Annotated in this window: 53 protein-coding genes (1 of these 53 only partly in view); 34 read left to right on the plus strand and 19 right to left on the minus strand. The window is 71.8% G+C overall.

Translation table 11 applies throughout. From position 1 onward, the window contains the following. Nucleotides 1-233: 233 nt before the first annotated feature. Together TR49_RS17090 and TR49_RS17095 are read left to right on the plus strand one after the other, a co-directional pair. Entirely contained in the window at nucleotides 234-917 is a 684-nt protein-coding gene (locus TR49_RS17090; protein WP_268874092.1) for an HAD family hydrolase, read from the plus strand. 246 nt (nucleotides 918-1,163) lie between these two features. Beyond that, entirely contained in the window at nucleotides 1,164-2,810 is a 1,647-nt protein-coding gene (locus TR49_RS17095; protein ID WP_042382664.1) for an ABC transporter substrate-binding protein, read from the plus strand. A gap of 88 nt (nucleotides 2,811-2,898) precedes the next feature. On the opposite strand, the gene TR49_RS17100 is transcribed toward TR49_RS17095, so the two are convergent. Continuing rightward, nucleotides 2,899-3,570 (minus strand): response regulator, encoded by a 672-nt coding sequence (locus tag TR49_RS17100; protein ID WP_042364267.1) that lies wholly within the window; start codon nucleotides 3,568-3,570, stop codon nucleotides 2,899-2,901. Between the two features lie 15 nt (nucleotides 3,571-3,585). Continuing rightward, a complete protein-coding gene (locus TR49_RS17105; protein ID WP_084724963.1) occupies nucleotides 3,586-4,638 on the minus strand; it encodes a RecB family exonuclease in 1,053 nt (350 codons plus the stop codon). Nucleotides 4,639-4,823: 185 nt separating this feature from the next. On the opposite strand from TR49_RS17105, the gene TR49_RS17110 reads away from it, so the two are divergent. From TR49_RS17110 to TR49_RS17120, 3 genes are all read left to right on the plus strand, one after another. Beyond that, nucleotides 4,824-6,041, plus strand: a complete 1,218-nt coding sequence (locus TR49_RS17110) for a site-2 protease family protein (protein WP_063770110.1) — start codon at nucleotides 4,824-4,826, stop codon at nucleotides 6,039-6,041. Nucleotides 6,042-6,278: 237 nt separating this feature from the next. Further along, nucleotides 6,279-7,256: a tRNA (adenine-N1)-methyltransferase gene (locus TR49_RS17115; protein ID WP_084724964.1), complete on the plus strand. Its 978-nt coding sequence runs from the start codon at nucleotides 6,279-6,281 to the stop codon at nucleotides 7,254-7,256. Between the two features lie 162 nt (nucleotides 7,257-7,418). Continuing rightward, entirely contained in the window at nucleotides 7,419-8,075 is a 657-nt protein-coding gene (locus TR49_RS17120) for a hypothetical protein (RefSeq protein ID WP_052434373.1), read from the plus strand. A gap of 101 nt (nucleotides 8,076-8,176) precedes the next feature. On the opposite strand, the gene TR49_RS17125 is transcribed toward TR49_RS17120, so the two are convergent. Next, nucleotides 8,177-8,479 (minus strand): ferredoxin, encoded by a 303-nt coding sequence (locus TR49_RS17125; RefSeq protein ID WP_042382666.1) that lies wholly within the window; start codon nucleotides 8,477-8,479, stop codon nucleotides 8,177-8,179. Nucleotides 8,480-8,698: 219 nt separating this feature from the next. On the opposite strand from TR49_RS17125, the gene arc reads away from it, so the two are divergent. The 20 genes from arc to TR49_RS17225 all read left to right on the plus strand — a co-directional run bounded on the left by arc (nucleotide 8,699) and on the right by TR49_RS17225 (nucleotide 28,485). Then, nucleotides 8,699-10,465 carry a proteasome ATPase gene (gene arc, locus TR49_RS17130; RefSeq protein WP_042382667.1) on the plus strand — a complete coding sequence of 589 codons (1,767 nt, stop codon included), beginning with the start codon at nucleotides 8,699-8,701 and terminating at the stop codon, nucleotides 10,463-10,465. Between the two features lie 161 nt (nucleotides 10,466-10,626). Continuing rightward, nucleotides 10,627-12,138 (plus strand): depupylase/deamidase Dop, encoded by a 1,512-nt coding sequence (gene dop, locus TR49_RS17135; RefSeq protein ID WP_042382669.1) that lies wholly within the window; start codon nucleotides 10,627-10,629, stop codon nucleotides 12,136-12,138. Between the two features lie 174 nt (nucleotides 12,139-12,312). Continuing rightward, a complete protein-coding gene (locus TR49_RS17140) occupies nucleotides 12,313-12,531 on the plus strand; it encodes a ubiquitin-like protein Pup (protein WP_042382671.1) in 219 nt (72 codons plus the stop codon). A 39-nt stretch (nucleotides 12,532-12,570) separates the two neighbouring features. Next, nucleotides 12,571-13,416: a proteasome subunit beta gene (gene prcB / locus TR49_RS17145; protein ID WP_042382673.1), complete on the plus strand. Its 846-nt coding sequence runs from the start codon at nucleotides 12,571-12,573 to the stop codon at nucleotides 13,414-13,416. A 71-nt stretch (nucleotides 13,417-13,487) separates the two neighbouring features. Beyond that, complete coding sequence (prcA, locus tag TR49_RS17150; RefSeq protein WP_042382674.1) at nucleotides 13,488-14,258, plus strand: proteasome subunit alpha; 771 nt, start codon at nucleotides 13,488-13,490, stop codon at nucleotides 14,256-14,258. A 79-nt stretch (nucleotides 14,259-14,337) separates the two neighbouring features. Further along, nucleotides 14,338-15,699: a Pup--protein ligase gene (pafA, locus tag TR49_RS17155; protein ID WP_042382675.1), complete on the plus strand. Its 1,362-nt coding sequence runs from the start codon at nucleotides 14,338-14,340 to the stop codon at nucleotides 15,697-15,699. A gap of 149 nt (nucleotides 15,700-15,848) precedes the next feature. Next, nucleotides 15,849-16,853 (plus strand): FKBP-type peptidyl-prolyl cis-trans isomerase, encoded by a 1,005-nt coding sequence (locus TR49_RS17160; RefSeq protein WP_042382676.1) that lies wholly within the window; start codon nucleotides 15,849-15,851, stop codon nucleotides 16,851-16,853. A gap of 66 nt (nucleotides 16,854-16,919) precedes the next feature. Continuing rightward, nucleotides 16,920-17,300, plus strand: a complete 381-nt coding sequence (locus tag TR49_RS17165; RefSeq protein ID WP_042382678.1) for an FKBP-type peptidyl-prolyl cis-trans isomerase — start codon at nucleotides 16,920-16,922, stop codon at nucleotides 17,298-17,300. Nucleotides 17,301-17,467: 167 nt separating this feature from the next. Continuing rightward, nucleotides 17,468-18,466, plus strand: coding sequence for a helix-turn-helix transcriptional regulator (locus tag TR49_RS17170; protein WP_042382680.1), 999 nt, complete (start codon nucleotides 17,468-17,470; stop codon nucleotides 18,464-18,466). Continuing rightward, a complete protein-coding gene (locus tag TR49_RS17175; RefSeq protein WP_042382681.1) occupies nucleotides 18,463-19,410 on the plus strand; it encodes a helix-turn-helix transcriptional regulator in 948 nt (315 codons plus the stop codon). The genes TR49_RS17170 and TR49_RS17175 overlap by 4 nt, the downstream gene beginning before the upstream one ends. Nucleotides 19,411-19,415: 5 nt before the next feature. Beyond that, nucleotides 19,416-19,646, plus strand: a complete 231-nt coding sequence (locus tag TR49_RS17180) for a hypothetical protein (RefSeq protein ID WP_042382847.1) — start codon at nucleotides 19,416-19,418, stop codon at nucleotides 19,644-19,646. Nucleotides 19,647-19,719: 73 nt separating this feature from the next. Continuing rightward, on the plus strand, nucleotides 19,720-19,947 hold the full coding sequence (locus TR49_RS17185) for a hypothetical protein (protein WP_042382682.1): 228 nt from the start codon (nucleotides 19,720-19,722) through the stop codon (nucleotides 19,945-19,947). A gap of 114 nt (nucleotides 19,948-20,061) precedes the next feature. Continuing rightward, complete coding sequence (tatA, locus tag TR49_RS17190) at nucleotides 20,062-20,355, plus strand: Sec-independent protein translocase subunit TatA (protein WP_042382684.1); 294 nt, start codon at nucleotides 20,062-20,064, stop codon at nucleotides 20,353-20,355. A 100-nt stretch (nucleotides 20,356-20,455) separates the two neighbouring features. Continuing rightward, nucleotides 20,456-21,364, plus strand: coding sequence for a twin-arginine translocase subunit TatC (tatC, locus tag TR49_RS17195; protein WP_042382686.1), 909 nt, complete (start codon nucleotides 20,456-20,458; stop codon nucleotides 21,362-21,364). A gap of 93 nt (nucleotides 21,365-21,457) precedes the next feature. After that, the gene (locus TR49_RS17200) at nucleotides 21,458-24,346 is read left to right on the plus strand and encodes a DEAD/DEAH box helicase (protein ID WP_042382688.1); all 2,889 of its coding nucleotides are present in this window, start codon (nucleotides 21,458-21,460) and stop codon (nucleotides 24,344-24,346) included. Nucleotides 24,347-24,353: 7 nt separating this feature from the next. Next, complete coding sequence (locus tag TR49_RS17205; protein WP_042382690.1) at nucleotides 24,354-25,067, plus strand: transglycosylase SLT domain-containing protein; 714 nt, start codon at nucleotides 24,354-24,356, stop codon at nucleotides 25,065-25,067. A 70-nt stretch (nucleotides 25,068-25,137) separates the two neighbouring features. Then, nucleotides 25,138-25,791: a PadR family transcriptional regulator gene (locus TR49_RS17210; protein WP_042382691.1), complete on the plus strand. Its 654-nt coding sequence runs from the start codon at nucleotides 25,138-25,140 to the stop codon at nucleotides 25,789-25,791. Nucleotides 25,792-25,986: 195 nt separating this feature from the next. Beyond that, nucleotides 25,987-27,057 carry an ABC transporter ATP-binding protein gene (locus TR49_RS17215; RefSeq protein ID WP_084724967.1) on the plus strand — a complete coding sequence of 357 codons (1,071 nt, stop codon included), beginning with the start codon at nucleotides 25,987-25,989 and terminating at the stop codon, nucleotides 27,055-27,057. Then, complete coding sequence (locus tag TR49_RS17220) at nucleotides 27,054-27,833, plus strand: ABC transporter permease (RefSeq protein WP_042382692.1); 780 nt, start codon at nucleotides 27,054-27,056, stop codon at nucleotides 27,831-27,833. The genes TR49_RS17215 and TR49_RS17220 overlap by 4 nt, the downstream gene beginning before the upstream one ends. A gap of 37 nt (nucleotides 27,834-27,870) precedes the next feature. After that, nucleotides 27,871-28,485 (plus strand): TetR/AcrR family transcriptional regulator, encoded by a 615-nt coding sequence (locus TR49_RS17225; RefSeq protein WP_042382693.1) that lies wholly within the window; start codon nucleotides 27,871-27,873, stop codon nucleotides 28,483-28,485. Nucleotides 28,486-28,705: 220 nt separating this feature from the next. Here the strand turns inward: TR49_RS17225 and TR49_RS17230 are convergent, their stop codons facing one another. After that, nucleotides 28,706-29,932, minus strand: coding sequence for a serpin family protein (locus tag TR49_RS17230; RefSeq protein WP_042382694.1), 1,227 nt, complete (start codon nucleotides 29,930-29,932; stop codon nucleotides 28,706-28,708). A gap of 70 nt (nucleotides 29,933-30,002) precedes the next feature. Then, complete coding sequence (locus tag TR49_RS17235; protein ID WP_042382695.1) at nucleotides 30,003-31,235, minus strand: multidrug effflux MFS transporter; 1,233 nt, start codon at nucleotides 31,233-31,235, stop codon at nucleotides 30,003-30,005. A gap of 225 nt (nucleotides 31,236-31,460) precedes the next feature. On the opposite strand from TR49_RS17235, the gene TR49_RS17240 reads away from it, so the two are divergent. Continuing rightward, nucleotides 31,461-33,521 (plus strand): phosphocholine-specific phospholipase C, encoded by a 2,061-nt coding sequence (locus TR49_RS17240; protein ID WP_042382696.1) that lies wholly within the window; start codon nucleotides 31,461-31,463, stop codon nucleotides 33,519-33,521. Nucleotides 33,522-33,552: 31 nt separating this feature from the next. Here the strand turns inward: TR49_RS17240 and TR49_RS17245 are convergent, their stop codons facing one another. Then, nucleotides 33,553-35,028 (minus strand): MFS transporter, encoded by a 1,476-nt coding sequence (locus TR49_RS17245; RefSeq protein ID WP_042382697.1) that lies wholly within the window; start codon nucleotides 35,026-35,028, stop codon nucleotides 33,553-33,555. A gap of 232 nt (nucleotides 35,029-35,260) precedes the next feature. On the opposite strand from TR49_RS17245, the gene TR49_RS17250 reads away from it, so the two are divergent. After that, complete coding sequence (locus TR49_RS17250) at nucleotides 35,261-35,692, plus strand: ATP-binding protein (RefSeq protein ID WP_052434374.1); 432 nt, start codon at nucleotides 35,261-35,263, stop codon at nucleotides 35,690-35,692. Nucleotides 35,693-35,698: 6 nt separating this feature from the next. Here TR49_RS17250 and TR49_RS17255 read toward each other — a convergent pair whose 3' ends face one another. From TR49_RS17255 to TR49_RS17265, 3 genes are all read right to left on the minus strand, one after another. Continuing rightward, nucleotides 35,699-37,759, minus strand: a complete 2,061-nt coding sequence (locus tag TR49_RS17255) for a phosphocholine-specific phospholipase C (protein WP_042382698.1) — start codon at nucleotides 37,757-37,759, stop codon at nucleotides 35,699-35,701. A gap of 132 nt (nucleotides 37,760-37,891) precedes the next feature. Continuing rightward, the gene (locus tag TR49_RS17260; RefSeq protein WP_042382700.1) at nucleotides 37,892-38,752 is read right to left on the minus strand and encodes a hypothetical protein; all 861 of its coding nucleotides are present in this window, start codon (nucleotides 38,750-38,752) and stop codon (nucleotides 37,892-37,894) included. Nucleotides 38,753-38,868: 116 nt separating this feature from the next. Beyond that, on the minus strand, nucleotides 38,869-39,531 hold the full coding sequence (locus tag TR49_RS17265; protein WP_152627319.1) for a hypothetical protein: 663 nt from the start codon (nucleotides 39,529-39,531) through the stop codon (nucleotides 38,869-38,871). Nucleotides 39,532-39,799: 268 nt separating this feature from the next. Between TR49_RS17265 and TR49_RS17270 the strand changes: the two genes are divergently transcribed. The 3 genes from TR49_RS17270 (at nucleotide 39,800) to TR49_RS46420 (ending at nucleotide 42,170) form a co-directional block, all read left to right on the plus strand. Continuing rightward, complete coding sequence (locus TR49_RS17270) at nucleotides 39,800-40,471, plus strand: hypothetical protein (protein WP_152627320.1); 672 nt, start codon at nucleotides 39,800-39,802, stop codon at nucleotides 40,469-40,471. A gap of 152 nt (nucleotides 40,472-40,623) precedes the next feature. Beyond that, the gene (locus TR49_RS17275) at nucleotides 40,624-41,487 is read left to right on the plus strand and encodes a DsbA family protein (protein ID WP_042382702.1); all 864 of its coding nucleotides are present in this window, start codon (nucleotides 40,624-40,626) and stop codon (nucleotides 41,485-41,487) included. Then, nucleotides 41,487-42,170, plus strand: a complete 684-nt coding sequence (locus tag TR49_RS46420; protein ID WP_268874094.1) for a vitamin K epoxide reductase family protein — start codon at nucleotides 41,487-41,489, stop codon at nucleotides 42,168-42,170. Before TR49_RS17275 ends, TR49_RS46420 begins: the two co-directional genes overlap by 1 nt. Nucleotides 42,171-42,484: 314 nt before the next feature. On the opposite strand, the gene TR49_RS17285 is transcribed toward TR49_RS46420, so the two are convergent. Continuing rightward, a complete protein-coding gene (locus TR49_RS17285) occupies nucleotides 42,485-42,763 on the minus strand; it encodes a hypothetical protein (protein WP_042382703.1) in 279 nt (92 codons plus the stop codon). Between the two features lie 202 nt (nucleotides 42,764-42,965). Between TR49_RS17285 and TR49_RS17290 the strand changes: the two genes are divergently transcribed. Both TR49_RS17290 and TR49_RS17295 read left to right on the plus strand, forming a co-directional pair. Then, nucleotides 42,966-43,742: a hypothetical protein gene (locus tag TR49_RS17290; protein WP_042382705.1), complete on the plus strand. Its 777-nt coding sequence runs from the start codon at nucleotides 42,966-42,968 to the stop codon at nucleotides 43,740-43,742. A 93-nt stretch (nucleotides 43,743-43,835) separates the two neighbouring features. Beyond that, complete coding sequence (locus TR49_RS17295) at nucleotides 43,836-44,171, plus strand: DUF6221 family protein (protein ID WP_152627322.1); 336 nt, start codon at nucleotides 43,836-43,838, stop codon at nucleotides 44,169-44,171. A gap of 25 nt (nucleotides 44,172-44,196) precedes the next feature. On the opposite strand, the gene TR49_RS17300 is transcribed toward TR49_RS17295, so the two are convergent. After that, nucleotides 44,197-45,015, minus strand: a complete 819-nt coding sequence (locus TR49_RS17300) for an alpha/beta fold hydrolase (protein ID WP_042382709.1) — start codon at nucleotides 45,013-45,015, stop codon at nucleotides 44,197-44,199. A 20-nt stretch (nucleotides 45,016-45,035) separates the two neighbouring features. After that, nucleotides 45,036-45,380 carry an antibiotic biosynthesis monooxygenase family protein gene (locus TR49_RS17305; protein WP_042382711.1) on the minus strand — a complete coding sequence of 115 codons (345 nt, stop codon included), beginning with the start codon at nucleotides 45,378-45,380 and terminating at the stop codon, nucleotides 45,036-45,038. A gap of 204 nt (nucleotides 45,381-45,584) precedes the next feature. Here TR49_RS17305 and TR49_RS17310 point away from each other — a divergent pair, with 204 nt between their 5' ends. After that, nucleotides 45,585-46,325 (plus strand): maleylpyruvate isomerase family mycothiol-dependent enzyme, encoded by a 741-nt coding sequence (locus TR49_RS17310; RefSeq protein WP_052434376.1) that lies wholly within the window; start codon nucleotides 45,585-45,587, stop codon nucleotides 46,323-46,325. On the opposite strand, the gene TR49_RS17315 is transcribed toward TR49_RS17310, so the two are convergent. The 4 genes from TR49_RS17315 to TR49_RS17330 all read right to left on the minus strand — a co-directional run bounded on the left by TR49_RS17315 (nucleotide 46,261) and on the right by TR49_RS17330 (nucleotide 50,807). Beyond that, nucleotides 46,261-47,418, minus strand: coding sequence for a UbiA family prenyltransferase (locus TR49_RS17315; protein ID WP_042382712.1), 1,158 nt, complete (start codon nucleotides 47,416-47,418; stop codon nucleotides 46,261-46,263). The two genes, TR49_RS17310 and TR49_RS17315, sit on opposite strands and share 65 nt — an antisense overlap. Beyond that, on the minus strand, nucleotides 47,415-47,645 hold the full coding sequence (locus TR49_RS43895; RefSeq protein WP_160311613.1) for a hypothetical protein: 231 nt from the start codon (nucleotides 47,643-47,645) through the stop codon (nucleotides 47,415-47,417). Before TR49_RS43895 ends, TR49_RS17315 begins: the two co-directional genes overlap by 4 nt. 306 nt (nucleotides 47,646-47,951) lie before the next feature. Beyond that, a complete protein-coding gene (locus TR49_RS17325; protein ID WP_042382717.1) occupies nucleotides 47,952-49,583 on the minus strand; it encodes an amidohydrolase in 1,632 nt (543 codons plus the stop codon). Nucleotides 49,584-50,144: 561 nt separating this feature from the next. Next, nucleotides 50,145-50,807, minus strand: a complete 663-nt coding sequence (locus TR49_RS17330; protein ID WP_042382719.1) for a TetR/AcrR family transcriptional regulator — start codon at nucleotides 50,805-50,807, stop codon at nucleotides 50,145-50,147. Nucleotides 50,808-51,195: 388 nt separating this feature from the next. Here TR49_RS17330 and TR49_RS17335 point away from each other — a divergent pair, with 388 nt between their 5' ends. Beyond that, nucleotides 51,196-51,741, plus strand: a complete 546-nt coding sequence (locus tag TR49_RS17335) for a hypothetical protein (protein ID WP_042382720.1) — start codon at nucleotides 51,196-51,198, stop codon at nucleotides 51,739-51,741. A gap of 139 nt (nucleotides 51,742-51,880) precedes the next feature. On the opposite strand, the gene TR49_RS17340 is transcribed toward TR49_RS17335, so the two are convergent. The 3 genes from TR49_RS17340 to TR49_RS17350 form a co-directional block, all read right to left on the minus strand. Next, a complete protein-coding gene (locus TR49_RS17340; protein ID WP_042382722.1) occupies nucleotides 51,881-53,542 on the minus strand; it encodes a type 1 periplasmic-binding domain-containing protein in 1,662 nt (553 codons plus the stop codon). Nucleotides 53,543-53,632: 90 nt separating this feature from the next. Next, complete coding sequence (locus TR49_RS43900) at nucleotides 53,633-55,828, minus strand: hypothetical protein (protein WP_042382724.1); 2,196 nt, start codon at nucleotides 55,826-55,828, stop codon at nucleotides 53,633-53,635. 95 nt (nucleotides 55,829-55,923) lie between these two features. Then, nucleotides 55,924-56,487, minus strand: partial view of an acyl-CoA dehydrogenase family protein gene (locus TR49_RS17350; protein ID WP_042382726.1) — the 3' portion only. It continues 588 nt past the right edge of the window; the window shows 564 of its 1,152 coding nt (coding positions 589-1,152); its start codon lies off the right edge, out of view — the gene reads right to left on this strand; the stop codon is at nucleotides 55,924-55,926.

Below are 56,487 nucleotides of genomic sequence, written 5' to 3' on the forward strand. Positions count from 1 at the left end.
CGGAGGAGTTCCAGCTCCACCCCGAGCAGTCCACCGACGCCATCGTCATCCACCACCCCGAAGCCAAGTACTTCAACGCCCGCTGAGCGCCACGCGCGCGAAAGGTGCCTGTGAGGCGCGCGAAGTACACGAGGCGTAAGCTGTAGGACCCGTTCGGGCCGGTCACCCCTCATGGTGGTCGGCCCGAACCGTCCCCCCGTCGCAAGACGGCGCCAAGAAAGTCGCAGCCGCCCGTGACCACTCTCGCTTCGCGCACCCTGCAGGCCGTCCTGATCGACATGGACGGGACTCTGGTCGACACCGAGGACTTCTGGTGGGAGGCCGAGAGCACCCTGCTGGCCGAGCTGGGCCACCCGATCGGCGTCGAGGAGCGGGAGATCGTCGTCGGCGGGCCGATGAGCCGGGTCGTCGACCATCTGCTGAGGGTGTCCGGCGCCCCGCTGACCCCGGCCGAGCTGGGGCACGCGATCAACGACCGGTTCGTGGAGTTGATCGGCCAGGGTGTGCCGGTGCGGCCCGGCGCCAAGGCGCTGCTGGTGGACCTGGCCGCGCAGGGCGTGCCGGCGGCGCTGGTCTCCGCGTCGCACCGCCGCATCATCGACCAGGTGCTGAAGACCCTGGGCGCGCACTTCTTCGGCTTCACCGTGGCCGGGGACGAGGTCGAGCGGACCAAGCCGCACCCCGACCCCTACCTGCTCGCCGCCGCCCGGCTGGGCGCGGACCCGGCGCGCTGCGTCGTCATCGAGGACGCCCCGACGGGTGTGCTCGCCGGTCAGGCGGCGGGCTGCCATGTGCTCGCGGTGCCCTCCGTCGCCGCTATCGAGGCGGGGCCGCGCACGACCGTGCGCACCACCCTGGAGGGTGTGGACACGGCCCTGCTGCAGGGTCTGCTCGTGGGCGAACTCGACCTGACGTGAGCAGGAAAAAGTAACTACCTGCTAACGCCAAACCGGACATTACCGGATACAGTCCCTCAAATCTCCAGTTGGTTGCGGGCATTGGGCGAACCCTGGGTGAGTGCTGAGTGCGTATTTCGTGCGATCGTATGGCAGGCTACCGACCACTCGACCTCACGCGAGCCCGGGCTGCACCCCAGCGAGTGGTGCCTCGGAGTCGTGGCGCGGCGGCGACACCCCTCAGCGCCGGCAAGGAGATAAGAACTGATGTCAGCTCTCAAGCGGCTGGCAGCGCTCAGCTGCGTAGGCCTCATCGCCACCACCACCGCCTGCGGCTCCGCCAAGTCGACCGGTCCCGTGGCGGGCGTCCCGAGCGTGATCATCAAGGTCGGTTCGGCCAACCCGTACTCGACGCTGGACCCCGCGCAGGCGTACGACGTCGGCGCGTGGGCGGTCTTCTACAACGTCTACCAGAGCCTGCTGAGCTACCCGCCCGGCGGCAACACGGCGGAGTTCGACGCCGCGCAGACGTGTTCCTTCACGGACCCCGAGACGTACAAGTGCACGCTGCGCCCGAACCTCAAGTTCTCCAACGGCGACCCGCTCAACGCCGACGCGGTCAAGTTCTCCATCGACCGCGTCCTGAAGATCGACGACCCGAACGGCGCCGTCTCGATCCTCAGCACCATCAAGTCGGTGGAGACGTCGGGCTCCGACGGCGTCATCTTCCACCTCAAGTCGGCTGACGCGACCCTGCCGGACAAGCTGACCTCCGGCGTCGCGTCGATCGTGGACCCGAAGGTCTTCTCCGCCACCAAGGAGGCGGCGACGGACTTCACCGGGATCGTCGGCTCCGGTCGGTACAAGATCGACTCGGTCACCTTCACCGGCTCCGGCTCCAGCAAGACCCCCTCCGAGGTGAAGCTCTCGCTGAACCCCAACTACCAGGGGAACCCGCAGTTCCAGGGCACCGCCGGCACCGCGCGCAACTCCGGCATCGACCTGAAGTACTACGCCAGCCAGGCCGACGCCAAGACCGCGCTGGACAACAAGGACGTCGACGTCGTCATCCAGGACCTCAACGCGTCCGACATCGTCAACATGCAGGCGAGCCAGCAGCTCGGCACGGGTCTGCAGGTCTCCAACGGCCCCGGCGGCACCGTCCGCGTCATGTCGCTGAACACCGTCTCCGGCCCGCTGTCGAACCCGGCCGTCCGGCGCGCCATCGCCGCCCTGATCGACCGCAACGCCATCGCGAACACGGACTTCCAGCACACGGTCGCCCCGGCCTACACGATCGTCCCGTCCAGCATCACCAACGCGACGGCGTCGTTCGCCAACCTGTACGGCCGGAACCCGGAGTCGGCCTCCAAGGTCAGGACGGAGCTCGAGGGCGCGGGCGTCTCGCTCCCGGTCAAGTTCACCCTCTCCTACGGTAAGGGCGACTCGGCCAAGGAGAAGGAGGTGGCCATGATCAAGCAGCAGCTCGAGCAGAGCGGGCTGTTCCAGGTCACCCTCAAGGGCTACGCCAGCTACACCGCGATGCAGAACGCCGTGCTGAAGACGCACAACTTCGACGCGTTCATGGTCGCCTGGTCCGCTGACTACCAGGACATCGACGACTTCATCAACCCGCTGGTCGGTCCGAACAACGCCCTGTACAACGGCTGGCGCGGCGGCGACGCCCAGAACGTGGCGAGCCTGATCACCAACGGCCTGACGGTCACCCCCCGCGTGAACGCCGCGCAGACCTACAAGAAGATCCAGAACTACGTGGCCAAGGACGTCCCGGTCATCCCGATCTGGGAGAACAACCAGTTCGCCGCCTCGCAGTCGGACATCACCGGGGTGCCGCTCACCCTGGACAGCTCCGGCATCGCGCGCTGGTGGATGATCGGCAAGACCGACTCCTGACCGGCTGAACATCTGAACGTCGAAGGGGCTGGGCCGCACCGGAAGGTGTGGTCCAGCCCCTTCGACGTGCCGGGGAGGGCGGGGAGGGTCAGCTGCCGCCGGGGCGGACCAGGCCGCTCTCGTAGGCGAAGACCGCGGCCTGGACCCGGTCGCGCAGGCCCAGCTTGGTCAGCACGTGGCCGACGTGCGTCTTGACCGTCGTCTCGCTGACGAAGAGCTCGCCGGCCACCTCCGCGTTGGACAGGCCCTTGGCGACCAGCTTCAGCACCTCGACCTCGCGCTCGGTCAGGGTGCCGAGGGAGGGCGGCGGCGCCTCGTCCCCGGAGGGGAGCCGGCCGGCGTACATGTCGAGGAGGCGGCGGGTCACGCTGGGGGCGAGCATCGCGGCGCCCTCGGCAATCACCCGGATCGCCTGCACCAGCTCCTCGGCCGGGACGTCCTTGAGCAGGAAGCCACTGGCGCCCGCGCGCAGCGCCTCCACGACGTACTCGTCCAGGTCGAAGGTGGTCAGCACCAGCACCTTGGCCGGGCCGTCACGCCCCGGGCCGGCGATGCGACGGGTGGCCTCCACACCGTCCATCCGTGGCATCCGGATGTCCATCAGGACCACGTCCGGCTGGAGCGCGCGGACCTGGTCGAGCGCCTGCTGCCCGTCCCCGGCCTCGCCGACGACGGCGATGTCGGATTCGGCCTCCAGAATCATCCGGAAACCGGTGCGCAGCAGCGGCTGGTCGTCGACCAGCAGCACGCGGATCGTCACGGAACGCTCCATTGATCAGTTGACGCTTTCAGCCAAAGGGTACGCAGGCGGCGTGCCGCCCCACGCGGGGCACAGGGACTTGTGCGCGCACCAGTCGCACAGGCGGTTGGGACTGGCCGGCCACTCGCCCGTCTCCAGCGCCCGCTGGATGGCCCGCCACAGCGCCTGGAGCTTGCGCTCCACGGCCAGCAGATCGCCCTCGTCCGGGTCGTAGCTGACGATCTGGCCGCCGCCGCCCAGGTACAGCAGCTGGAGCCGTTTGGGCACCACGCCCCGCGCGCGCCAGATCACCAACGCGTAGAACTTCATCTGGAACATCGCCTTGCCCTCGAAGTCCCGCGAGGGCGCGCGGCCGGTCTTGTAGTCCACCACGCGGACCTCGCCGGTGGGCGCGACGTCGACCCGGTCCACATAGCCGCGCAGCGTCAGCCCCGACTCCAGCGTCGTCTGCACCAGCAGCTCCCGCTCGGCGGGCTGCAGCCGGTTCGGGTCTTCGACGCGGAAGTACGACTCCAGCAGCTTCTCCGCGTCCGTGAGCCAGGCCGCCAGCTCCTGCGCGCCGCTCTCGGCCGGGAACAGCTCCGCGACCTCCGGCCGCTCCTCCAGCAGGCGCTCCCACTGAGGACGCAGCAGAGCGCGCGCGGTGTCGGGGGTCCGCTCGCCGACAGGGGAGTCGAAGAGCCGCTCCAGCACGGCGTGGATCAGCGTGCCGCGGGTCGCCGCCGGGCTGGGCGGCTCCGGCAGCCGGTCGATCACCCGCAGCCGGTACAGCAGCGGACATGTCATGAAGTCCGACGCGCGCGAGGGCGACAGCGAGACCGGCCGCCCCGGCCCGGCGGGCGGCTGCGGCGCCTCTGGGTGCGCCGGAGTCTCCAGGGGCTCGGTCTCCGGCTGCTGGGTCCCCGCCTGTACGGTCTCGGGCTGCCTGGTCCCCGCCTGTACGGTCTCGGGCTGCCGGGTCCCCGCCTGTTCGGGCTCCGCCGGTTCAGGCTCCGTCTGTTCGGGCTCTGCGGGGCGGGGCCCGGGTGGGACGGGGCTGTCGGTCGTCGTCGGGTCGGCGGCTTGCATGGGTCCGACCCTACGGCCTGGCACCGACATCCCGTGGGTAAGCGGGTAAGAAGGGAAGGAACGGGCTGTCGGCCCGCCGCACGAGTGGTCGTCCCGACGATCGCGTAGCGTGTGGCGCGCGGGCGACCCCGCGGGCACACCATGGGGCGGGCCCGGGTTCGGCCAGGTGAAGGGGCGGACGGACAGTGAGCGAGGAGCAGGGCGAGGCGAAGGACCGCCGGGCCCCCGTCAAGGACGCGGAGCGTCCTGCGGGGGCCCTGCGGATGGGACGTCCCTTCGGCGTGCCCGTCTACGTCACACCCAGCTGGTTCCTGGTCGCGGCGCTGATCACCTGGCTCTTCGGCGGCCAGATCGACACCGTGCTGCCGGGCCTCGGCGGCGCCCGCTACCTGGTCTCGCTCTTCTTCGCGGTCGCCTTCTACGGCTCGGTCCTGGTGCACGAGTTGGCGCACACCGTGGTGGCGCTGCGCTTCGGCCTGCCGGTGCTGCGGATCCAGCTGCAGTTCTTCGGCGGCGTCTCGGAGATCACCAAGGAGGCGCAGAGCGCCGGACGGGAGTTCTGGCTCGCCTTCGCCGGACCACTGCTCTCGCTGGTGCTCGGCGGGGTCTTCCTCGGTGCCGTGCAGTTCGTGACCCGGGCCACCGTGCCCGGCGTGCTGCTGACCTCGCTGATGCTGAGCAACTTCGTCGTCGCCGCGTTCAACCTGCTGCCCGGCCTGCCGCTGGACGGCGGCCGGATGCTGCGCGCCCTGGTCTGGAAGGCGACGGGCCGGCCGATGGCCGGCACCGTCGCCGCGGCCTGGGCCGGACGCCTGCTGGCGGTGGCGGTACTGATCCTGCTGCCCGCGTGGTCCGCGGCCCAGGCCCCCGGGCTGGGCCTGGCCTCGCTGCTGACCGACGCCGTGCTCGGTGCGATCCTCGCCGCGATCATCTGGAACGGCGCGGGCGGCAGCCTGCGCACCGCGCGCCTGCGGGAGCGTCTCCCGCAGCTCAGCGCCTCACTGCTGACGCGTCCCGCGGTCAGCGTCACCGCGGACACCCCGCTCGCGGAGGCCCTGCGCCGCCTGGAGGCGGCCGGCGCCCTCGGCATCATCGTCACCGACTCGGCCGGGACGCCCATCGCCCTGGTCCGCGAGCGCGCGGTCCGCGCGATCCCGGAGCACCGGCGCCCGTGGATGCAGGTCGCCGAGGTCTCCGCCCCGCTGGGCCCCGGCAGCAGGATTGCTGCCGCACTGTCGGGCGAGGACCTCCTCGACGCCCTCCGCGCAGCTCCCGCCGCGGAGTACCTCGTCACCGACCCCCAGGGCGCCCCGCTGGGCGTCCTCGCCGCAGTCGACGTCGAACGCGCCTTCGCGCGCGCCATGGCGGGCGAAGAACCGGTGCCCGTGCCCGCAGGGCACTAGGGGGCGCGGGGCTGTGCCGACTTGCGGCTCTGCCGCGTGGGCGCGAGCGCGGTCGGAGTCGCTTCCGCAGACGGTTGCACGGCCTCACGGGCGCGGGGAACGGCGCGACAAGCCACCCACGCGGTTGGCCGGCCCGAGGCGCAGGGCCATCCGCACGCCGGTGGTTTCCCGCGCGGTTCCCCGCGCCCCTCACGGGGCCCGGCAGGGCATGCCTGTTCAGGCCCTAAAATGTTCCGCATGACTCAACCGACCGGCGCCGCCCGCCGTCGCGGGCCCTTCGAGGTCGGGGACCAGGTCCAGCTCACCGACCCCAAGGGACGCCACCACACCATCACGCTCGAAGCCGGGAAGATGTTCCACACCCACAAGGGTGCGTTCTCCCACGACGAGCTGATCGGGGCCCCAGAGGGGTCCGTTGTGCGCACCACCGGGAACACCCAGTACCTCGCGCTGCGCCCCCTGCTCCCCGACTACGTCCTCTCCATGCCGCGCGGCGCCGCGGTGGTCTACCCGAAGGACGCGGGGCAGATCGTCACCATGGCCGACATCTTCCCGGGCGCCCGGGTGGTCGAGGCCGGTGTCGGGTCCGGCGCGCTCAGCATGAGCCTGCTGCGTGCCGTCGGCGACGACGGCGCGCTCTTCTCGTACGAGCGCCGCGAGGACTTCGCCGAGATCGCGCGCAGCAACGTCGAGCGCTACTTCGGCGGGCCGCACCCGGCCTGGAAGCTGACGCTGGGCGACCTGCAGGACAACCTGGTCGAGACGGACGTCGACCGCGTCATCCTGGACATGCTCGCACCGTGGGAGTGCCTGGACGCCGTCGCCAAGGCGCTCGTGCCGGGCGGTGTGATCTGCTGCTACGTGGCCACCACGACCCAGCTCTCGCGTACCGTCGAGTCGCTGCGCGAGCACGGGAGCTTCACCGAGCCGCAGGCGTGGGAGTCGATGGTGCGCAACTGGCACCTCGAGGGCCTGGCCGTGCGGCCGGACCACCGGATGATCGGGCACACCGGCTTCCTGCTCACCTCCCGTCGGCTCGCGGAGGGCGTCGAGCCGCCGCTGCGCCGCCGCCGTCCGTCCAAGGGCGCGTACGGCGAGTCGATCGTGCCGGAGAAGACCAAGGCGGGCCGCTTCCTGCGGCTGGCCGAGTCCCGCTCGGACGCCTCCGGCGAGGACTACGTCGAGGACTTCGACCGCGAGGGCGACGAGGGCTGACGACGTCCGACGAGGACCGCCGAAGCTGCCCGGGGGGCCTTCACGAATCGACCACCGGGAAGCGACCGAACAGTCGCTTCCCGGTGGTTTTTTCGTTGTTCGCACTGTGGGACGATGCTGCCCACAAATCGCGCGTGCACTGCGGGAAAAGAGGTAGCCCTGGTGGTCCAGGTGGTGGCGGGGTCGGGCAGCGCCGAGGTGACGGACGGGGACCAGGAGGCGCCGGCGAAGACCGCGCCGCGTCTGCCCGCCCATGCGCGCAGCAAACCCCTGCACTGGATCGCCACCGCCGCGGGGCTCTGCGGGGTCGTCGGCCTCGCGCTCGCGGTCGGTCCGGCCGGCGCGGTCCAGACGGGTGCCGCGCAGAGCGGCGCGGGGCAGCCCGGAGCCGCGCACCCGCTGGCCGGAGGCGCCGCGGCCACGGCCCCCGACCCGGCCAAGGCCAAGCTGCCGATCGACTGCGGCCCCCTGCCGGTCCATGTGGACCAGCACTTCTCGGCCGCGCTGCCGGGCGCGGGCGCCCCGGTCACGGTGGTCGCCGCCCGCTGCGACGCCGGCGCCGGCTCCCCGCCGGACGGCCTCTACGTGCTGGAGGCGGGCCAGGCCGCCCCGATCCAACTGCTCGACCCGGCCAAGCGCATGACCGTCCGCAGCGTGGCGATGCGCAGCGACGGCTCGATCCACGCGGTGGTCATCGGCTACTCATCGGCCTCCGTCCCGGACTGCTGCCCGGACCTCTCGGAGACCCTGAACTGGACCCTGGGGGCCGACGGCAGCTGGGGCGCGGCGGTGGTCACCGCCACCTCGGCCCAGGTCTGAACTGACGCCGTCTGAACTGACGCAGAGACAGACCCGGAGACAGCTCACCCCCCGTCATGTGATCTTCGTCACGTGGCGGGGGGTGTTTGCCTGCGGGGTTCCTACTCCGCGTCAGGTCCGTACACCTCGACGCGATCGCGCGCACGGCGGACGTGGATGCAGTCGCCGGGGCAGTCCTTGGCCGAATCGGCCACGTCCTGAAGGAGCGTCAAGGGCACGGGCACGCACGCCCCGGGCTCGGTGCGCAGCTCGTCGTCGTCGCCCTTGACGTACGCCAGGCCGTCGATGTCGAGCTCGAACACCTCGGGCGCGTACTGGACACAGATGCCGTCGCCGGTGCACAGGTCCTGGTCGATCCAGACTTCCAGGGCCTCTGCGGCCCCCGTCTCGGTGCTGGTGGACATCTCCGCCGCCCGTTCCGCGTTCTCGATGGTGCTGACCTCGTCAGCCTACCCCCGCACGCTTTCGAGCAACGCGGAGGTGGGTATGTGCACTACCAGAGGGGACGTGCGCAAGGGTGAAGATCGGACACACCCCTTCGGAGTTTCGATCAAGGGGTTTCAACACTCCCAGGCGCAGGTAGGGTCTGGAAGCGTCAGCTCCCCCCGGAGGAGGTGAGGACCGTGGCAGCCCACGATGACGACTACGCCCGAGGCGGCAGGCCCGCACGGGGTTCTGAAGATGCACAGGCACAGATCTCCATGCTCGAGCAGGAGATCGCAGTCCTGCGCCGCAAGATCGCCGAGCCCACGCGGCACACGAGGATCCTGGAAGAGCGGATCGTCGAGCTGCAGACCAACCTGAACGGGGTCACCGCCCAGAACGAGCGGCTCGCCTCTACCCTGCGCGAGGCGCGGGACCAGATCGTGGCGTTGAAGGAGGAGGTCGACCGGCTGGCGCAGCCGCCCGCCGGCTTCGGCACCTTCCTCAGCGCCAACGAGGACGAGACCGCGGACATCTTCACCGGAGGCCGCAAGCTCCGGGTCAACGTCAGCCCGAGCGTCCCGCTCGCCGAGCTGCGCCGCGGCCAGGAGGTCATGCTCAACGAGGCGCTCAACGTCGTCGCGGCGATGGCCTTCGAGAGCATCGGCGACATCGTCACCCTCAAGGAGGTGCTGGAGGACGGGGAGCGTGCGCTCGTCACCGGCCACACCGACGAGGAGAAGGTGGTCCGCCTCGCCGAGCCGCTGCGGGACATCGTGCTGCGCCCCGGCGACGCGCTGCTGATGGAGCCGCGCTCCGGCTACGTCTACGAGGTCGTGCCGAAGAGCGAGGTCGAGGAGCTGGTCCTGGAGGAGGTCCCGGACACGGACTACTCCAAGATCGGCGGCCTGGGCCAGCAGATCGAGCAGATCCGCGACGCGGTCGAGCTGCCGTACCTGCACGCGGACCTGTTCCGCGAGTTCGAGCTGCGGCCGCCCAAGGGCGTGCTGCTGTACGGCCCGCCCGGCTGCGGCAAGACGATGATCGCCAAGGCGGTCGCGAACTCGCTGGCCAAGAAGGTCGCCGAGGTCACCGGCCAGCCCCAGGGGAAGAGCTACTTCCTCAACATCAAGGGCCCGGAGCTGCTCAACAAGTACGTCGGCGAGACCGAGCGGCAGATCCGCCTGGTCTTCCAGCGGGCCAGAGAGAAGGCGAGCGAGGGCACGCCCGTCATCGTCTTCTTCGACGAGATGGAGTCGCTCTTCCGCACCCGCGGCTCGGGTGTCAGCTCGGACGTGGAGAACACCATCGTCCCGCAGCTGCTGGCCGAGATCGACGGCGTGGAGGGCCTGGAGAACGTCATCGTCATCGGCGCCTCCAACCGCGAGGACATGATCGACCCGGCGATCCTGCGGCCCGGCCGCCTGGACGTCAAGATCAAGATCGAGCGGCCGGACGCCGAGGGCGCGAAGGACATCTTCTCCAAGTACCTGAAGACCTCGCTGCCGCTGCACCCGGACGACGTCAAGGAGCACGGCGACTCGGGCGACGCCGCCGTCGCGGCCATGATCCAGGCCGTCGTCGAGCGGATGTACACCGAGTCCGAGGAGAACCGCTTCCTGGAGGTCACCTACGCCAACGGTGACAAGGAGGTCCTGTACTTCAAGGACTTCAACTCCGGCGCCATGATCCAGAACATCGTGGACCGGGCCAAGAAGATGGCGATCAAGGACTTCCTCGACCACGGCCAGCGCGGTCTGCGCGTCTCCCACCTGCTCTCCGCCTGCGTGGACGAGTTCAAGGAGAACGAGGACCTGCCCAACACCACCAACCCGGACGACTGGGCCCGCATCTCCGGCAAGAAGGGCGAGCGGATCGTCTTCATCCGCACGCTGGTCACCGGAAAGCAGGGCGCCGAGTCCGGCCGCTCTATCGACACCGTGGCCAACACGGGTCAGTACCTGTAACACCTGTAGGACAACAGCACCACCTCTCGACGTCCGGCTGCGGGAGCCCGTGGGCCCTCGCGGCCGGACGTTCGTGTCAGCGATCTCCCGGTTGTCACCGGGTGGATCTAGTCTCGGGTTACCGCACCGGTTCGTCCGCGGGAACGCCGAAGGAGGGCCGCATGTCTGTACGGCGCGTCATGGGCATCGAGACGGAGTACGGGATCTCCGTCCCGGGGCACCCCAACGCCAACGCCATGCTCACCTCGTCCCAGATCGTCAACGCCTACGCGGCGGCGATGCACCGGGCCCGCAGAGCCCGCTGGGACTTCGAGGAGGAGAACCCGCTGCGCGACGCGCGCGGCTTCGACCTGGCCCGTGACGCGGCGGACGCCAGCCAGCTGACCGACGAGGACATCGGCCTCGCCAACATCATCCTGACCAACGGTGCGCGGTTCTACGTCGACCACGCCCACCCCGAGTACTCCTCGCCCGAGGTCACCAACCCGCGCGACGCCGTGCTCTGGGACAAGGCCGGCGAGCGGATCATGGAGGAGGCGGCCAACCGCGCCCTCCAGCTGCCCGGCGCGCAGCCGATCCACCTGTACAAGAACAACACCGACAACAAGGGCGCCTCCTACGGCACCCACGAGAACTACCTGATGAAGCGGGCGACGCCGTTCGCCGACATCGTCAAGCACCTCACCCCGTTCTTCGTCTCCCGCCAGGTGGTCACCGGCGCCGGCCGCGTCGGCCTGCACCAGGACGGCTCGGCGCACGGCTTCCAGCTGAGCCAGCGCGCCGACTACTTCGAGGTCGAGGTGGGCCTGGAGACGACGCTCAAGCGGCCCATCATCAACACCCGCGACGAGCCGCACGCCGACGCCGAGAAGTACCGCCGGCTGCACGTGATCATCGGCGACGCGAACCTGTCGGAGATCTCCACCTACCTCAAGCTCGGCACGACCTCCCTGGTCCTGTCGATGATCGAGGACGCCTTCGTCACCGTCGACCTGGCCGTCGACCAGCCCGTCCGCACCCTGCACCGGGTCTCCCACGACCCTTCCCTGGAGTACCTGATCCAGCTGCGCAGCGGCCGCAAGCTCACCGCCGTGCAGCTCCAGATGGAGTACTGCGAGCTGGCCCGCAAGTACGTCGAGGACCGCTACGGCCAGGACGCCGACGAGCAAACCCGCGACGTGCTGGACCGCTGGGAGGACGTGCTCGGCAAGCTGGAGCGCGACCCGATGTCGCTCTCGCGGCAGCTGGACTGGGTGGCCAAGAAGGAGATCCTCGAGGGCTACCGGCGCCGCGACAACCTCGAGTGGGACGACGCCCGGCTGCACCTGGTCGACCTCCAGTACGCCGACGTGCGGGCCGAGAAGGGCCTGTACAACCGCCTCGTCGCGCGCGGGCGCATGGAGCGCCTGCTCGACGAGCAGGAGGTGCTGCGCGCCGCCCACCAGCCTCCGGAGGACACCCGTGCCTACTTCCGCGGCCGCTGCCTGGAGCAGTACGCGGACCACGTGGCCGCGGCCTCCTGGGATTCGGTGATCTTCGACATCCCCGGCCGGGACTCACTGCAGCGCGTGCCGACCCTGGAGCCGCTGCGCGGCACCAGGAACCACGTCAAGGCGCTGCTGGACCGCTGCCGGACGGCCGAGGAGCTGGTCCGGGTGCTCAGCGGAGGGTAGCCGCAGGGCCTTGTTTGAACGCGTGTACGCGCAGAGCGTAACTGTCCGGGGGCGTTCGTTCACCATGGGTGAACTGCACGCCTTTGGGCATCATCCGGGCAACGATCGACGTTCACCGACTACAAGCCGTAGGGTCAGAGATCAGCTGATCCACTCAAGAGCGGGGTGAGGGAAATGGCGACCAAGGACACCGGCGGCGGCCAGCAGCGGGCGAACCGCTCCTCCGAGGAGGTCGAGGAGACCCAGGAAGAGGCGAGCGAGGCCTCGGACCTCAAGGAGCGCAAGGAGAAGCTGGACGACGACGTCGACGCGGTCCTCGACGAGATCGACGAGGTGCTCGAGTCCAACGCGGAGGACTTCGTCCGGGGCTTCGTCCAGAAGGGCGGAGAGTAGATTCTCTCCTTGATCGACTCACTCACCGGAAGGAAAGCTGTGGAAGCCTATCTGTCTGGCACCGGGCGTCTGCCGGCTGCCTTCCTCAAGCCGGGCTCGTCGTCGTTCCTGGAGTTCCTGGCCGACCACCAGCCCGAGCTGCTGCCCGGCCGGCGGACCCTGCCGGCCGGGGTGCAGCCGCTGGAGGCGCCGCACGGCACCACCATCGTCGCGGCCACCTTCGACGGCGGCGTGGTCCTCGCCGGTGACCGCCGGGCCACCATGGGCAACATCATCGCCCAGCGGGACATCGAGAAGGTCTTCCCGGCCGACGAGTACTCCGCGGTCGGCATCGCCGGTACCGCCGGTCTCGCGGTCGAGATGGTGCGCCTGTTCCAGCTGGAGCTGGAGCACTACGAGAAGATCGAGGGCACCTCGCTCTCGCTCGAGGGCAAGGCCAACCGCCTGACCACCATGATCCGGGGCAACCTGGGGATGGCCATGCAGGGCCTGGCCGTGGTCCCGATGTTCGCGGGCTACGACCTCGACCAGGGCAAGGGCCGCATCTTCACCTACGACGTCACCGGCGGCCGCTCCGAGGAGACGGGCTTCGCGACGACGGGTTCCGGCTCGCTCTTCGCCAAGGGCTCGCTCAAGAAGCTGTACCGCTCCGACCTGACCGCCGAGGGCGCGGCCACCGTCGTCATCCAGGCGCTGTACGACGCCGCCGACGACGACTCCGCCACCGGCGGCCCCGACCTCACCCGCCGGATCTTCCCGATCGTCTCGGTCATCACCGAGGAGGGCTTCCGCCGTCTCGCCGACACGGAGGTCGGCGAACTGGCCGAGGCCGTTCTCGGTCACCGCCTGGAGCAGCCGGACGGCCCACAGGCACCGCTGCTCTGAGCTCCCGGTTCTGAGCTCACCTCACCTGACCGTTCGACAAGCCGAGACATTCCGAAGAGAAGGGGCGACCGGTGTCGACGCCGTTCTACGTCTCACCCCAGCAGGCCATGGCCGACCGCGCCGAGTACGCCCGCAAGGGCATCGCGCGGGGCCGGTCCGTGGTCGTGCTCACCTACGCCGACGGCATCGTCTTCGTCGCGGAGAACACCTCCCGCGCGCTGCACAAGGTCTCCGAGATCTACGACCGGATCGCTTTCGCCGCCGTCGGCCGCTACAACGAGTTCGAGAACCTGCGCATCGGCGGCGTCCGCTACGCCGACCTGCGCGGCTACTCCTACGACCGCGCCGACGTCAACGCGCGCGGCCTGGCCAACGTCTACGCCCAGACCCTGGGCACCATCTTCTCGTCCACCGGCGAGAAGCCCTACGAGGTCGAGCTGATCGTGGCCGAGGTGGGCAAGAACCCCGGCGACGACCAGATCTACCGGCTCACCCCGGACGGCTCGGTGGTCGACGAGCACGGCAGCGTCGCCGTCGGCGGCAACGCCGAGTCGATCGCCGGCTACCTGGACCAGCGGCACGAGGAGGGCCTGAGTCTGCCTGACGCGCTCAAGCTCGCCGTCGACAGCCTGGCCAGGGACCCGAACGGTGGCGCGGCCCGCACCATGACGCCGGATCAGCTGGAGGTCGCGGTGCTGGACCGCGGCCGCTGGCAGCAGCGCAAGTTCAAGCGGCTGCTCGGCACCCAGCTGGCCCGCCTCCTGGAGGGCGACGCCAGCGCCGCGACGGACGACGAGGCCGCCCCGGCGGCCGGCGAGGAGGCCGCGCCCGACGCCGAATAGCCCCGGCGTCGGGGGCGTCCCCCCACAGCAGAGCTTTTCCCACGGTTTCGAGACTGGGCGGGAAGGTGAACAACTAGGCATGGACCGCCGAATCTTCGGGCTGGAGAACGAGTACGGCGTCACCTGCACGTTCCGGGGGCAGCGACGACTGTCCCCGGACGAGGTGGCGCGGTACCTCTTCCGCCGTGTCGTGTCATGGGGCCGCAGCAGCAACGTCTTCCTGCGCAACGGGGCCCGCCTCTACCTCGACGTGGGCTCGCACCCCGAGTACGCCACCCCCGAATGCGACGACGTCGCTGAGCTGGTGACGCACGACAAGGCGGGGGAGCGGATCCTGGAGGGCCTGCTCGTGGACGCCGAACGGCGTCTGCACGAGGAGGGCATCGCCGGGGACGTCTACCTGTTCAAGAACAACACCGACTCCGCCGGCAACTCCTACGGCTGCCACGAGAACTACCTGGTCGCCCGCCACGGCGAGTTCTCCCGGCTCGCCGACATACTGATCCCGTTCCTGGTCACCCGCCAGCTGATCTGCGGCGCCGGCAAGGTGCTGCAGACCCCGCGCGGCGCGGTCTACTGCGTCAGCCAGCGGGCCGAGCACATCTGGGAGGGCGTCAGCTCCGCCACGACGCGCTCGCGCCCGATCATCAACACCCGCGACGAGCCGCACGCGGACGCCGAGCGCTACCGCCGCCTGCACGTCATCGTGGGCGACTCCAACATGTCGGAGACCACCACGCTGCTCAAGGTCGGCGCGACCGACCTGGTGCTGCGGATGATCGAGGCCGGCACGGTGCTGCGCGACCTCACCCTGGAGAACCCGATCCGGGCCATCCGGGAGGTCTCCCACGACCTGACCGGCTCCCGGCTGGTCCGGCTGGCCAACGGCCGCGAGGCCAGCGCCCTGGAGATCCAGCAGGAGTACTTCAACAAGGCTTCCGACTTCGCCGACAACCGCGGCATCCGCACCGGCAACATCGCCCGCGTGCTGGACCTGTGGGGGCGCACGCTGGAGGCGGTGCGCACGGAGGACTACTCCAAGGTGGACCGCGAGATCGACTGGGTCATGAAGTACCAGCTGATCGAGCGCTACCGGTCCAAGAACGGCATCTCGATGTCCCACCCGCGGGTCGCCCAGATCGATCTCGCGTACCACGACATCCACCGCCGTCGGGGCCTGTACTACCTGCTGCAGAACCGCGGTCAGGCCGAGCGGGTCAGCGACGACCTGAAGATCTTCGAGGCCAAGTCGGTGCCCCCGCAGACCACCCGGGCGCGGCTGCGCGGCGACTTCATCCGGCGCGCGCAGGAGCAGCGCCGGGACTTCACCGTCGACTGGGTGCACCTGAAGCTCAACGACCAGGCGCAGCGCACCGTGCTGTGCAAGGACCCGTTCCGTTCCGTGGACGAGCGAGTGGAGAAGCTGATCGCCGGGATGTGATCAGTGCGCTGATCAGTTCGGTCACGCAGCGTGTCGGCATGTACGTGCCGAAACTGTGACCCGTGTTGTGTCGTCGGTCCCAGCGGGAGTCGGCGCAAGGCCATAGAGTGGCGCGGACCATCGGATTCGCGACCACCCTAAGGATCACCGTGCGCCGACTCGCCGCCGCGCTGCTTCTCGCGCCCACGCTGCTGCTCACCGGCTGTGGGAGCAGCGCCAAGCAGGCCTCGGCCGACTCCTCGACGACCAGCCCCTGCCCGTCCGGCAGCGCTGCGGCCTCGCCCATGACCGTGCCCGCCCCGGTGAGCGACGACAGCACGCTGCCCGCCGTCTCCGGCGCCTTCGGCAAGGCCGCGAAGATCACCCCCGCCAAGGGCGACCCGGACGGCAAGTTCGTGGTGAAGACGCTCTCCGAGGGCACCGGCCAGGTCGTCGGCAAGCAGGACTTCGTCGGCTTCAACCTGGTCGCCGACACCTGGAGCGGTCGCAACTGGCAGAACTCCTACGCGGACGGCGGTCCGGCCGCGCTGGTCGATCAGTCGCAGACCCAGATGATGCCGATGTTCGCCGACGCCGTTCAGGGCCACAAGGTGGGCAGCCGCGTCCTGGTGGTCGCGCCCCCGGCCGCCGGCTTCCAGAACGCCGGGTACTCGAAGTACAGCATCACCTGCCACGACACCAACGTCCTGGTCGTCGACATCACCATGGCGATCGCCCACGACACGCAGGCCTCGGGCACGGCGCAGACGCCGCCGGCCGACCTGCCGCAGGTCACCATGGGCGACAAGGCCGCGGCGAAGTTCACCATCACCGACGCCGAGCGGAACCCGAAGAAGCTGGGCGTCGCGGTGCTGATCAAGGGCAAGGGCCCGGTGGTCAAGCCCGGCCAGCAGCTGTTCGCCCAGTACACCGGCGCGCTGCTCAAGGACGGCTCGGTCTTCGACTCCTCCTGGAGCCACGGTGGCGCGTCGCAGTTCCAGATCGGCGCCGGCAAGGTCATTCCGGGCTGGGACAAGGGCCTGGTCGGCCAGACCGTCGGTTCGCGGGTGCTCCTCTCCATCCCCTCCGCGGACGCCTACGGCGCCCAGGGCAACCAGGGCATCCCGGCCAACTCCAACCTGGTCTTCGTCGTGGACATCGTCGGCGCCGCGTAACGTAGGGCCTGAGCAGTCCGTCCAGGGCTGTGTGTGACACACGTCCGTACTGAGGAGAGCACTACCTTGAGCATCGAGAAGCCGGAGATCGACTTCCCGGGCGGCGAGCCGCCGGCGGATCTGCAGATCCGTGACCTGTGGGAGGGCGACGGCGAGGTCGCCGCGGCCGGTGACTTCGTGAAGGTCCACTACGTCGGCGTGTCCTTCAGCTCGGGCGAGGAGTTCGACGCCAGCTGGAACCGCGGCGCCCCGCTCGACTTCCAGCTCGGTGTCGGCCAGGTCATCGCCGGCTGGGACCAGGGCGTCCAGGGCATGAAGGTCGGCGGCCGCCGCGAGCTGGTCATCCCCGCCAAGCTCGCCTACGGCGACCGCGGCGCGGGTGGCAAGATCGCCCCGGGCGAGACGCTGATCTTCGTCTGCGACCTCGTGGGCGTGGCCAAGCGCTGACGCGCAGACGTTCGCTCCTCGCACCCCCGTCCGGGGCGCCGTGCTACCACAGCCGGCCTTCGGGCGGGGGTGCGCTTTGTGGCGCAGGTGCCTACCGGTACGGTCAGTTGATGCGCGGTCCGAGTGGCCCGCCGCGGCCGCGGGCCGCGCGTAGAGAAGGGTGAGCGATGCCCATCGCCAAGTCCGAGCGCCTGATGAACCTCGCGCTGTGCCTGATGAACACCAAGCGCCCGCTGAGCAAGCGGGAGCTGCGGGAGTCCATCGAGGCCTACCGCGAGGCCGGGGCGGCGGGGGAGCAGGCCAGCGAGGACGCCTTCAACCGCATGTTCGAGCGCGACAAGGACGATCTGCGCGAACTCGGGCTGCTCATCGACGTGGTGGAGAACCCGCTCGACGGCGAGCTGGGCTACCTGGCCCGACGCGACGTCAATCGCCTGCCGGAGATCCACCTGGACGCGGAGGAGGCCGCCGCGCTGAGCCTCGCAGCGGGCGTCTGGGAGCAGGCCCGTCTTGCCGGCGCCGCCAGCGGCGCGCTGCAGAAGCTGCGCGCAGCCGGTTCGCTCGCCGAGGACGACACCGAGGGCCGCACCGCCCTCCAACCGCGCATCCCCGCCCGCGAGGCCGCGTTCGAGCCGCTGCTGGTCGCCGCCCGCGACCGCCGGCCGGTCGGCTTCGACTACCGCAAGAGCGGCTCCGCCGTCGCCGAGCCCCGCACGGTCGAGCCCTGGGCGCTGGAGTTCTGGCACGGCCACTGGTACCTGGCCGGCTGGGACCGCGACCGCGACGACGTCCGCGTCTTCCGGCTGAGCCGGATCATGGGGAAGGTCCGCAGCAAGGGCGGGCGTTTCCTCGCCGAGGTGCCCGACCACGTCGACGTCCGGCAGGCCGTCGCCCGGTTCGCCGGGGAGGGCGCGACGGAGCGGGCCCGTGTCCGGGTCCGCCGCAAGGCCGGCTTCCCGCTGCGCGCCAAGGCCGTCTCGGCCCAGCCGGTCGACGCCGAGTGGGACGTGCTGGAGATCCCCTACGGCCTCGGCCTGGCGGCGGATCTGGTCGAGTACGGCCCCGACGTGGTCGTCCTGGAGCCCGCGGAACTGCGGGCGGACGTCATCGCGCGACTGCGCGCGGTGGCTGCGGCTGTCACGAGTGAGAGTGAGGTGGGCGCATGAGCAGCGCCATCGACCAGACCCGTCGGATGCTCTCGCTCGTCACCTACCTGCGGGAGCGCCCCGGCGCGCGGGTCAGTGAGGTCGCCCGCGCGTTCGGCGTCACCGAGCGCGAGCTGATCCGCGACCTCAGCGTGCTGCCGATGTGCGGCACCAGCTTCCGCGGCGGCGACCTGCTCGACATCGACACCGACGGCGAGCAGATCTGGTGGCACAACGCCGACGACGTCGCCCAGCCGCTGCGGCTCGCCGCGGACGAGGCCACCTCGCTGCTGGTCGCCGCCCGCGCGGTGGCCGGCCTGCCCGGCCTGCGCGAGCGTGACCGCCAGGCGCTGACGCGCGCCGTCGCCAAGCTGGAGGCCGCGGCCGGCGACGTCGCCGAGGGCAGCACCCGGGTCGGCGTCACCTTCGAGGCCGAGGGCGACGTCTTCGCCGAGGTCGACCGGGCGTTCACCGAGCGCAAGCGCCTGTGGCTGAACTACTGGTCCTCCGGGCGCGGCGAGCTGACCGAGCGCGAGGTCGACCCGATCCGCCTGATCACCGAGGGACACACCTACCTCGAGGCCTGGTGCCGGCTCTCCGAGGACCGCCGGATGTTCCGGCTGGACCGGATCGCCGAGATCAAGGTCCTGGACACCCCCTCGGACCCGCCGCCGCTGGAGCTGCGCGACCTGTCCGAGGGCCTGGTCCACCCGTCCAGCGAGGATCCGCAGGTCGTCCTGGAGGTCGCGCCCGGCGGCCGCTGGGTGGCCGAGTACTACCCGCACGAGTCGGCGGAGGAGCTCCCCGACGGCGGCCTCCGCATCGTGCTGCGCACCCCGGACCCCTCCTCCCTGCTGCGCCTCGTCCTGCGCCTCGGCCCCGACGGCCGCGTCCTCGCCCCCGCGACGCTCGCCGAGCAGGCTCGCAAGGCCGCGGGCGCGGCGCTGGCCCGGTACGACGGGTGAGCGCGATGGTCTCACCGACCCGCTTCCGGGCCTCCTGCCCGGACTGCCGCGCCACGGCGGAGCTGGAAGCCCGGGCCTTCCGCCTGGCCCTGGGCCGCACGAAGGAACGCACCTTCTACTCCTTCACCTGCCCCGCCTGCGGCGTCGCCGTCCGCAAGCCCGCCGGCGAGCGCATCATCGACGCCCTCACCGGCGCCGGCGTCCCGACCATGCGCCTGCACGTTGGGATCCGTTAGGCAGGTGGGGACCCCATGAGGGGCGCCCGCGCCCCTGGGGGTTGCAACTGCTCCCTGTCACTAGACTCACCCTGTGATGTGGATGATCGTCGGCCTCACCACCGTGGGGCTCATGGTGCTGGGAATCTGTGCCGTTCTCGCCTACCGTGAGGTGGTTCTGCTCGGTAGGGCGCTGTCCCGCAGCGCGGAGCGTGTCGCGCGGGCGGGTGCAGAGGTCGAACGCGAGGCGGAGGTGCTGTCCCGACACGGCGGCGGACTCGCGTTCACCGCCGTCACACCGTCTGTTCAAGGCACAAACTGATCCGCGTAGTATCGAAGATGCGTCGAAGCGGCAAGATCTGCGGCGACGCTCTGGACGCCCGTGACGTCACGGTGCGTATCATCGGCGCAGACACGACGACGAAGAGGGAACCCGATGCTCGAAAACCGCGCTCTCGAAATCATCATCATTGCGGTCATCGTGCTGCTGCTCTTCGGGGCCAAGCGGCTGCCCGACTCCGCGCGTGCCCTCGGCAAGTCGCTGCGCATCCTCAAGTCCGAGGTCGGCGCCATGAAGGACGACGGCAAGAAGGACGCGCCCGTCAGCAACGTGCAGACCTCCTCCGAGCAGCAGGCCGAGGCCGCCGCTCCGAAGACGATCCAGGCCGCCCCCGGCGACACCGCCTCCGCTCGCCCCGTCGAGGACAAGCAGCCCACCACCCAGGGCTGAGCCGCACCTCCTCCCCTTTCTTCCTTTCGCGCAGGGACACAGCCGCACGGTGAGCGACACAAAGACGAGGCAGAGTCCTCCGAAGAACGACGAAGGCCGGATGCCCCTCGCGGACCACCTCCGCGAGCTGCGCTACCGGCTGATCGTCTGCGTACTCGCCCTGCTCGTGACCACGGTCCTGGGCTGGCTGCTGCACACCTGGGCGATCAACGAGCTGGTCACTCCCGCCTGCCACATCACGGGCGTCCACGGGTACGGCGAGAAGACCAAGGAGTGTCCCAACGGTCTGCTGGTGAACAACGGCGTGCTCTCGCCGCTGACCTTCACCTTCAAGATCTCGATGATGATCGGCTTCATCCTGGCCGCGCCGGTGTGGAGCTACCAGCTGTGGGCGTTCGTCGCGCCCGGGCTGTACAAGAAGGAGAAGAAGTACGGGCTGGGCTTCGTCGCCGCCGCCGTCCCCCTCTTCGCGGGTGGCGCCTACCTGGCCTACACGATCTTCCCCAAGGCGCTGCAGATCCTGGCGAGCTTCAACCCCGCCAACTTCTCGCTGGCCTTCTCCGGCGCCGAGTTCCTGGACTTCTTCATCCGGATGGTGCTGGTCTTCGGGCTCTCCTTCGAGATCCCGCTGCTGCTGGTGATGCTCAACTTCATCGGCGTGGTGAGCGCGGCCCGGCTGCGCGGCTGGTGGCGCGGCGCGGTGTTCGGGATCTTCGTCTTCTCCGCGATCGCCGTCCCGACGGGTGACCCGGTCACCATGACCGTGCTGGCCGTGCCGATGTGCCTGCTCTACTTCGCCGCCGTCGGTGTGGCCACGCTGCGCGACAAGGCCGTGGCCCGGCGCAAGGCCGAGGACCCGGACAGCCGGCTGGACGACGACGAGGCCTCCTCGCTCGACCTGCGGCCCTCCGCCCTCGGTGCGGACGACCTGCCGATCCCGGAGCCGGTCAACGCGACCGAGCTGGCGGCCGGCGAGCCGATGATCTACCACCCCGACGACGTCACCTGAGAGGTCGCCCGAGAGGTCACCTGAAGGCGTTAACCAGTCGGTAAACAATCTTCAGGTGGACTGTCGGTCCGGACGGGTACGCTCCTAGGCGAGATGACAGATCAGAACCTCTCCGCCGACGAGACCCTCAGCCCCTCCGAGCGCTACGCCGCCGCGCGGCAGCGCGCCAAGGAGGAGGCCAGCGCGCTGCACGCCTTCCGGCAGTTGTACGACTTCCCGCTGGACGCGTTCCAGGTGGAGGCGTGCCAGGCGCTGGAGGGTGGCGAGGGCGTGCTGGTGGCCGCCCCGACGGGCTCCGGCAAGACGATCGTCGGCGAATTCGCCGTTCACCTGGCGCTGAACCAGGGCCGCAAGTGCTTCTACACGACGCCCATCAAGGCGCTGTCGAACCAGAAGTACCAGGACCTGGTCAAACGCTACGGTCCCGACCGGGTCGGCCTGCTGACCGGTGACAACACCATCAACAGCGAGGCGTCCGTCGTCGTCATGACGACGGAGGTGCTGCGCAACATGCTCTACGCGGGCTCCTCCACGCTCGCCGGGCTCGGCTACGTGGTCATGGACGAGGTGCACTACCTCGCCGACCGCTTCCGCGGCGCGGTGTGGGAGGAGGTCATCATCCACCTGCCCGAGTCCGTCACCCTGGTCTCCCTCTCCGCCACCGTGTCGAACGCGGAGGAGTTCGGCGACTGGCTGGACACCGTCCGCGGCGGCACCAAGGTCATCGTCTCCGAGCACCGCCCCGTGCCGCTGTGGCAGCACGTGCTGGCCGGGCACCGGATGTACGACCTGTTCACCTCCCGCGTCGCCGAGGAGCGCGCCTCGGGGCGCAAGCGCGAGGGCGGCGCAGGGCGTGGGGGAGAGGCCGACGTCAACCCCGAGCTGGTGCGCCTCGCGCGCGCCGAGCAGGACCGGCGCGGGGCCGGGCGGGACCGGTTCGACCGGCGCGGCAGAGGCCGCTCCATGTCGAACGGCCGACCGGGCCGCGCCTGGACGCCCAGCCGGGTCGAGGTCATCGACCGCCTCGACGCCGAGGGCCTGCTGCCGGCGATCACCTTCATCTTCAGCCGGGCCGGCTGCGAGGCCGCCGTGCAGCAGTGCCTCCACGCGGGCCTGCGGCTCAACAACGACGCCGAGCGCGCCGAGGTCCGTGCCCTGGTCGAGTCCCGGACGGAGAACATCCCGCCCGAGGACCTCCACGTGCTCGGCTACTTCGAGTGGCTCGACGCGCTGGAGCGCGGGATCGCCGCCCACCACGCGGGCATGCTGCCGACCTTCAAGGAGGTCGTCGAGGAGCTGTTCCAGCGCGGCCTGGTCAAGGCGGTCTTCGCGACGGAGACGCTGGCGCTCGGCATCAACATGCCAGCCCGCTCCGTGGTGATGGAGAAGCTGGTCAAGTGGAACGGCGAGACCCACGCCGACGTGACGCCGGGTGAGTACACCCAGCTCACCGGGCGCGCCGGGCGGCGCGGCATCGACATCGAGGGCCACGCCGTGGTGCTCTGGCAGCCGGGGCTGGATCCGGCCGCGCTGGCCGGTCTCGCGGGGACGCGTACCTATCCGCTGCGTTCCTCCTTCAAGCCCTCGTACAACATGGCCGTCAACCTCGTCTCCCAGTACGGGCGGCACACCGCGCGCGAGCTGCTGGAGACGTCGTTCGCGCAGTTCCAGGCGGACCGGTCCGTCGTCGGCATCGCCCGGCAGGTGCAGCGCAACGAGGAGGGCCTGGCCGGCTACCGCGAGGCGGTCACCTGTCATCTCGGGGACTTCGACGCGTACATGGGCCTGCGCCGGGCGCTCAAGGACCGCGAGCAGCTGCTCGCCCGTGAGGGTCAGGCGCAGCGCCGGGCCAGCGCGGCCGACTCGCTGGAGCGGCTGCGCCCCGGCGATGTCATCCACGTGCCGACCGGCCGCTTCGCCGGGCTCGCGCTGGTGCTGGACCCGGGCCTGCCGCCCGTCTCCCGGCACGGCACCCGCGGCTACGGCAACGGCCGCGGTCACGAGTACCAGGACGGGCCGCGCCCGGTGGTGCTGACCGCCGAGCGGCAGGTCAAGCGTCTTGCGATGATCGACTTCCCGGTGCCCGTCGAGCCGATCGAGCGGCTGCGCATCCCGAAGTCCTTCAACCCGCGCAGCCCGCAGTCCCGCCGCGACCTCGCCTCCGCGCTGCGCAGCAAGGCCGGGCACATCGATCCGGGCCGGCTCCGCAAGGGCCGCGCGGCCGCCGCCGACGATCCGGAGATCGCGCGCCTCCGCGCCGAGTTGCGGCAGCATCCGTGCCACGGCTGCGACGAGCGCGAGGACCACGCCCGTTGGGCCGAGCGCTACGACCGACTCAAGCGCGACACCGAGCAGCTCGAGCGCCGGATGCGCTCGCGCACCCACACCATCGCCCGCACCTTCGACCGGGTCTGCGCGCTGCTGACGGACCTGGACTACCTGAACGCCGACAGCGTCACCGACCACGGCAAGCGCCTGGGCCGCCTCTACGGCGACCTCGACCTGCTGGCGTCGGAGTGCCTGCGCGAGGGCGTCTGGAACGGTCTCGCCCCGGCCGAGCTGGCGGCCTGCGCCTCGGCGCTGGTCTACGAGTCCCGGCGCGGCGACGAGGAGGCCGGCGCGGTGAAGGTGCCGGAGGGCAAGGCCCGTCCGGCGCTGGAGTCGATGGTGCGGATCTGGGGCCACCTGGACGCGCTGGAGGAGCAGCACAAGCTCTCCACGATGGAGGGCTGGGTGCGGCGCGAGCCTGATATGGGCTTCGCCTGGACGGCCTTCCGCTGGGCCTCGGGGGAGTCGCTCGACAAGGTGCTGCGCGAGGCCGACATGCCGGCCGGCGACTTCGTCCGCTGGACGCGTCAGCTGATCGACGTGCTGGGCCAGATCCAGAACGCGGCCTCGGCCGACGGCGAGGTCCGCACGGCCGCGCGCAAGGCCGTGGACGCGATCCGGCGCGGCATCATCGCGTACTCCTCGGTGGGGTGACGGCGCGGTGGCTCGGGGGCGGTCGGAGCGGAGGCGTTCGGCCTGGGGGGCGTGGCTGGCCGTCGCCGTGGCGGGCGTGCTCGTCTGGGCGGTGATGCACGGTCACGGCGGTTCGTCCGGTGACGCGGCGGCGGCGCCGTCCGGTTCCGCCTCGGGCTCGCCGTCGGGGGTCCGCGCCTCCGCCGGCGCCCCGTCACCGAGCGCTTCGGGGGCGGGCGGCAGCTGGTACCACGGCAGCTACGACCCGTCCCAGTTCGCCGCCCAGGTGCGCGACCGCGCGCACGAGGCGGGCGTGGACCCGCAGTTGGTCATGGCGGTGCTCTACGACGAGGACTACAAGCCGCACGACCCGTCCTTCGAGAAGGCCTGGCTGAAGCTGAAGCCGACCGCCGCGCTCGGGCTTGCCAACATGCACCAGGCCACCTTCGACCAGGTGAAGCAGGGCCGACCGTTCGCCGACCGGTCCTGGCTCGACCTGCCCGACGATCCGGACCTGGCCATCCGGGCCGAGGCCTGGTACCTGCACGACCTCGCCGCCGAGCTGCCCGCGCACCACGTCTCCTCGCTGACCACGGACGAGCTGCTGGCTCTCGGCTACAACACCGGCCCCGGCAACATGCTGGCCTTCGCGCGCGGCGTCGCCCTCGGGCCCCAGGCGCAGCAGTATCTCGACACCACCCGCTCCAACTGGGCGAAGGCCGGGAAGGCTATCGCGATATAGCGTATTGACACGCGCTATACCCGCACTCATATACTCGTCTACGAGTAAGAGTGACCGGGAGGTGTGAGAGATGGCCAGGCGCAAGCTCAGCAACCCGTTGGCGCTGGCGGTGCTCTCCATGTGCGCGGAGACCCCGCGCCACCCCTACGAGATGGCTCAGGTGCTGCGCCAGCGTGGCAAGCAGGCCAGCATCAAGATCAATTTCGGGTCGCTCTACACCGTGGTCCAGAACCTGGAGAAGCACGGCTTCATCGCGGCCGAGGGCACCGAGCGCGACGGCCGCAGGCCCGAGCGCACGGTCTACGGCATCACCGAGACCGGCCGCACCGAGATGCGCGACTGGCTCTCGGAGCTGCTCAGCGTCCCGGTGAAGGAGTATCCGCAGTTCGAGGCCGGCCTCTCGCTGGCGGGCTCGCTCCCGCCGGACGAGGTCGAGGCGCTGCTGCGCAAGCGGCTCGCCGCGCTGGACGACGGCGTGTCGGTGCAGGCCGGGATTCTGGAGGAGTGCCGGGCCGTGCTGCCCGAGATCTTCCTGGTCGAGGCCGACTATGCGCTGACCATGCAGCGGGCCGAGGCCGAGTGGCTCCGCGGGCTGCTGCAGCGGATGGAGACGGACACCCTGACCGGCCTGGACGGCTGGCGTGCCTATCACGCCACCGGCGCGGCGCCGCAGGAGTGGACGGACCTGGAGGAGCGTACGAGCGGGCTCCCACGGCCCGACTGACGCTCGGACACCACAAGATGAAAGCCCCCGCCCGGTGCGGCAACACCAGCGGGGGCCGGAACCTCGCGACCGGCCTGCGGCAACAGGATTCGGCGCTTACGAGGAACACGCAGCTCCATCGTAGCTCCGGATCCCCCGTCGTAGATCGGCAGCGATCGATCGCACAGCCGTGACGACCGGAGGGAATCCCCCGTCATGAACACCGAGACCAGGACGACGCCGCTCGGCGTCGTCCCCGACCAGGGCGTCCCGGACGCCACCGACGCCGCCGTGCACGCGGTCGACCTGGTCAAGACCTACCACCCCAAGGGCCGCGGCAAGGCCCAGCCGGAGGGCGTGCGCGCGCTCGACGGGCTCAGCATCAGCGTCGAGCCGGGCAGCGTCTTCGGCCTGCTCGGCCCGAACGGCGCCGGGAAGTCCACCACCGTCAAGATCCTCACCACGCTCGCCGCCGCCGACTCCGGCAGCGCGACGGTGGCCGGGTACGACGTCGCCCGCGAGCCGGACAAGGTGCGCCGCGCCATCGGCGTCGTCGCCCAGCGCTCCGGCGCGGACCCGGTCGCGACCGGCCGGGACAACCTGCTGCTGCAGGGCCGCCTCTACGGCATGCGCGGCCCGCAGCTGACCCGCCGCGTGGACGAGCTGTTGGCGCGCTTCGACCTCGCCGACGCCGCCGGGCGGCAGGTGAAGACCTACTCCGGCGGCATGCTGCGCCGCCTGGACGTCGCCATCGGGCTGGTCCACCGCCCGCAGGTGCTCTTCCTCGACGAGCCGACCACGGGCCTGGACCCGGAGGCCCGCACCGCGATGTGGGAGGAGATCGAGCGCCTGGCCGGGGCGGAGGGCCTGACCATCCTGCTCACCACGCACTACCTGGAGGAGGCGGACAAGCTCGCGGCCCGCCTCGCCATCGTCGACCGCGGCCGCGTCGTGGTCCAGGGCACGCCCGACGAGCTGAAGGGCGAGCTGCGCGGCGACGCGCTGGCCGTCGAGCTGGCCGGCCCCGCCGCCGACGAGCTGCGCGTCATCGGCGCGCTCGGCTCCGTGGAGGGCGTCCGCGACATCACCCTGGCGGGCCGCCGTGTCGCGGCCCGGGCCGACGACGGTGCGGCCGCGGTCCCCGCGGTGCTCGCCGCACTGGACCGGATCGACCTGGGCGTCGCCGCCGTCACCGTATCCCGCCCGTCGCTGGACGACGTCTACCTCCGCTACGCGGGCCGCAGCTTCTCCTCGGCCGAGAGCACCCCGGAAGGAGCGCACCGATGAGCACCGCCGTCGTCAGCGACACCTGGTACATGACGCAGCGCCAGTTCATGGCCTTCCTGCGGCAGCCCGCGTATCTCATCATCACCCTCATCCAACCGGTGATCTGGCTCTTCCTCTTCGGGGCGCTGTTCCGCAGGGTCGTGGAGATTCCCGGCTTCGGCTCCGGCTCCTACCTGGACTACCTGGTGCCCGGCGTCATCGTGATGAGCGCCGTCTCCTCCAACATGTGGGCGGGCATGGGCACCCTGGAGGAGATCGAGCGCGGCACGCTCAACCGCTTCCTCATCACGCCCGTGCGGCGCAGCGCGCTGATGAACGCCAACGTGGTGATGCAGGCGATGACCACCGCCTTCCAGTCGGTGATCATCGTGCTGCTCGGCTGGATCGGCGGTGCGCACTACCCCGGCGGCGCGGCGGGTCTGATCGTGCTCATCGTCGCCTCCTCCGTGCTGGGCACGATCTTCGGCGCCTTCTCCAACGCGCTCGGCATGCTGGTGCGCGAACGGGAGTCGATCATCGGCATCAACACCTTCCTGCTGCTGCCGCTGACCTTCCTCTCCTCCGCGTTCATGGCCACCACGCTGATGCCGCACTGGATGCAGGTCGTGGCCCGGTTCAACCCGGTCAACTGGGCGCTGGAGGCGGGCCGCTCGGCGATGTCCGCGCACGCCGACTGGTGGTCGGTGCTCAGCCACGGCGGGTGGCTGGTGCTGCTCTCCGCCGCGGCGGTCTGGCTGTCGATGCGGACCTTCCGCAGCTACCAGAAGTCGGTCTGACCTCTCGCTGTGGCGGCGCGGGCGGCAGAATCGGGGTGTGTCCGACACCCGATCCGCCGCCCGCGCCCGCTACCACCACGGCGACCTCGCCAACGCGCTGAGCCGCGAAGCCGTCGCCCTCGCCCGCGAGGGCGGACCCGAGGCCGTCGTCCTGCGCGAGGCCGCACGCCGCGCGGGCGTCTCCGCGGCGGCGGCCTACCGGCACTTCTCCTCCCACGAGGAGCTGCTGCTCGTGGCGAAGGAGCGCGGCCACGAACTCCTGGCCGAGTCACTGGAGGCGGCGATGCAGCCCGACGCCGGCCCGCGCGAGCGTCTGCGGGCCCTGGGCACGGCCTATGTCGGCTTCGCCGAGGCGGAACCGGGCCTCTTCCGCACCGCGTTCTGCCACGGCGCCCGCGAACTCGCGGTCGGCCCGGAGGACCTGGGGGAGTACCGCGCCTTCCGGATCGTCTCCGACGCCCTCGACGCCCTCCTCGCCGCCGGCCTCATGCCCGCCGCCCGCCGCCCGGGCGCGGAGTTCCCCGCCTGGGCCGCCCTCCACGGCCTCGCCCTGCTCACCATCGACGGCCCCCTGGCCGTCTGCGACCCCGCGACCCGTGCCGCCATGCTGGATGCGACGCTCGACCTGGTCGAGCGGGGGCTCACGAGCTGAGACTCCCGGGGCGGGTGCGCTCCGAGGCCCGCCATCAGGGGCCTCCCCGAGCTCGGCGGGTGCCGCGGAGCGGCGACCCCGAACGGACCGAGCGCGCCTTCGACGCCACCCTGCAGGCCCTGGGCTCCGCCCCGGACGGGGAAGGCGCCCCGGTCGGAGAGCGTCTCGCGGCCCGATCCCGGACTTCCCGCCAGTAGGGCCGAGGCGTGCTTCCGTCAGGTCAGTCGGGCGAAGTGAAGGCCCGGCCGTAGCCGTCGAAGTCCCGGGCGGTGCCGGCCCAGCCGGCCGCCAGGACGAGGCGGGAGGTGCGGTGCACGGCGAGGAAGCCGTGCGGGCGGTCGAAGGTGACGTCGACCTGCTTCACCCGGTGGACCGGGCGCGGAGACAGGCCCACTGCCACGGCCCCGACAGCGGTGACCGCGGCAGCCTCGAAGCCCGTCGCGGTGAACCTGGTCGTCGCCGACTGCCGGGCCGAGCCGACGGCGAGGGGTTCGCCGCGGCCGATGCCCGAGAAGTGGCTGCGGGTGCCGTCGGCGGCGCTGGTCAGCCCGAACGGGGCCCTGTGCGCGAGCAGGTCGTGGTCGTTGCGGATGTCGAAGGGCACCACGGTGGCCATGAGGTTCGGCTCACGGTCCAGGCTGCGCTCGTACGAGACCACGAGTCCGGGTCCGACCTCGCCCAGCGGGAGGACGTCCGCGCCCAGGCGGGCGCGCGGCCGGGCCAGGACGTCCAGACCGGCCCGGAGCACCGAGGCGGGTGCGGCATCCGCCTCACCCAGCAGCAGGTGGACGTCGATCCCGCCGACGCCGAGCACGCGCAGCTCGGTGACGGGGCCGTCCGGGGTCTGCAGCACGGCCGCGCGGTCGAGGAGGCTCGTGCTGCGCAGCAGCGCCGCCACGTCCTTGCCGGCCCAGGGGCCGTGTTCCACGACATGGGAGGCGTCCCAGAACGGCTGGAGCCAGCGCGTGCGGGCCAGCAGGCCGCTGACCAGCGCCAGCGGGGTGTCCTCGGCCACGCGGATCGGCAGCTGCGGGATCCGGCCGTCGGTCGACCGCTTCGCCCAGGCGTCGAGCCGGGGCTGGTCCACGGCCGGGTCGCCGGAGAGCCGGCCGAGCGTGTGCTCCGGCAACGTGAGCGCCCAGCCGGGCTCGAGTTCGAGCCGCTCGCGGATCCAGACGCCCAACGCGGCCGAGACTCCGGGCAGCCGCCGCAGCGAGGCGAGCAGGTCGCGCGCTCCCGCCATCGCGTCCCCGGCCCGGAGGCCGACCGCCTGCTCCAGCTCCTCCCGCGCCGCCCCGTCCGCGCCCGCGGCGAGTGTCGCGAGCAGCGGCCAGACGCCGACGGGGGAGAAGACCGTGTCCGTCGTGGCCGCCTCGACGGGCAGCAGGGCATCGGCCCATCGTCCCGCCAGCGCGTTGACCGCGCGGACCACCGCTGCCCATGCCATCCGGACACCCGCCCCCTCTGCCGTGACCGGCCGAGACTACGGGGAGGAGGCCGGTGCGGGACAACCGATTTCAGGCGCGGGGCTGCCGACGCACCAGCCCCGCATACGTCAGCACCCCGCCCACGGCGAAGGAGCAGGCGACCACGGCCATCGGCAGCGCCGTGCCGCTGCCGCCCAGGCCGACGAGAGGGGCCGCGAGGCCGCCCGCGCCGTACTGGAGCAGGCCGACAAGGGCGCTGGCGGCGCCGCGGCGGCCGGTGCGGCCGTCCATGGCGCGGGCGGTGCCGTTGGGGCCGATCAGGCCGATGCTGGAGACCAGGACGAAGAGGCCGGCCAGCACGCCCGGCAGGCCCCAGCCGAAGTGGACGGAGGCGAGCAGGAGCAGCCCGCCCGTCGCGCTGAGGGCGAGGCCCGTCCGCAGCAGGGACTCGACCGGGAAGCGCCGCAGCAGCACGGTGTTCAGCTGGCCCAGCGCCACGATGCCCAGCGCGTTGGCGCCGAAGACGAGCGAGAAGGTCTGTGCGCTCAGCCCGTAGACGCTCTGCAGCACGAACGAGGATCCGGAGATGTACGCGAACATCGCCGCGAGCGCGAAGCCGCCGCTCAGCGCGTAGCCGACGAACGCGCGGTCGCGCAGCAGCGCGCCCATGCCGCGCAGGGTGTCGGGGAGGCCGCCGGGGCGGCGTTCCGCCGCAGGGAGGGTCTCGCGCAGCCCGAGGGCTGCGGCGGCCAGCAGCGCGCAGCCGATGAGGGAGAGGGCGACGAAGACGCCGCGCCAGTCGGTGATCCGCAGCAACTGGCCGCCGAAGAGCGGCGCGAGGATCGGGGCGGCGCCGTTGACGAGCATGAGCAGGGAGAAGAAGCGCGCTGCGGCGACGCCCTCGAACAGGTCGGCGACGATCGCCCGCGATATGACGATCCCGGCGCCGCCGGCGAGGCCCTGCACCAGCCGCAGCGCGGTCAGCGCCTCGATCGAGGGTGAGAGCGCGCACAGCACCGACGCGAAGGCGTAGGCGCCGAGCCCGACGAGCAGCGGGCGGCGACGTCCCCACCGGTCCGCGAGCGGACCCGAGAGCAACTGGCCGAGCGAGAGCCCGACAAGACAGCTCGTCAGGGTCAACTGCGCGGCGGAGTCCGAGACGTGGAAGTCACCGGCGAGCTGCGGCAGACCGGGGAGGTACATGTCCAGGCAGAGCGGGCCGAAGGCGGAGAGCGCGCCGAGGATCAGGACCAGGCGGAGCCGGTTCTGGTGGCTCGTGCGGTCGGCTGTGTCGGTTCTCTGGGCAACGGTTGCGGAGTCCACGGCGGTCGGTTCCTCGGGATCGGGCGGGCGGCAGCCTCACGATACCTTCCCGGGAAGGTAGTCAGTGCACGTGTCGATGGGGCTTCGCGCGTAGATCACGAATAGGTAACGAGTCTGGTCCAAACAGTAGGCTCCGCTTCATGTCCCTGCCACCTTGGACCGGGATCCGCGTCATCTGCGGGCCCGATAGTCCCCAGGTCGAACTCTCGAGCTCCGGAGGACCCAGTGGCGCCTGTCACCCGCCGTACCTTCCTCGGATCCGCCGCCGCTCTCGGCGCGGCTCTGGGTCTGGAAGCCATGCCCGGTTCCACGCCGCGCGCCGCCGCGGCCACCACGGGCACGATCACGGACGTCAAGCACGTCGTCGTGCTGATGCAGGAGAACCGCAGCTTCGACCACTACTTCGGCACGCTGAAGGGCGTGCGCGGTTTCGGTGACCGCGCCACCGTCCAGCTGTCCGGCGGCTACAGCGTCTTCGACCAGCCGAACGGCAGCGGCCGCCAGTACCCCTGGCAGATGAGCACCACCGCCCCGGCCGCCGGGAAGACCGCCGAGCAGATCGCCCAGTGCGACGGCTCGCTCGACCACTCCTGGTCGACGCAGCACTCCGCCTGGAACGGCGGCAAGATGGACTCCTGGGTCTCCGCCAAGGGCACCGTCCGCACGATGGGCTACCTGAACCGCTCGGACGTCCCCTTCCACTACGCGCTGGCCGACGCGTACACGATCTGCGACGCGTACCACTGCTCGATCCTGTCCGCGACCGGCCCCAACCGCACCTACCTGTGGTCGGGTTGGATCGACCCGGCGGGCACCGCGGGCGGCCCGGCCTACGACGGCGGCGACGAGTCCGGCCTCAAGTGGCAGACCTACGCCGAGGCCCTGCAGAACGCGGGCGTCAGCTGGAAGGTCTACCAGAACGCCGCCGACAACTACGGTGACAACGCCCTCGCGTACTTCAACCAGTTCTCCGGCGCCTCGACCTCCAGCCCGCTCTACCAGAAGGGCATGGCCTCCGTCCCGGCCAAGACGGGCTCGACGCCCGACGACATCGCGGCCGCCATCGCGGCCGACGCCGCCGCCGGCACGCTGCCGCAGGTGAGCTGGGTCGTGGCCAACCAGGCCTTCTCCGAGCACCCCGACTGCCCGCCGAACGACGGCGCGCACTTCCTCAACCTGGTCATCCAGGCCCTCGCCGCCACGCCGGACGTCTTCAACTCCACCGTCCTGTTCATCAACTACGACGAGAACGACGGCTTCTTCGACCACGTCCCGCCGCCGGCCGCGCCCTCCGGCACCGCCTCGGAGTTCTACTCCGGCACCAACATCGGCCTCGGCTTCCGCGTCCCGATGATCATCGTCTCGCCGTGGTCCCGCGGCGGCTGGGTCGACTCCCAGGTCTACGACCACACCTCGGTCATCCGCTTCCTGGAGACCTGGACCGCGGCGCTGGGCACCCCCGCGAACTGCGGCAATATCTCCGCCTGGCGCCGCCAGGTCTGCGGCGACCTCACCGGCGCCTTCGACTTCGCCAACCCCGTCTACGGTGCGCCGACCCTGCCGAGCACCAGCGCGGTCTTCGGCCAGGCCAACTGCGACCCGCTGCCCAACCCCAGCCCGACCACCAACGCGCTGCCCGCGCAGGAGGCCGGCACCCGCCCGGCCCGCGCCCTGCCCTACCAGCCCAACGCCTGGGTGGACCACCTCGAGTTCGACTCCGGCGGCAAGACGCTGGTGTGGATCCGGATGGCCAACCAGGGCGCGCAGGCCACCTCCTACGCCCACTACTCGATCTACGCCAACGCCTACCGCAGCGGCGGCCCGTGGCAGTACACCGTCGCGCCCTACAGCAACGGCACCGACGGCACCACCATGGACTACTTCAACGTCGGCACCAGCTACGGCAACGGCAAGTACGACCTCACCTGCGTCGGCCCGAACCGCTTCCTGCGCCGGTTCACCGGCAACACCACCGCGGCCGGCAAGACCTGCGAGGCGACCACCAGCTACGCCGCCGCGCCCGACACCGGCAAGGAGGCGCTCTGGGTGCACATGACCAACACCGGCACCAGCACGGTCACGTTCACCATCACCTCCACCAACTACCGCACTGACGGCCCGTGGACGTACCAGGTCGCGGCTGGCCAGACGGTCTCGGACTACTTCAACGCCGTGGCCTACCAGAACGGCTGGTACGACTTCACCGTCACCGTCAGCTCCGACTCCAGCTGGAGCCGTCGCGTCACCGGCCACATCGAGACCGGCGCGGCGAGCGTCAGCGGCTGACGCGGCGGTCGGTCCCGCGGCGGTAGGGGGCTCAGGACCGGCTCGGCGGCGCGTCCAACCCGCAGCTGTGCTGCGGGGCCGCCGGACCGGGCTCCTGCTTCGGCGCCCTGACCGGGTTGCGGATCAGCGCCGCCGCCATCAGCCCGCTCAGCACGCACAGCGCGCCGGAGAACAGCACGGCCTTGTGGAAGCCCGACGAGAACGTCGCCGGGTGGAGGTAGGCGGAGCCGGTGATCCCCGCGATGGCCGGGAGGACCGCGACCGCGATCAGCCCGGCCGCGCGGGCCACGTCGTTGTTCACCGCCGAGGCCATGCCCGCGTGCTGCGCGGGCGCGGAGGAGAGCGCGGTCGAGGTGAGCGGAGCGACGGTCGTCGCCAGCCCGAGCCCGAGCACCACGACGGCCGGCAGCACCTCGGTGAGGTAGGAGCCCGAGCTGCCCACCATGCTCAGCAGCGCGATCCCGACGCCGGCGAGGCACGGCCCGACGCTCATCTGCAACCGCGGCCCGATCCGGCCGGCCAGCTGGCCGGAGCGCGCGGAGAGCGTCAGCATGATCAGCGTCACCGGCAGCAGCGACACCCCCGCCTCCAGCGCGGTGTAACCGGAGACCTGCTGCAGTTGGATCGGCAGCAGGAAGAGCACGCCGCCCAGCGCGCCGTAGAGCACGAACGTCACCGCGTTGGTCGCGGTGAACTGCCGTGACGCGAACAGCGACAGCGGCAGCATCGGGTGCGGCGTCCGGTTCTCCCACCAGACGAAGGCCCCGAGCATCGCGAGGCCGCCGAGGAGCGAGGTCAGCACGGCGGCGCTCTGCCAGCCCCGCGAAGGCCCCTCGATCAGCCCGTAGGTCAGCCCCACCAGCCCCAGCGTGATCAGCGCCCCGCCCGTCACGTCCACGCTCCCCTCCGCCGCGGCCGGATCCCGCGACTCGGGGACGTGCCGGATGCCGAGCACCACGACGACCACGGCCAGCGGCAGGTTGATCGCGAAGATCAGCCGCCAGGAGACGGCCTGTACGAGCCACCCGCCGATGAACGGACCGATGGCCGTCGCCACCCCGCTCAGCCCCGACCAGGCGCCGATGGCCCGGCCCCGGTCCTCCGGCACGAACGAGGCCTCGATGATCGCCAGACTTCCCGGGGTGAGCAGCGCCGCGCCGACGCCCTGGAGCGCGCGGGCCCCGATCAGCGTCGCCGAGTTCGGCGCGAACCCGCAGACCAGGCTCGCCAGCGCGAACCACACCACGCCGATCAGGAAGATCTTCTTCCGCCCGAACCGGTCCCCGAGCGAGCCGCCGACCAGCAGCAGACCCGCCAGGGTCAGCGTGTAGGCGGTGACCACCCACTGCAGGTCGGCCAGCCCGACATGGAAATCCCGCCCGATCGCGGGCAGCGCGATCCCCACGACGGTGGCGTCGATCGACGCCAGGCCGGAACCGAGAACGGTCGCCGCAAGGACCCAGCGACCGGGGCCGGACGCATACCGCAGGGAGGGTGTGGGCGTCATATACGAAGGTTATGTTGCGGTCGCCGCGCGGGCACGAGGAACGGCCGGGACGTCCGCCGCCGGCACGGCGGGACCTAAGTCCCGCGAGGGGGCGTCCTTCGGCCGCCGATCTGCGGCCCAACGCCGACTGATTCGGGCGGGAGGAGTCCGTAGTGTCGGAGGTGAGGACACGGTGGCGGAGTGCGATGCCCGTGCCGCGTCCGTTTCCCCGGCCAGCAGAGGAGTGACAGCGATGCCCGCCCGCGTAGGTGACCCCCGGACGCCGGCCGCTCTGCTCATGCTGCCCCGGCACGCGCGTGCGGCGGCGCAGGCGCGGCACACCGTCGCGGCGCTCGCCCCGTGCGACGAGGACGTCGCCGACCGCGGCAAGCTGCTCGTCACCGAGGCCGTCGCGAACGCGGTCGAGCACACCGACGGGCCGTCGGTGACCGTGGAGGTGTGCGTGGACCACCGGACCGGCGGCATGTTCTGCGCCGTCTTCGACGGCGACCCGGCCACGCCGCTGCCGGAGCGGCCGGGCGTCGCCGCCTGCACCGCCGAGTCGGGGCGCGGGCTGGGGCTGATCAAGGACCTGAGCGACGACTGGGGGTACTTCCGGGTGCGGGACGGAAAGTGGGTCTGGTTCCACCTCCGCCCCGCACCCGTGGGGACTGCCGCGCTCTGAGCCGCGTCAGCCGCTGACGCTCGCCGCGCCGGTCTCGATGTGGCCGGTGGCCCGGCGGCTCCAGGAGGAGTCGGCGTCGACGGTGACCGTGAAGTCGTACCAGCCGTTGTCGTACGCCACGGCGTTGAAGTAGTCCGACACCGTCGCGCCCGGGGCGACCTGGTAGGTCCACGGGCCGTCGGTGCGGTAGTTGGTGGAGGTGATGGTGTAGGTGACCGTGCTGGAGCCGGTGTTGGTCATCTTGAACCACACGGCTTGCTGTCCGGTGTTCGGCGCGGAGGCGTAGTACGTCGTGGCCTCGCAGCCCTTGCCCGCGCCGTTCGCGTTGCCCTGGAAGCGGCGCAGGAAGCGGTTCGGGCCGACGCAGGTGAGGTCGTACTGACCGTTCCCGTAGTTCGTACCGATGTTGAAGTAGTCGGTGGCCGTGCCGTCGGCGCCGCCCGCGTAGGGCGCGACGGTGTACTGCCACGGACCGCCGCTGCGGTAGTTGTTGGCGTAGATCGAGTAGTGGGCGTAGGCGGTGGCCTGCGGGCCCTGGTTCGCCATGTCGATCCAGAGCAGGATCTGGCCGCCCGCGTCGTACTCGATGCGGTCGACCCAGGCGTTGGGCTGGTAGGGCAGCGCGCGGGCCGGGCGGGTGCCGGGCTCCTGCGTGGGCATCGAGTTGGTGCCGGGGGCCGGGTTGATCTGCAGGTTCGCGGTGGCCTGGCTGATCGTGGCGCTGGTGTCCGGCAGCGAGGGCAGCCCGTAGACGGGGTTGGCGAAGTCGAAGGCGCCGGTGAGGTCGCCGCAGACCTGGCGGCGCCAGGCGGAGATGTTGCCGCAGTTGGCGGGCTTGCCGATGGCGGAGGTCCAGGTCTCCAGGAAGCGGATGACCGAGGTGTGGTCGTAGACCTGGGAGTCGACCCAGCCGCCGCGGGTCCACGGCGAGACGATGATCATCGGGACGCGGAAGCCGAGGCCGATGTTGGAGCCGGAGTAGAACTCGGCGGCGGTGCCGGACGGGGCCGCCGGCGGCGGGACGTGGTCGAAGAAGCCGTCGTTCTCGTCGTAGTTGAGGAACAGGACGGTCGAGTTGAACACGTCCGGGTTGGCGGCGAGCGCCTGGATGACGAGGTTGACGAAGTGCGCGCCGTTCTCCGGCGGGCCGTCCGGGTGCTCGGAGAACAGCTGGTTCGAGACCACCCAGCTGACCTGCGGCAGCGTGTTGTTCAGCGAGTCGTTCCTGATCGCTGCCGCGATGTCGTCCGGGGTGGAGCCGGTCGACGGCACCGAACCCATGCCGTTCTGCGCCAGCGGGCTGGAGCTGGGCGCGCTGGTGAACTGGTTGAAGTAGGCGAGGGCGTTGTCGCCGAAGTTGTCGCTCGCGTTCTGGTAGACCTTCCAGCTGACGCCCGCGTTCTGCAGGGCCTCGGCGTAGGTCTGCCACTTGAGGCCCGACTCGGAGCCGCCGTCGTAGGCGGCGCCGCCCGCGGTGCCCGCCGGGTCGATCCAACCCGACCACAGGTAGGTGCGGTTGGGGCCGGTCGCAGACAGGATCGAGCAGTGGTACGCGTCGCAGATCGTGTACGCGTCCGCGAGCGCGTAGTGGAACGGGATGTCCGAGCGGTTCATGAAGCCCAGGGTCCGCGCCGAGTTCTTGGCGGAGACCCAGTTGTCCATCTTGCCGTTGTTCCAGGCGGAGTGCTGCGTCGACCAGGAGTGGTCGAGGGAGCCGTCGCACTGGGCGAGCTGCTCCTTGCTGACCCCCCACCACCAGGTGCTGGTCGCGCTCAGCTGCCAGGGGTACTGGCGGCCGCTGCCGTTCGGCTGGTCGAAGACGCTGTAGCCGCCGGACAGCTGGATCGTCGCGCGGTCGCCGAACCCGCGGACTCCCTTCAGCGTGCCGAAGTAGTGGTCGAAGCTGCGGTTCTCCTGCATGAGCACGACGACGTGCTTGACGTCGGTGATGGTGCCTGTGGTGGCTGCGGCCGCGTTGGTCGCGGTGCCGGGCAGCGAGTCCAGGCCCAGCGCCGCGCCAAGGGCGGCGGCGGAGCCGAGGAAGGTACGGCGAGTGACGGGCGCCACTGAGTCCTCCGGGGCGAGAAGGTTCGACGAGGGGACTGTCCGGCAGTCGGATGACGACTGGCGGGTAACAAAGTGGCAGGGGGGTGAAACAAAGCGAACGGTTGGACCAGACTCGTTACCGAACAGTGATGTTCAGGTCCGGTCCTGCCTCCGCGCGGAGAGGTACCGCAGCCCCTGGAGCAGTGCCGCGCGCGGTCCCGGATGCAGGGAGCCCGCCCATGCGGGCGGCTCCGTCTCGCCACGCAGACGGCACCGGCAGGCGAGGGCGAAGCCCAGCTCAGTCTCCGTCAGATAGCCCACCGTGCTGCGCCCTTCACGGGTCGAGGCACTCAGCATCTCGTCGGTGAGGTCGCCGAGCGGCAGCGCGCTCCAGCCCTGCGCGGCGCGGGTGAAGCGCCGGGCGCCGTTGGCGGTGAAGACCCCCATGCCGAGGTAGACGGTGACCAGATCCGTCATCTCCTCGCCCTCCGCGGGCAGCCGTTGCCGCCGGGGCTCACCCAACAGCCTTTTGTGGCCCAGCTCGTGAGCGACGACACCGGCCAGCCGCTCCGGATCGCCCACCTCACGCAGATCCAGCTCGACGATGTTCCGGCCGCCCACGCGGCGGTAGCGGCCGATGGCGTGCCGCCTGCGGCTGGGCTCACCCTCCGGCGTGCGGAAGAACTCCACCGAGAACGACTCCGGGTCCACGTCCATCACGCCGCAGACCCACCCCACCAGGGCGCGGACCTGCTTCTCCGACCCGTTCCAGCCCGCCGGGACGAACCCCGGCCCCGGCGCCGCGACCGGCCGGCGCGCTGCCTCCAGGCCGAACTCCCGGACGCACCAGCGCATCGACGTCTCGGTCCACTCCAGCCGCTTCTCCGTCACCGGGCACCGCGCCGCCTGCGCGTCCCGCGACCACGGCTTGGGCTCGGCGAGGCGCTCCGCCCGCGCGCGCCTGACCGCGTCGCTCGGCTGCCCGTTCCACCACGCCCGGAATCCACCTGTCATGTCGTCCCCCCACGACACCTGACGGCCCGTCGCACCGACGGGTCGTGTGCTGCACCGTCATTGTGCGACGGACGGAGGAAAACGTCCCCGGGTTCGGGAGGTCGGGACCCGCCGTCCTACCGGGACGGCGTGACGTGCACGCCCCGCTCGAGCTGTGCGACGGCGGCGGGCACCAGTGACGCGGCGGCGGCGCTGTCCGCGCGCGACACCGGGAACGTGGACAGCACGACGAGGAAGTGCCCCACCCGCACGACGCTCGCGTCCGCGAACCGCACCACGCCCGGCTCCGCCTTGTACGTCTGCCGCGCGTGGACGACGAGACCGTCGTCGCCGAGGGAGGGGCCGTCGGTGACCGAGAACAGCGTCGTGGTCCCGTCCGGGGAGACCCGCCTCGCGCAGCGGTGCGCGAGCGCACGGATCGCGGAGACGGCCGCGACCGCGTCGCGGCCGCTGAAGGCGTAGAGCGTCTCGGTCGCGCTCGCGCCGCTGTGCTGCGAGACCCTCGCCGAGGCGGAGGCGCCCGCGGCGGTCGCGCTGTCGTCGACGACGTCCTCCCCGAGCAGCACCTGGCAGCCCGGCGGCGGCGTGACCCCTGCCGGGCTGCCCGGCGCCGGGTTCACGGCCGCCTGCTGGACGGTCCAGCCGTGGGGGAGCTTCGGCGGCAGCAGCCCGCCGCGCAGCGCGGCGGCGGAGAGCGGCGGAGTGGCCCGCGGCGTCGCCACCACCACCGGCCCGGCGGGCGCACCCCCGCACCCGGCCAGCGCCCCCAGCGCCAGCACGGCCACTCCGGCCGTGACCGCCCTGCCTCTCCTGCCGCCTCTCCCGCCCGCTCTCCTGCCCGCGGCCATCCCGCCTCCCGCTCGAAGAATCCGGGCAGGCTACCAGGACCTGGCTCCACCGCCCCCTCGGTCGATGGCCCCACCCCGCGGTCCCCAGCGGTGTGGCCCCCCGTTCTTCGCGATGCGGCCCCGTTTCTAAGGAACTTCCTGCGCGGCTGCGGGGGAGGTTCGCTGTCCCTTCCCCGGAAGGTTTGCGATACTCCAAAGGATGGACGGTCAAGGGCTGAGGCTCCTGCGCGCGGCGGTGTTCGCCGCGCTGTCCGTCATGCTGCCGATCGGGGCGCGGCTCGCGGTGACCGGGGAGCCGGTGCCCGTGAACGTCGCGCTGCTGGCCTTCGGCGGGTGTCTGCTCGCCGCGCTCGTCGTCTTCCGGGGCGAGCGGCGGTACTGGGCGATCGCCCTGACTCTCGTCCCGCTCCAGGTCGCGATGAACGCGTTGTTCAACGCGGGACAGCAGAGCTGTCCGCCCGGAACCGGCGCGGTGCCGGGCCTGCCGGGGTGGGGTGTGATCGCCTGCGGAGGCGGCAACATCCGTCCGGGCCTGCTCGGCATCACCGAGCAGGCGCCGCGTGCGCTCATCGCCCTCACCAGCGGCCAGGCGCTGCTGCTCCTGGCGCTGCACCTGCTGCTCGCGCTCGCCGCCGCCTGGTGGCTGCGACGCGGCGAAGCCGCCCTGTTCGGCCTGCTCGCCACCGTCGCGCTCACGATCCGCCCGCGTGTCCGGGCGCTTCTGCTCCGCCTCGCCGCGCCGCTGCTCGCGCCGGCCGCGCCCCCGTGTCCGCCGGCGGTCAGTCGCCGGCCCAAGGCGGTCGGTCCGCAGGAGTCGCTGCCGCGGACCGCTCCGCGCCGCGGACCGCCGGCCCTGGCCTGGGCCCACTGAGCGGCAGCACACGCACACACATTCGTCCGAGCCTGAGCGCCGTCTGAGCCTCAGTGCTTCCGGCCGCACGTCGCGGCCGCACCGTGCTGCCCTGTCCGGGCCCGTTCCCTCACCTTCCTTCTCCCTGCATCACCATCCGTGTGAGGACGGCCATGAGCACCAGCAAGAACACCAGCAAGAACAGCAACAAGAACAACAGCAGGAACCAGGCCGACGCCCGGGCGCGGCTGCGCAGCGCCCGTGCCGCCGAGGAGGAGCGCCGCCAGCGGCTGCGCCGGGTCGGCCTCGGCGCCGGCGTCGCGGCGGTCGTGGCGGTGATCGCGGTCGGCGCTGTCGTCGTCGCCAACCTCGGCGGTTCGTCCTCGTCCGGCAAGAACGCCGCCTCCGGCGACAAGGCGGCCGCGGCCGGGCAGAAGCTCGTCGTGCCCGCGCACGTCTCCAGCAGCGACAACACCGTGATCGTCTACGGCAACCCGAGCGCCAAGCACACCCTGGACGTCTACGAGGACTTCCGCTGCCCGATCTGCGACAAGCTGGAGAAGACCGACGGCCCGACCATCCAGCAGCTCGCGGACAACGGCACGTACAAGATCCAGTACCACATGGCGACGTTCCTGGACGACAACCTCGGCGGCACCGGCTCGATGGACGCCCTCCAGGTCGCGGGCGCGGCCCTGAACGACGGCGGCGTGGCGAAGTTCAAGGCGTTCCACGACGTCCTCTACGCCAACCAGCCTGAGGAGACCACCGACGGCTTCGGCAACCTCAACACCCTGCTGGACCTGGCGAAGAAGGTGCCCGGCCTGGTCACCCCGCAGTTCACCAAGGACGTGCAGGACCGCGTCTACGCCCCGTGGGCGCAGAAGGTCTCCGAGGCGTTCAACGCCAGCGGCGTCCAGGGCACGCCGACCCTGAAGCTCGACGGCAAGCAGATCAACGTCTTCGACGGCCAGGGCAACCCGATCAGCCCGAGCGCGTACACCGCGCTGGTCCAGCAGACGACCGGGGCGAAGTGATGGCGGCCCGGGGGGCGCTGGACCCGATGGTCCCACCGGACGCACCGGACGCGCAGGCCCCCGCGGAGCGGGACCGCGGCTGGGCGACGACGCGCGTCGCCGCCTCGCGCGGCTACGCGCTGCTGCTGGTCATCGCCGGCGCGATCGCCCTCGCGGCGGCGACGGTGCTGACGGTGGAGAAGATCCGGCTGCTGGAGAACCCGCACTACAACCCCAGCTGCAACATCAACCCGATCATCAGCTGCGGCTCGGTCATGCGCACCGACCAGGCCTCCGCCTTCGGCTTCCCCAACTCCCTCATCGGACTGGGCGCGTTCGCGGTCGTGGTGACGATCGGCGTGGTGGCGCTGACCGGAGTCCGCCTGCCCCGCTGGTTCTGGCTCGGCCTCCAAGCGGGCACGCTCTTCGGCATCTGCTTCGTCGGGTGGCTGATCGACCAGACGCTCTACTCCATCGGTGCGGTCTGCCCGTACTGCATGGTGGTCTGGACGACCATGATCCTGCTGTTCTGGTACACCACGGTCCACAACCTCCGCACCGGCACCATCCCCCTCCCGTCCGGCGCCCGCGACCGCGTCACCGCCGCGGCCGGCTGGTACTGGCTGGTCCCCTTCGCCGGCTACCTCACCATCGCCCTGCTGGTGCTGGACCGCTTCTGGTACTACTGGCACACCCTGCTCTAGGAGTTGGGCGATCTACGAGCGGGGAAGGGCGGTACGCCCGATCGAGAAGAACGACCGTCAAGGCCCCGCCTGGTTCATCCGGGCGGGGCCTTCGCGCGGTCTGCCAGCCGTTGGTGACGGTCCACGGGCGTTGGGACACGACCTTCAGCATGTGCGTGCCGGCCCCGCTCACGGTCGAGCTGGACGAGCCCATCGCGCCGAGCTCGTTCACGGGGATGTCGCAGTCGCGAGCAGGCTTTCCTCGTCACCGACCGCACGCGCGAAGGCGACCAGCTTTGTGTGCGCCTCGTCGCAAACGGTGAGGGGCAGCCTGGTCAGTGCTGAATCTCAGCCTCGGTGAGTACAGCGGCGCTGCATTTGCTCACCTCCACGGTGGGCTCATCGACCTTGCACCAGTCGAAGAGCTTGGTCACGCACTCCTGCGTGGCAGCGGTGTCCGGTTGGCTGACGCAGGCAGGTATGGCCGTGGTCGTGGGCCGGCCATGGGGTTCGCGCGTGAGAGCGACGACGATGACGAGGATCAGCCCGAGGATGAGCACGGCGCCGAGCCGGGCGAAGCGGTTGGTCGCGAGATTATGCAGAAGCAGGTACATCGGATCCCCCGGTGATAGCCCTCGTCAGGGCGAGCTTCGGGTGATCATACGGGTCGGCTCGCTGACGAACGCGAGGCGTGATCCCTCTTCTGGAGTCCCCGAGAGCCGGCGAAGGCGACGTCCACGGTGCGAAGCACCGCAGCGGGCTGCCCGCGACGAGCGCAGGAGCGTTGCAGGGCACCACGGCCGGTGCGCGGACGCGGTGAAGTGCGGGCCCTCCCAGGAGATCGGACAAGGGCTGCGGCGGCAGATCGGCTGGCTGTCCGCACTGCTCGGAAACCTCGCCCACCACCTCGCCGACAGCAGCGGGGCCAGAACCCACCTCACACTTGCGGTCGACCTCGGCACGCGCATCGACGAGCCGCACCTGGCAGCGTGGGCATCCGGCGCGCTCGCCATGGTCGCCGCCTTCGAGCAGGACTACGCGCGGGCCCTTGACCACGCCCACGCGGGCCTCGAGCGGGCACCACAAGGGCTCCGCCGAGCACAACTCCTCGGGTGGGCCCAGTTGCCTGCGCTCGCCGGCCTCGGTGACGCTGACATGGTCGACGAGGTCTTGGCCGAGGCGGACGCGATCCTCGAGACGGCGACGGAGATGCCGGGCCGCTTCGGCTATGACCTTGCCGAGCATCGTCTGCATGCTGCGGAGGCGAACCTGACGTTGCGCCGCTACGACCGGGCGGCGAGGATCGCCGAGGCTTCGATCGCGGCGAAGACTCCGTACAGCCCGGGGTGGGCTGCGGCCACGCTGGTGCTGGCCCTGGCCGAGTCGTCGGCTCGACCAGACGAGGCAGCGCGGCGCGCGCTGGACATCCTGGATCGGATTCCGGCAGCGCGCCTGCGGGCGACGTCGAGGTCGCGGCTGGCCCGCTTGGACCGGATCCTGGCCGGGGTGGAAGCGGCACCAGTACGGGATCTTGCCGAGCGCGTCCGGGCGCTGCCGCCGCCGATCACGGAGGACGGCACCGCGACCGTTTGAGGTCGTCGCCGGAAGCTGGTGCGAGAGACGGAAGGCGGCTGAGGGATGGTGCAAGGAGAGAGCCCGGGCGGGGGTGCGGCTGAGCATCCGGCCGTGGGCTTCCTGTGGGAGGCGCACGCGGAGGCGGTGGAGCGGGCGAGGGCGGCGAGTGAGCCGGCGCTGCTGTTGTGGCCCACGCATCCGGTGGAGTTCCTGCTGGCCGGGCAGGAGGTGAACACGTCGGAGACGCGGGCGGCGGAGGCGCACATCCGGTTGCACATGCCGGAGGCGGTGCTGGTGCGGGTGGAGGCGGAGCGGGGCATTCTCACCGAGCATGCGGACGCCGGCGGCCGCTGTGCCGTCTGCCTGGACCCCGCAGCGGACCGGCGGCGGGAGTGGCCGTGCCCGACCGTTCTGGGGTTGGCGAGGGCGTGGGGCTGGCAGGGCTGACGTGGCGTCACCCCGGCTGGCTTCGTCAGGCGGTCGGTGCTTCCAGGAAGTCCAGTACCAGCGGGCTTGCGACCTCGCGGAACTCCTCGAAGTAGGCGTGCCGCGCGTCGGGGATCAGGTGCATGCGCGCGTTCGGGATGCGTTGCGTCAGCAGCGGGGCGTTGGCGGTCGGGTTGAAGAGGTCCGCCGTGCCGTGGACGACGAGGGTCGGGGCGGTGATGTCGGGCAGCACCTCCCAGGCGTCGTGGCGGCGGCTGGCGGTGAGGTGGCGGCCGCGCGCGTAGGCGGGCATGTGCGGGTCGCCGGTGGTGCCGTACGGGCCGGGGTGGGTGGCCAGCCAGGTGGGCGTGTACATCAGGTCGAGCAGCGTGGCGCGGGCCGCGCGCTGGTCGCGTGAGGCGAGCGCGGTGCTGACGGACCGGTCCCGCTCGAAGCCGTGCAGACCGCCGGGCGAGGTGCAGCCGAGGACGAGCCGGCGCACCCGCGAGGGGTGCCGCGCCGCGAGCCACTGGGCCACCCGGCCGCCCATCGAGGTGCCGTAGACGTCCGCGCGGTCGATCCCGAGCGCGTCCAGGACGGCGACGACGTCCTCCGCGAAGCCCGGCGTGCTGTAGGGCACGTCGGGCTTGTCGCTTTCGCCGGTGCCGCGGTAGTCGAGCGTGACGGTCGTCCGCACGGCGTCGAAGTCCGCGCGGACGCTGTCCCACCAGTGGTGGCTGTTCGACTGGCCCGAGAGCAGGACGAGCGGGAGGCCCGTCCCGGCCACGCCGCCGTCGCCGCTGTCACCCTGGCCGTGGACCTGGTAGGCGATACGGGTCCCGTCGGGCGCGGCGGCGTACGGCATCGGTGCTGGACTCCGGGGGCTCAGGCGGACTTCGGAGCGGCCTGCTGGACGACCTCGAAGGACCAGAGCGTTGAACCCGTCGCGGCGGGCCTCGGCGCGCCGCCGCCCTCGCCCTGCGGGCGACCGCCCTGGCCGCCGGTGTGCGCGGCCTGCATCGGGCCGGACATCCAGGCCTGGTAGTCCTCCTCGCTGCGCCAACGCGTGTACACCAGGTACTGGTCGGTGCCCTCGACCGGGCGCAGCAGCTCGAACCACTCGAAGCCGTCGGAGCTCTCCACCGCGCCCGCGCGGGAGGCAAATCGCTGCTCCAGGGTGGCGCGCATCTCCGTCGGGACGGTGAGCGCGTTGATCTTGACGATGCTCATGGCCCCATCTTGCCAGGCCGGGGGCGTCGATCCGCCGAGGAGAGCGCTTGGCGGGGCGTCACCCCCTGCCTGGCCGGGCTGGGGGGACGCCCCGTCTGTTGGACGTACGAGGCGCGGGGCCGGTTCCCGCTGCGCGTGATGTGCGTCACCTTTTCGGGGCGGAGACCGCCACGAACCGTCGCGGCGTCCCTAGAGTGCGGAGCCGTGGCAATCGATCTTCCTGAAGACCACCTCGCCCTGCTGGCCTCGGTCGACGGCGCGGCCGCTCGACTGCTCGCGACGGTGGACGCCCTGACGGACCGCCAGGCAGAGGCCGGTTCCGCCCTGCCCGGGTGGAGCCGGGGGCATGTGATCACTCATATAGCGCGCAGCGCGGACGTCTACCGCTGGTTGCTGGGGCTGGCGCGGACCGGGGTCGAGCCGGGCCCGCGCGCCGACGCGGCCACGCTCGAACGCGCCCTGCGCGACGGCGCGCGCAGGCCCGCCGCCGAGCTGGCGGCGGACCTGCGCGGCAGTCTCGACGCGTTGCGGGAGGCCGCGGCCGAGATGCCGGGGGAGCGGTGGCCGACGCTGGTCAGCGCGCTCGCGGGGTGGCGGCACCCGGCCTGGTTCGTCCTGCACCGGGCCCGGCGCGAGATCGAGACCCACCACGTCGACCTCGCGGTCGGGTACACCGCCGCCGACTGGCCCGAGGACTACGTGGCCTGGGCGCTCGACGCCACCCTCACCGCGCTCGGGGCGCGCGCCTTCCCCCTCGCCCGGGTGGAGGCGGTCGACCTCGGCCGGGTGTGGAACCCGGCTCCGGAGGGGCCCGCCGTCATGGGGCCGGGCCATGAGCTGCTCGCCTGGCTCAGCGGACGTGCGGACGGCGCCGGCCTCGTCACGGACGGGCCGCTGCCGAGCCCGCCGCCGTGGCCGCAGCCGCCGGTTCCGGGGTGGGGCTGAGCGGTGCCTCCTCCGCCGTCGGCACGCGCAGCGCGAGACGGTTGCGCGGGCCGTGCCGCAGCATCGTCGCGGCCTGAACGAGCGTCAGGGCCGTGAGGGCCAGCAGCATGCCGCTCTGCGCCCAGCCGGGCCAGTGCACGGCGGGCATCGACTCGTGCGCCAGCAGGGCCAGCAGCAGCCCACGCCCGACGATCGCGGCGGCGCTGATGCGCAGCGCCTCCCGACGCGGGTGGTCGTCGCGCGCGATGCCGTGCAGCAGCCACAGCGTCACGGCCAGATGGACGGCCGTCACGCCGACCAGGGTTCCGGTGCGGTGCGGCGCGCCCGCGAGCAGCAGGACGGCCCCGGCCGTCCAACAGACCGCACTGAACCGGCAGGTCCAGACGCGTCCGTGCCGCAGCAGGAAGGTGCGCTTGCCGAAGAGCGCGTCGCCGAGCACATCGCGGAAGTCCTTGAGCAGGATCCGGCCGATGAAGCCGACGTACAGGCCCGCGAGGAGCAGGCCGTCGCCTCCGGACCGGGCCGTCGGGGGCGCGGCGAGGCGTCCGACGAGGTAGGGCACGGCGACGTAGCACGCCGGCAGGACCAGGGAGGCGACGGCGCCGCGTGCGGACAGCCGGACCGGTGGCAGCGAGTACGCCGCGCTGACGACGAGCCCGGTCGCCACGGTGAGGGCGGGCCCCCAGCCGAGCGACGCGGCCGACGCGAGCGCCATCACGCCCGCGACGGCGGCCGCGATCGTCAACTGCCACCGCAGACCCCGGCCTTGGCCGCGCCCCTCGCCCATGCCTCCGGCCAGCGGGCGGCTCGGGTCGCCGGGCAGGTTGACCCGGTCGACGTGTTCGTCGGCCAGGTCGTTGACCGCCACGGAGAAGACCAGGAACGCCGCGACCGGCAGCAGGACCCGGGCGAGCAGCAGCCGGTCCTCGCCGTGTCCCGTCCCGGTGAGGCCGAGCACGGCGTAGACCGCGAGCAGGACGAAGACGGGCGGGCGGCTCAGGGCGAGCAGGAGGCGCAGCCGGGCCGTCAGGTCCGCGCGGGTCAGCCCGGGGGGCGTCAGGGCCGGACGGAGCGGCTCCCTTCGGGCCCTCATTTGTTCGCCGCCCACTGGTGCATGCCGACGTAGACCAGCACGATCCAGCCGATCACGGCCAGCCCGCCGACGACCAACACCAACGTGAGGACGATCCCCATGGCGATGCCGAAGACCTCCCAGCCGGAGCGGGGGGAGCTGACCCGGACAGGATGGCTCGGGTCCGGGTACCAGCCGGTCCGGGGCCGCGCGTCCGGGCTGTCCGGCGGCGGTAGGTGATCGCGCATCAGTGCCTCCCGTGTCGGTATCCCGGGCAGCATGGCGCGGATCCTCCAGGCGGCGCATGAGTACGCGTACTCACCTTGCGCCCTTGACCGGCGCGGCAGTCCGGAGCGGGCGGGTCCCGGGAGGGCAGTCCGGAGCGGGCGGTGCAGGGACCGCGCTCCAACATCCTCGGCCTGGCGCTCGTCGCGGTGTCGGAGCTCGTGGGCTGCGGCGCTCAGGTCAACGCGATCGCGCCGGCCGCCCGCACCCGGATGACCGAGCAGGCCGCGCCGCCGCTGGGGCAGCGCCGGACGGGCGGATCGCGCGGCTCAGCCCAGCGAGGCGTCGCGGTGCGTGGGGCGGCCCGCGACGACGGTGAGCAGGACCGGGAGCGCGGCCAGGTCCGTGTCGGCGACGGCGAGCGGGTTCTGCGCGAAGACGGTCAGGTCGGCGCGGAAGCCGAGGGCGATCCGGCCCGCGCGGCTCTCGTCGCCTGCCGCCCAGGCCGGGTTGAGGGTGTAGCCCCGGAGCGCCTGGAGCGGGGTCAGCGCCTGCTCCGGCCCGTGCGGGGGCAGCGAGAGGTCGCTCGGACGGCGGTGCCGGGCCCCGGCCATGACGCCGAGCGGGGGGAACGGCGCGATCGGCCAGTCGGAGCCGAGCACGACCCGCACCCCCGCGTCCCACAGATCGCGACAGCGGAACGCCCGCGAGGCGCGCTCCTCGCCGAGGCGCCGCGACCAGTTGTCCGTGTGGTCGGCCCGCGTGTACTCGCAGCAGTGCGTCGGCTGCATCGACGCGGTGACGCCGAGCTCGGCGAAGCGCCGGACGGTGTCGTCCGGGACGGTCTCGATGTGCTCGACGCGGTGGCGGACCGCGCCTCCGTGCTCGGCGCACGCCCTCTCGACGGAGTCGAGGACGTGGCGGACGGCGGCGTCGCCGATGGCGTGGGTCGCCGTCGGCACGCCCGCCGCGTGGAGTTGCGTGACGACGCGCGAATAGGCCTCGGGATCGGGCCAGAAGGCGTGGGTGGACTGGCCGTGGCAGTCGGGCTGCTCCAGCCACGCGGTCCCGTTGTCGACGGTGCCGTCCATGAACATCTTCACGCCCGCCACCTGCCAGAGCGCGCCGCCCCGACCCTGGAGCGCGATCAGCTCGGCGACGGCCCGCTGGTCGGCGCCCGGCTGGCACCACGGGGCGACGCGGACGCGCAGCGCGAGCTCGCCGCGCTCCTCCAGCTCGGCGTAGACGGCCAGGCTGTCGCCGACCGCGTCCATCGCGTGACCGCCGGTCAGACCGGTCGCCGCCATCCGGCGCAGCGCCTCGGCGGTCGCGTCGCGGATCTCGTCCTTGGTCGGCTTGGGCGCGACCGCCTCGACCACCTCGCAGGCGGCGTCCTCCAGCAGCAGGCCGGTGGGCCTGCCGTGGGCGTCGCAGACGATCTCCGCGGACTGCTCGAAGGAGCGCGGCCCTTCGACGCGGGCCAGCTCCAGCGCGCGGGCGCTGGCGAGTTGGGAGTGGCCGTCGAAGAGGTCGAGCAGGGCCGGGATGCCGTCCAGCACCGGGCCGAGCGAGGCGGCGGCGACGGGCCGGTCGCCGAAGGTGTTCGGATCCAGGCCCCAGCCGCGCAGCCACGCGTCGGGCGCGAGGCCGTCGGCGGCCGCGGCCAGCGTCGCGCGGACGCCGGTCAGGTCCGTGCAGCCCGAGAGGTCCACACCCCGGGTCCGCTCGGCGCCCGAGACCGGGTGCAGGTGGCCGTCGACCAGCCCCGGGGTGACGACCGCGCCGCGCAGGTCGACGACGGTCGTGGCGGGACCGGCCAGGGCGCGCACGTCGTGGTCGTCCCCGAGCGCGACGATCTCGCCGCGGGCGGCGGCGAGCGCCGTCTGCGGCAGGAACGCCCCGGTCGCGGGATCGAGCAGACGCGCGGAGAGCAGGACGAGGTCGGGGTGGTCGGCGTACACGGACGGAACTCCTTCGAGGGGGGTGGGTTGAGCGTGCGGCGGGGCGAAGGCGCAGGGGCGGCTTGGCCCACCTGGTCCGGGGCCGTTCGCATCGGTCGGTCCGGGGCCGTCCGTGCCGGTCCGAGCCGGTCGGTCCGGGCCTCGCGGGGCGCGCGGTCGGTGTGGCCGTGCGGCGGGCGCGGGGCAGGCGGCTTGGTCCGCCTGGTCCGTCTGGCCCGGGTCTGTTCGCATCGGTCGGTTCGGGGCCGTCCGTGCTGGTCCGAGCCGGTTGGTCCGGGCCTCGCGGGGCGCGCGGTCGGTGCGGCCGTGCGGTGGGCGCGGCGCAGGCGGGCCGTCTCGTGAACCCGCCTCAGCGGCCCGGTGTCCCGCTCCTCCCCGAGCCGGCACGGGCCCGGGTTGTCCGGAGGTCCGGAGGTCGAGGGCACCGCCCGGCCGACGGCAGGGGAGGAAGCCCGCTGATCTCCCCGCCCGAGGCAGTCGGGGCGGGGGCGGCCCCCGGGCGTGTGCGGGCGCCGGGTCGCCGTCCGGCCGGAGGCCTGGGTGGGCCCTCGGCTCCCCGCCCTACACGGTGGGCGCCGGGGTGGCGACTCCCTCCACCAGGCTGAGCAGGCTGCCGCCCGCCAGGCCGAGCTCGCGTTCCGCGGTGGTGACGGCCATGTTCGTCACGGCGGCGGGACGGTTGCTGCGGTCGGTGTTCGCGTGGACGCCGAGGCCGTCGAGGACGACCAGGATCAGGATGGCCGCTACCGCGGGGTCTTCGGGGTCGAAGACGCCCTCGGCGGTGCCCTCGCGCAGCAGGCCGGTAAGCCGGTCGCGCCAGGCGGCCTCCTGGACGGCGACGCGCTCGGCGAGCACCGGCCGGAACCGGCTCAGGTGGCGGGCGTTGAGCCAGAGCCGGCTCATGTCGTCGTAGCGCGGGCCCGTGGAGCGCGCGAAGAACCGTGCGAGCAGGTCCAGGGCGGCGCCGGCCGACCGCTCGGCTGGGATCAGTTCCTCCAGTTCGTCCGTGGCCGCGGTCCCGAAGGCCTCGGCCACCAGTTCCTCCGCCACCGGAAAGTAGTGGCTGATCAGCCCTGGCCGTACGGCGAGGTCCTCGGCGACCCGCCGCATGGTGATGCACTCCAGGCCCTCGGTCAGCGCGATCGTGGCGGCCCGGCCCACGATCTCGGCCCGGCGCGCCTCGGGGCTCTTGCGGACCCGCTTGGGTGGAGCGCTCGGCGACATGCCCCGCACGCTATTGGATGCACGACCAATAGACAAGTCCGCCCCCTCGGCGGGCTTCGGGTTCTGCGGTTCCTGTGACTCGGCCGACCGTGAAGGCGTCATGCCGTCCACGATTCCACGACCGGCCCACGCGCGGCTCGCGGGCGGCCCGCGCGATCGCGGGCGATCGGCGGACGGGCGGACTGCCGTCGCGTCGCTCCCGGCCAGGGCTCCGTCGGCGGGGCGCGGCGCACCGTGGTCAGGGTGGGGGCGGTCAGGTCCCGCCCGGAGTCTCCGCGCGTTGACTGGACGGTTACTGACTCGACATCAGGAGTTCTGCCGGGGTCCCTTCTCGTCCCCACCGGGCGGTGGTGTCATGTACGCACCCCAACGAGAACCGGAGTCGTCCATGCCCGTCGTCGCCGTCCGTCGTCTGCTCATATCCTCCGCCGCACTCGCCCTCACCGCGGGCGGGCTCGTCTTCGGTACCGGTGCCACCGCCCACGCCGCGGCCGCCTGCTCCCAGGCGTACCTGCCGCTGCCGGACCCGAGCTGCACGCCCGGCGCGACCAACCCGGACGTCACGCAGGCCACCATCGGCTCCACCATCTGCGTCTCCGGCTGGACGGCCACCATCCGGCCGTCGACGTCCTACACCAACGCGCTGAAGAAGACGCAGATCGCCGAGTACGGCTACAGCGACACCAACATGGCCGACTACGAGGAGGACCACTTCATCCCCCTCGAGCTCGGCGGCGCCCCCCGCGACCCGAACAACCTCTGGCCGCAGCCGCACTACGCCACCGGCGGCACGAGCGACACCTCCTACAGCAAGGACGGCGTGGAGACCAAGCTCAAGAACGCCGTCTGCAAGGGCACCGTCAAGCTCTCCGCCGCCCAGAACGCGATCGCCACGGACTGGACCACGGCCCTGCAGCGCCTCGGCCTCTCCTGAGCTCGGCTCCCGGGCGCGACTCCTGAGCACGGCTCCTGGGCGTGAGCCCGGCGCCTGAGCGCGGCTCCGCGCGGGCGGGGACGGTGCACCGCCCGCGCGGGTCCGGATCGGCCGAGGCGCCGAACGCCGGGGCCGGTGCTCACTCCTGGTCGCAGCCCGGAGCCTGCTTCTGCCCGCGAGCGGGGCTCTGCAGCAGCGGCACGCCGCCCGGCCAGGTGAGCTGCACGGTCGACGTGGTGCCGTCCCCGTTGACCCGGACCACCGGCACCGGCCGGTCGAGCGGATTGCCGCCGGGTCCGAAGGCGATCCATCCGCTGGCGCCCGGAATCATGTTGGAGCAGTTCATCTGGTCCAGCGTGCCGACCTGTGACTCCGGATCGGACAACAGCATCGCGTCGTCACGCGCCGCGGAGACCGCCGCGGCCACGGCGTCGTGCGTCAGCATGGCGTGGCCGCTGCTGAGGTCGTTCGGGTCGAAGGCGAGTGGCGCCGCGTGGTCGTCCGCGGTGAGCGGTTGACGGGTGCAGCCGTCCGGCTGTCCGGTGAAGGCCGCCCGGAACTGCTGGAAGTTCTGCGCGGCGGCAGCGGTGCAGCCGATCCGCTGCCACTCGTCCGGGCTCGACAGCGCCGTGTAGTAGAGGGAGATCTTCTGGGCGGCGATCGCCCGGTCCACCGTCGGGTCGCCGATCTCCGTCGCGGCGTCGTCGCCGGAAACGACGGCCAGGTCCTTCAGGCCGCATGTCCCCTGCTGGACCCAGGTCTCCACGAAGGCGTCCAGGTCGTCCCCGCGGCCGGCGAAGTAGACGAGCGACGGCGCGGCCTGGCACAGGTTGGCGTGCATCAGCGTGAACTGCTGGACCAGGTAGTCGTGGCGGCTCACCCCCGAGGAGAGGTTCCGGTCGGTGGTGGGCGGCGAGGTGAAGGGCAGCTTCGCGATGGTCCGCCCCGGGGCCGGAAGGTCCAGGCCCGCGGCCTTCACCAGGGTCGAGATGTAGTCGTCCTGCGAGGCGGTGTCCTCGACGATCGCGATCGAGGCGGGAGCGGGGCGCATGCCCTCCACGAAGGCGGCCGCCGCCTTCACCGATTCGGAGTTCGTGGTGGAGACCCGGAAGAAGTCGCGGGTCGGGCCGCCGCCCATGTCCTTCGGCTCGGTGTTCATGTCGTCGCCGGTGACCGTCGCCCCGATGACTGGCAGGTGCGCGTTGTCGGAGAGCCAGGCGGCGGCCGCCCTGGTCTCGTCGGTGCTCTGCCCGAGGCCGGTGACGGCGGTGATGTGCTGCGCCTTGGCGTTGGCTGCGATCAGCTGCACCGCGTTCTGCCAGGACCCGTACTGGCTGCCCATGTTGCCCAGGACCAGCTTGACGGGGAGGCCGCGGCTGCCGAAGGCCGCCGTGTGGTTCGCCCGCCACATCGCGGTGAGCGCACCCTCGACGACGGGGTAGAGGCTGTCGTAGGTGACGGTGTCGACCCCGGTCACCGGCGAGAAGTCGAGCAGCAGCACCACGGTGACGTACGAGGGGCCGGTCACCTTCGCGTCGGCGGAGTTCACCTCGCCGCGCAGGGCCTGCAGCCGCGCGGGCTCCTGCTTCGCGAACGGGCCGCCGTCCAGGTCGACGCCGACGCAGGACAGCGGTGAGGTCACCACCTGCATGCCGCGGCCGCAGGCGATCGGTGCGGAGTCCACGGCGTCGGCGATCCGCACCCCGGCGAGGACCAGGGCGGCCACGGCCAACAGGGCGACCGCCGAGGACAGGACGGGGTGCTTCCAGACGATCGGGAAGCGGGGCTGCACGGGAGGCATGGGGGGCTCCGTGGGGTGGGACGACGGGAGGTACGACGGCGCGCGTGCGGGCGACGGGCGTCGACGGGCTCGTCGGGCTCGACAGGTGGGCTAGTGCGAGAACCTGGCGGCCGCCTGCAGCAGCGCGTCGACGTCGGACTGGGTCGACCGGCCGGCGAGCCCGCGGAAGGCCTGGGCGATCTGCTCGTCCCAGTACGCGTCGGCTTCGGTGAGCGGGTCGTTGTAAAGCCAGAGCAGCAGCACCAGCTTCGCCGTCGGCGCTTCGACGTCGCTGCGCCAGCGCGGCTGGTCCACCAGCCGTTCGTAGGAGGACCGCAGCGTCTCGTGGAGCGGTAGCGCGGTGGGCGCCGAGGTGACGTACCACAGCCGCTCGACCCAGGCGGAGTGCCGGTCCTGGTCGAAGGTGGCAGCCATGATCCGTGCCACAGCGTCGAACTGATGCAGTGCCAGCTCGTGGAAGAGCACTCTGTCGCCGGTCGCGTCCTGGGGCCGCAGCCGCTGGAACGCGCGCCGCCAGGTGTCGTTCGGCGCGGTCGGCCAGGTCGTGAGGTCCGGCGGGTTGAGGCCCGCGGGGCTGTCGGCGGCGGCGAGGCCGGTCAACAGGCACTCCCGCAGCCACGGATGGAGGACGGGGCGCCGGGCCTGGCGTGTGCGCGACTCCGTCGGCGACGGCGTGACGGCGCTGACCCACAGGTGCTTGCGCAGCGACTGGAGGGTGCCGTTCAGGCCGGGGACGTCGGCGGGCAGCCGGGCGTCCTCCGCGGCACGCGGGTCCGCCAGGTAGGCCGCCGCGGCCACCGTGTCCGGCAGGTTGACCCAGTGCCGGTCGGGGACGTCGATCTCGCCGGACAGGTGCGCCAGCCCGTGCCGCCACAGCGGCGCGACGGCGCCCTCGTGGTCCGTGTTCCGCAGCATCAGGGCCCCGAGGGGGCGCGAGCCGAAGGGGCGCGAACGCGGCGCGGCGTGCCGTTCCAAGTCCTGGTCCAGCGCGTCCTCGAAGGCGTCCTGGCCGCCCCGGTGGCCCGCGCACAGCAGGTTCGTGGCCTCGTCGACGCTGCTGCCGGACCGCGTCGACGTCCCGGTTCCCGGGGGCCCGGCGCGGTGCGCGCCGTCGAGCCACACGGGCAGCCAGGCACCGGTGCCCGGTCCCGGGCCGTAGCCGTTCTCGTCCACGGCGCCGTTGGCGCTCGGGGATTCCCAATGGGCACGGCTGACGTGGGAGAAGGTCGGGATCACGGCACGGTGCGCGCCCGGGGAGGCCGTCGCCCACGGCTCGAGCCAGTGGTGGCGCCACTCGTCCTGCCACTGGTTGAAGGCGGCGACCACCAGCAGCGGGTCGTGGCCGTGGCCCTCCGACGCGGCCGCCTCGGCGGAGGCAGAGGAGGAAGCGGAGGCGGCGCGACGCTGCCGGGCGGCGGTGAGCGCGGCGAGGAAGGCGCGGCCGGGTTCGGTCTGCGCGTTGTCGACGAGCAGCACCCAGGCGTGGTGGTGGCGGCTCCGCCCGTGCCGGTCGGCCGGATCGGCCGGTATGTGGCAGCGGCAGCTGACCGGGATCGTGCCCCGGTGGGCGTTGGCTGTCAGATCGGCGAGCAGCGCGTCCATCAGCTCGGCCGCCGCGTCCTTGGGCCGGGCCTGGCTGAGCGCGATCAGCGCGTCGATCGGATCGGCGGACTCCGCCGCGCGGGTGCGGCCGTGGTAGCCGATCCCCTTGCGCACGCCCAGCAGGGACGCCTTCTGGGAGAGCAGCCGGGTGAGGGCCTTCGCGGTGTCGCGGGCCGGCGGCACGAACCTGCCGAGGCCCGGCAGCGTCGACGAGGTGAGGTCCGCCGCGATGTCCAGGCCCTGCTGGGCCGCCTGGGCGGTGCGGGCGGTGGCCCGGCCGGCCCGGGTGTTGTCGGCGTACTCCTGGATCCGCGTGCCCATCTCCGCCAGGGCCCGGGTGCGGTCCGCCGGCAGGGCGGGTAAGTCCCGTGCAAGGTAAGCGAGTCGGAAGCGGTGGAAGCTCGGCGGCTGCTTGAGGTGCTGCCAGGCCCGGGTCATGTCGAAGGCGATCCGGTTGGCCGCCACCGGGATGACGTCGTCGCCTTTCGGCAGGGCGGCGCAGTCGAGGATGCTGTGCACGACGCTCCCGCCGCACTCCTGCGAGAGCATCCGTAACATGCCGCTCTTGCCGGAGCCGCGCGGGGCGAGCAGGGCGACGAACGGATCCGGCCGTTGCCGCCCCTCTCGCTGCCACATCGTCCGGTTGAGGAACTCCTCCGCAGCGCGCTGTGCGGTGACGCTCACCCTGGCTCTCCCCCTCGCCGGCAGATCGGCCCGGCGCCGCGATCTCAGCGGTGCATCGCGCGCGAAGTTAGCACGCACTCAAGGCATCTGACAGGTCATTGGCCAAGGTCGAGGGAGCGGCCGATGATCTCCTTCATGATCTCCGTGGTGCCGGCGTAGATCCGGGTGACCCGGCTGTCCTGCCAGGCGCGGGCGATCGGGTACTCGAGCATGTAGCCGTAGCCGCCGTGGAGTTGGACGCACGCGTCGACGACCCGGCCCTGGAGCTCGGTGCACCACCACTTGGCCTTGGCGGCGTCCACGACCGTCAACTCGCCCTCGTTCAGGGCGAGGACGCAGCGGTCGAGGTAGTGCTGGGCGATCTCGATCTCGGTGGCGATCTCGGCCAGTCGGTGCTTGACCACCTGCTGGGCGCCGATCGGCTTGCCGAAGGCCTTGCGCTCGCGGACGTAGGCGACCGTCCACTCGAACGCCGCGGCGGCCTGGGCCAGACCGGAGACGGCGACGGAGATCCGCTCCTGCGGCAGGTTGCGGGTGAGGCCGAAGAAGCCCTCGCCCTCCAGGCCGATCAGGTTGGCCACCGGCACGCGGGCGCCGGTGAAGACGAGCTCCGCGGTGTCCTGGGCGTGCAGGCCGACCTTCTCCAGCTTGCGGCCGCG

The organism is Streptacidiphilus melanogenes, assembly GCF_000787835.1.
Lineage (GTDB): Bacteria > Actinomycetota > Actinomycetes > Streptomycetales > Streptomycetaceae > Streptacidiphilus > Streptacidiphilus melanogenes.

Excerpts from the sequence above, each read along its gene's own strand:
- TR49_RS17095 (WP_042382664.1), top strand. The coding sequence starts at position 1,164 with ATGTCAGCTCTCAAGCGGCTGGCAGCGCTCAGCTGCGTAGGCCTCATC.
- TR49_RS17105 (WP_084724963.1), bottom strand. The coding sequence starts at position 4,638 with ATGCAAGCCGCCGACCCGACGACGACCGACAGCCCCGTCCCACCCGGG.
- TR49_RS17115 (WP_084724964.1), top strand. The coding sequence starts at position 6,279 with ATGACTCAACCGACCGGCGCCGCCCGCCGTCGCGGGCCCTTCGAGGTC.
- TR49_RS17125 (WP_042382666.1), bottom strand. The coding sequence starts at position 8,479 with ATGTCCACCAGCACCGAGACGGGGGCCGCAGAGGCCCTGGAAGTCTGG.
- dop (WP_042382669.1), top strand. The coding sequence starts at position 10,627 with ATGTCTGTACGGCGCGTCATGGGCATCGAGACGGAGTACGGGATCTCC.
- TR49_RS17140 (WP_042382671.1), top strand. The coding sequence starts at position 12,313 with ATGGCGACCAAGGACACCGGCGGCGGCCAGCAGCGGGCGAACCGCTCC.
- pafA (WP_042382675.1), top strand. The coding sequence starts at position 14,338 with ATGGACCGCCGAATCTTCGGGCTGGAGAACGAGTACGGCGTCACCTGC.
- TR49_RS17170 (WP_042382680.1), top strand. The coding sequence starts at position 17,468 with ATGCCCATCGCCAAGTCCGAGCGCCTGATGAACCTCGCGCTGTGCCTG.
- TR49_RS17175 (WP_042382681.1), top strand. The coding sequence starts at position 18,463 with ATGAGCAGCGCCATCGACCAGACCCGTCGGATGCTCTCGCTCGTCACC.
- TR49_RS17180 (WP_042382847.1), top strand. The coding sequence starts at position 19,416 with ATGGTCTCACCGACCCGCTTCCGGGCCTCCTGCCCGGACTGCCGCGCC.
- tatA (WP_042382684.1), top strand. The coding sequence starts at position 20,062 with ATGCTCGAAAACCGCGCTCTCGAAATCATCATCATTGCGGTCATCGTG.
- tatC (WP_042382686.1), top strand. The coding sequence starts at position 20,456 with ATGCCCCTCGCGGACCACCTCCGCGAGCTGCGCTACCGGCTGATCGTC.
- TR49_RS17200 (WP_042382688.1), top strand. The coding sequence starts at position 21,458 with ATGACAGATCAGAACCTCTCCGCCGACGAGACCCTCAGCCCCTCCGAG.
- TR49_RS17210 (WP_042382691.1), top strand. The coding sequence starts at position 25,138 with ATGGCCAGGCGCAAGCTCAGCAACCCGTTGGCGCTGGCGGTGCTCTCC.
- TR49_RS17215 (WP_084724967.1), top strand. The coding sequence starts at position 25,987 with ATGAACACCGAGACCAGGACGACGCCGCTCGGCGTCGTCCCCGACCAG.
- TR49_RS17220 (WP_042382692.1), top strand. The coding sequence starts at position 27,054 with ATGAGCACCGCCGTCGTCAGCGACACCTGGTACATGACGCAGCGCCAG.
- TR49_RS17230 (WP_042382694.1), bottom strand. The coding sequence starts at position 29,932 with ATGGCATGGGCAGCGGTGGTCCGCGCGGTCAACGCGCTGGCGGGACGA.
- TR49_RS17245 (WP_042382697.1), bottom strand. The coding sequence starts at position 35,028 with ATGACGCCCACACCCTCCCTGCGGTATGCGTCCGGCCCCGGTCGCTGG.
- TR49_RS17250 (WP_052434374.1), top strand. The coding sequence starts at position 35,261 with ATGCCCGCCCGCGTAGGTGACCCCCGGACGCCGGCCGCTCTGCTCATG.
- TR49_RS17260 (WP_042382700.1), bottom strand. The coding sequence starts at position 38,752 with ATGACAGGTGGATTCCGGGCGTGGTGGAACGGGCAGCCGAGCGACGCG.
- TR49_RS17270 (WP_152627320.1), top strand. The coding sequence starts at position 39,800 with ATGGACGGTCAAGGGCTGAGGCTCCTGCGCGCGGCGGTGTTCGCCGCG.
- TR49_RS17275 (WP_042382702.1), top strand. The coding sequence starts at position 40,624 with ATGAGCACCAGCAAGAACACCAGCAAGAACAGCAACAAGAACAACAGC.
- TR49_RS46420 (WP_268874094.1), top strand. The coding sequence starts at position 41,487 with ATGGCGGCCCGGGGGGCGCTGGACCCGATGGTCCCACCGGACGCACCG.
- TR49_RS17285 (WP_042382703.1), bottom strand. The coding sequence starts at position 42,763 with ATGTACCTGCTTCTGCATAATCTCGCGACCAACCGCTTCGCCCGGCTC.
- TR49_RS17300 (WP_042382709.1), bottom strand. The coding sequence starts at position 45,015 with ATGCCGTACGCCGCCGCGCCCGACGGGACCCGTATCGCCTACCAGGTC.
- TR49_RS17305 (WP_042382711.1), bottom strand. The coding sequence starts at position 45,380 with ATGAGCATCGTCAAGATCAACGCGCTCACCGTCCCGACGGAGATGCGC.
- TR49_RS17315 (WP_042382712.1), bottom strand. The coding sequence starts at position 47,418 with ATGAGGGCCCGAAGGGAGCCGCTCCGTCCGGCCCTGACGCCCCCCGGG.
- TR49_RS43895 (WP_160311613.1), bottom strand. The coding sequence starts at position 47,645 with ATGCGCGATCACCTACCGCCGCCGGACAGCCCGGACGCGCGGCCCCGG.
- TR49_RS17330 (WP_042382719.1), bottom strand. The coding sequence starts at position 50,807 with ATGTCGCCGAGCGCTCCACCCAAGCGGGTCCGCAAGAGCCCCGAGGCG.
- TR49_RS17335 (WP_042382720.1), top strand. The coding sequence starts at position 51,196 with ATGCCCGTCGTCGCCGTCCGTCGTCTGCTCATATCCTCCGCCGCACTC.
- TR49_RS17340 (WP_042382722.1), bottom strand. The coding sequence starts at position 53,542 with ATGCCTCCCGTGCAGCCCCGCTTCCCGATCGTCTGGAAGCACCCCGTC.